Here is a 42,951-nt window from a genome sequence, read left to right on the forward strand (position 1 = left end):
GTGTTAATTTGTGGTTTTTTGTGAAGTGTGGGGTATTATAGCATAAAGTTTTGTGTTAATTGTGTTTTTGGGATTTTGTAAGAATCTAAGTTGCATTTTTTGCTATTAAGCATTAAGTATTTAAAACACTATACACACAATAATAAAAAGCAATATGCACTAATCCTAGAACACATTATTTTTAATAATACCAAATAAATACCAAATAAATACTTAGTTTTTTGCTATAATCATGGCTTTATTTTACGCAGAATGATAAACTGCAAGTAAGGAGATTATATGAAAACTAGCACAAAACTAATGGCAAAGACAGCGTTGATAGTAGGCTTATGTGTGCCTATAACACTATTAGCAAATGGAGATATGTTGCATATGAATACACAAAGTATAGGGCAAAAAGGTGGCGTAGCAGTGAATCTTATAGGCGATTGGCGTGTAAGTCTTATTGAAATAGATGGTGCATTTACTCGTGTGCCAGAGCAAGCAGAGGGTGTATCTATGCAGACTAGTAGCAATCAAATAGCAGGTATCGCAGGTTGTAATAACTTTATGTCGCCCTACACTCTCTCTGCGAATAAGCAACAAATTACAATTAGTGAAGGTGCAAGCACGAGAAAAATGTGTCATCCAGAAGAAGTTATGCGTTTTGAAGATTCTTTCTTGCGTTTGTTAAATGGCACATTTATGATTGAGAAAAACTTTGAGGGCATTACGCTTGTGCGTGATAATGTGAAAATTTATCTTGTAAAATAGATGTTCGTATAATAGTAGATCTTATGGGCTTTCTAACACATATTTACAATGCTTTTTAAATGTGATAATGTTGTATTACTAATCTTAGCTAGGTAATAAAGGAAGTCATTACGCAAAATTTAGAAACACCATGTTTTAAATCTCCATTGCCATCGCATGTATCAAATGCGATAGATCATAATTGTAAATAATTTACTATACATGTTTCATGGATTCTAGAAACTCTGTTTTTATACCTACAGATTTGCGAGTGCATGGATTTAATTTTTTAAATCCATGCACTCGCAAATCACTCGAAAAATACAAAAAGATTGGTAAAACAATAATTGTAATTCTACTTGCATTAGCGGCAATTGAGACTTTTTAGAATCTCACCACTAAATCCATCTTTTTGTAAATATTGCACAATCTCTTCTTCATAGAGCGGGGCGGCAAGTATAATACACTCAATATCTTCATAAGTTTCCTTGCATGGCTTTGCTACAACTATCTTGGAGTTTTGTAGATATTTGCCATGTTTTCTTGTGTCTAGGTCATAACAGCATACAATTTTTACTCTATTCTCTAAAGTAAGAAAACTTAATAAAGAATTTCCATGCGCACCAGCTCCATATAATGCTATGCGTTTATACTTCGAGATTACGATATTAAGCTTTTGTATCGCATTTTGCATTATCGTATATGTATTTTTGGGTAGCATGGCTGGTGTGTAGTCTTTTACATTTTGTGGTGTTTTCTTTTTAAAAAATAGTCCTAAATGCTGGTTTCTATAAAGCATAAGCGTATCGATATGCTCACATCCCATTGCATTAAAAATATTAATCAATGTAGATTGTTGATAATATCCGCAGTGATCATGAAAGATTTCATAGAATCTTGCATTTTCAAAAAACTCTCTTATATTAGGCACTTCTACATAGATGATACCATCTTGTGCGATTAGCTTTACCACATCTTCTAAAAACTCTCGTGGTGTATCAATGTGTTCTAGCAAATGTCTAAAGACAATGCAGTGAATTTCGTGCTTAATGTGTTTTTGCATAGAAGCTAAATTAAAAAAATCTTGTATGTGTAAGTGATTTGTAGTTTTTGCAAACTCAAGGGATACAAGAGATGGGTCAATGGTGTATAAAAATTCACAATGTTTTGTAAGCTCCATGGCTAAATCGCCACTTCCGGGGGCTATCTCAATGAGATTTACCCCCCCCCCCCCCATAGTAGTAGCACCATTAATAGCGGCACAATGCGATATAATGACATTTTTAATATTCTGTATAGAAGTGTTCATAGAAGTTGAAACAATTTTTCTCGACATATAGCCACTTTTTTGATACTCTTTCCACATAGATTCCCTATCAAAACTTGCGTTAAAGACAAAGCCGCATTCAAAGCATTGCACTAAATCCATTTTAGCTTTACCGCACGCATAATCCTCGTTCGTGCAATCTGTGGCGACTGAATCTAATCTGCTACATGACACAAAAGTATTGTGATGACTAAAGATAGGCTGAAATTGAGAATTTTTGAAACACATTGGACATTTCATGTTATTTCCTTGTATTGAAATCGATTGTATATAAACTACACAATACTGCCAAGCATTATAGTTATACTTTGTGCGGTTTGTATAAATGACTTATTTTATCGCTTGGGCTTAAAGTGGAATCCGAAAAAACATTATAACAATGCTTCAAAACACAGCACAAACATTACTTTTTTTCCATTTCTGTTTATTGTATGGATTTTTCGTAACATTTTTATTTAAAAATTTATTTTTTTGTTTATACTCATAAAAGTTTGCAATTTTAGATTGAAGGATTGGTTATGAATGAAGTGGTTGAAGCAGGACAATGGATACAAAACTACATGCCAGTTGCTGATAATATTTGGCTTAGTGGTTTTGTAGCATTGTTGCCTATTTTATTGTTTTTGGCATGTCTTGTATGGTTTAAGTTAAAAGGATGGCTTGCTGCAAGTCTTACCGTTGGGCTTAGTGCGGTTATTGCCTTTGCTGTGTATGGTATGCCATTCAACATGGTGGCTATGAGCTTTGTGCAAGGGTTTTTGATGGGGCTTTGGCCTATTGCTTGGATTATCATTGCTGCGATATTTTTGTATAAAATCGCTGTGAAGACTGGCTATTTTGAGATTCTAAAAGAGAGTGTAATTGCTGTTACACCAGACCAAAGATTGCAAGTTATTTTGATTGCATTTTGCTTTGGTGCATTTTTGGAGGGAGCTATTGGCTTTGGTGGTCCTGTGGCTATTACTGCGGCATTGCTTGTTGGCTTAGGGCTTCGTCCTTTATATGCTGCGGGTTTATGTATGATTGCAAATACTGCACCGGTTGCCTTTGGGGCGGTTGGGATTCCAATCACTGCGCTTGCAAAGGCGGTGGGACTTGATGCAGGTGATATTGCGGCTATGGTGGGGAGAATGCTTCCACCTTTAACGCTTTTTGTGCCATTTTTCATTGTATTTCTTATGAGTGGATTTAAAGGGGTGAAAGAGACTTTTCCAGCGGTTTTTGTAGCGGCAGTAACTTTTGCAGGTGTGCAGTATTGGAGCTCTAATCACTTGGGACCAGAATTGCCTGATATTATCTCTGCTATTGCGGCGATTGGGGTTACTTCTGTATTCTTAAAGTTTTGGCAACCAGCAAATATTGAAAGAGCTGAAAATAACACAGAATCTAGCATTGCAGTAAAGCAGTATCCACTCTCGCAAATAATTCTTGCGTGGATGCCTTTTATCCTTTTGGTTCTTACAATCGGCTTGTGGCAAATGCCATTTTTTGCAGATTTATTTAAACCCGGAAATGCACTAGCTAGCACAAATATTGTATGGACTATACCCGGTCTTGATCAGCTTATTATACAACAAGCCCCTATTGTTGCAAACCCAACAGCACTTGGGGCAGATTGGAAATGGCTTATTATCCAGAATCCGGGCACTGCAATCTTACTTGCTGCACTGCTTAGTATCATTGTGCTTCGTGCAAATGCAACACAAGTTATAGAATCTGCAAGTGAGACGATTAAAGAAATGTCTATCCCAGTGCTTACCATTGGACTTGTATTAGCCTTTGCTATCATTTCTAAAAATAGCGGTCAAGCTGCTACAATGGGATTAGCCCTAGCCCATACTGGCTCACTCTTCCCATTTTTCTCGCCTTTTATTGGTTGGGTAGGGGTATTCTTAACCGGTAGTGATACAAGCTCGAATCTACTCTTTGGTCCATTACAACAAGTTACTGCTAAAGCCCTTGATATGCCTGAAGTGCTTTTCATGGCGGCAAATACGGTTGGCGGTGTCGTAGGTAAGATGATAAGCCCACAAAGCATAGCTATCGCATGTGCTGCGGTAGGTCTTGTAGGTAGGGAATCTGAACTCTTTAGATTCACTCTTAAATATTCTATTGGCTTTGTTGTATTCATTGGTATTTGGACTGCGACTATTGCATACATAATACCGGGCATTATTGTCGGCTAAATCCCTTGTATTTTACGCTTAGACTTTATTAAAAAGTCTTTGTAAAAAGTAAGCAAAAGATTCTAAAAAAGCAGTATTTTTTGAAATATAAGGTATCATTTCAAAAAATACATAGCAAAGAAACTACATGAGTGTATTAAAAGCAGAAAATCTAAGTAAATCTATCAAAAAAACAAGAATTGTAGAAAGCATTACACTTGAAGTGCATAGTGGCGAGGTCGTTGGATTGCTTGGTCCAAATGGTGCGGGTAAAACAACGACTTTTTATATGATTTGCGGTTTGCTTGAGCCAAGTGGTGGCAAGGTGTTTTTAGATAATAATGATATTTCTGCAAAGCCCCTGCATGAGAGAAGTCATTTAGGTATTGGCTATTTGCCGCAAGAATCTAGCATTTTTAAGGATTTAAGTGTAGAAGACAATCTTTTATTAGCCGCTCAAAGTGCCTTTAAAAGCAAAAAAGAGCAAGAAAATCGCATTGAAGTCATGCTAGAAGCCTTTAATATTGAAACAATCAGGGATAGAAAAGGTGTAAGCCTTAGTGGTGGCGAGAGAAGACGCGTAGAGATTGCTAGGGCTTTGATTAAGAATCCTAAATTTATCTTGCTTGATGAGCCATTTGCTGGTGTAGATCCTATCGCTGTGCTTGACATTCAAAAGATTATACAAACTTTAGTTGAAATGGATATTGGCGTATTAATCACTGATCATAATGTCCGCGAAACGCTTGGGGTATGTCATCGTGCTTATGTGATTAAAAGCGGTGCGTTATTTGCAAGTGGCAAGGCTGAAGAAATTTATGAGAATCCTTTGGTGAGAAAATACTACTTAGGCGAAAATTTTAAAGCATAAAGATTCTATAATTAATAAAAGGAAAAAGATGAATGAATTAAGACATTTAGCAGTCGTTATGGATGGCAATAGACGATGGGCTAGAAAGAATGGAATCTTAGAGAAAATAGGCTATTTACATGGGGCAAATACAATACAAAAAGTGATTGAAGTCTGTATTGAAGAGGGCATTAAACACTTAACACTTTTTGCTTTTAGCACAGAGAATTGGCAGCGACCACAAGAAGAGATTGACTATCTTTTTAAGTTATTAAAAAAATATCTTGATGAAAGCCTTGAGAGATTCTTAAGCAATGATGTGAGATTTAAAGCGATTGGACAGCTAGACAAACTTAGCCAAGATTTACGCAAAGATATTGCAGACTTTGAAGAGCAAACAAAACACTGCAAAACCTTATGTGTGAATGTCGCTATATCTTATGGGGCAAAAGATGAGATTGTGCGTGCGGTTAAAAGAGTGGTGGATAAGAAGTTAGAGATTACAGAAGAAAATATCAGCGCAAACCTTGATATTAGCGAAGATGTGGATTTATTACTCCGTGTTGGCAGTGCTTCAAGAATCTCAAACTTTTTATTATGGCAATGTGCGTATGCAGAGATATTTTTCAGCAAAACACTTTTTCCGGGTTTAACTAAAAAAGAATGCAAAAGAATTATTGATGACTTTAAACACAGAAAGAGAACTTTTGGGAAGTGAATAATTTAATAGATTAAATCAGAGATAAAAAGGGGATAGCTATATTAATTTTCTTGCTATACGACTTCTCTTTATGATTAAGATTATATGAATATCATAAATTCTATGAATGAAATAAAAGATTTTAAAGTGACTAGATTCTAAATTTTATTAGTGTATATCGCAATTTGGTGTATTGCGAAATAAAGTATTATCAAGGTGCGTTAAATAACACCTTGACTTTCTAGGGATATATTCTCTCCCTGTTTGAAGATTTCAATCATGAAACTCAAAGTCTAAATCCAAGAAGCTTCTTTTGTGCTGACCCTTATTGTTAGCACAAAGGCATATTGTTTATAACCCAATTAAGTGAGTCTTCAAAACCCAAACGATTATCTCAAAGCATAAACATATCTTAAAAAAAGACCTCCAAATCATACCAACCCTTAATTAGCATAATTGACATGTTGTTTATGGTTTAAAGGCGTTTTCCTAACATAAACAACAGCATTATAAGACACAATAAAAGACTATGTCTTAAATTATCTATCACCAACTCTCAATACCATATTCACGCACAAGAGCGCCATATCCTTGACTAAGTAGTGCAAGTCTTAATTTCCTCAAACTCTGCTTTATCCGCCGGATCATGTTTATCTTTCAGTGCTTTTGCCTTTTTTGCTAACTCTCTTGCATGTGCCGCATCTCTAATTGTCATAATGACCTCCTTATATTAAAAAAATCTGCCAAATTTGGCATTTCGGCATTCTACAAAAAAACAAGTCAAGCAAAAATATAAATACGATAAATAATCCCAAGAGGCTAATGTATCGCACATATATTTCATTCTAAATTTTGCAGTTTTTATGTTTTTATTAGACATAAATGAGTAAAATACCAAAATATTTTTTAGTAGAAGGATAGCAATGACAATTGAAATGGGCGATCTTAAAAAAGGTTTGAAAATCGAAATCGATGGAATCCCTTATAGAATCACAGAGTATCAGCATGTAAAGCCGGGTAAAGGTCCTGCATTTGTGCGAGTGAAGATTAAAAGCTTTTTAGATGGCAAGGTAATTGAAAAAACTTTTCATGCGGGTGATAAATGTGAAACGCCAAATATTATTGAAAAAGGCATGCAATATCTCTATCATGATGGTGAGCTGTATCAGTTTATGGATAATGAGACTTATGAGCAAGTGGGCTTAAGTGAAGATCAGGTTGGCGATAGTGCAAAATGGCTTTTAGATAGCATGAATGTGAGCGTTCTGCTTTATAATGACAAGGCGATATCGGTTAATGTCCCACAAATAGTTGAGCTAAAGATAGTAGAAACTCCGCCAAATTTTAAAGGCGATACTTCAAGTGCAGGTAAAAAACCAGCGGCCTTAGAGACAGGTGCGGTAGTGCAGATTCCATTCCATGTATTAGAGGGTGAGACAATACGGGTGAATACAGAGACAGGTGAGTATATAGAAAAGGTTAAGTAGGTTATGAATTTCTCACTAGATACTTTGCTTCCTTTGTTGCAACGAGATTTTTTTATGCGAGTTGTGCTTGCAAGTGTGGAGGTTGTACGCCTTTTACATACGCAAGATTCAATATTGCATGAGAGTTTTGGTGTTGGTGCAGGTGGCGATCGTAGTAGTGGGGCAGATTTACTTGCGGAATCTATATTTTCTAAATTTTTATTGCCACATTATCATATTGATTCTGAAGAAAGTGGATTATTAAAAGGCGACAATAATGCGAGAGGCACGATTGTGCTAGACCCACTTGATGGCAGTAGTAACTTTAAGTCAAACATTCCATATTTTGGTGCGAGTGTAGCCTTGTGTGATGAGAATGGTAGAGTGTGTGAGGCTTGTGTGGTGAATTATATCTCATGTGAGATAGCCTATCTTAATGATGATTTATTAGCTATTACAAAAATGCCTTGTATATTTAGTTTGCAAACTTTTATTGCAGATTTACAACCAGAATATATTATATATGCAAGCACTGCAAAAAAGCCAACTTCTATGCACTCATGCTATATACCATGTAATTTTACAAGGCTTTTGCAAAATAGCAATACCGCAAAAAAAGATGTCTTTATAGCAAATGCGTGTGATGCGATTAGAGGGTCTGCACAATATCTTCCAGCATTTGATACAAACTTTTTACATGCAATGTTTGCTAGTCAAATACTCATTTTTAGACCGCAAAAAGTTATCACAGAAAAGCTTGAATGTGGTATATTTGAAAAGGCTATGCAGCATGCTAAATGGGCGTCTTTTTTAGCAGAAAGCGGTTTGAAATTCCGCAGTCTTGGGGCTATTGCCCTAAGCCTTGCATTTAGTTTTCGCTATCTATTTGTGCTTTTGCCAACGCAGGTTAGAAAATATGATGGTATGGCAGGATTCTATCTAGCTCAAAATCAAATCATCTATGGCAATTTAGAATCTTATCATAAGGCTGTACCGGCACTAAAGGAATGCAAGGAAGTGATTTCTCATATTTTAATTACAACAGATTCAGATATTGTTGATAAATTTAAAGGAAGGTAAAATGGGTTTTTCAGATTTTTTTAAAAACTTTAAACGAGAAGATTCTAGAGATAGAAAAGATGCAGTCCAACATTGGACAAAATGTCCTAGCTGCGGTGCGGTTATGTATAATAAAGAAGTGATTGAGAGTTCTTATGTGTGTTCGAAATGTTCCCATCATTTTAGAATCAACGCACAAGATAGACTGAATCTTATTTGTGATTCTGATACTTTTATTGAATACGACAATGATTTAGCTCCAAACGATCCCCTTGCATTTGTGGATAAAAAAAGCTATACAAAAAGAATTGAAGAGGGCTTTGCAAAGACAAAGAGAAAAAGTGCGGTTATCTCGGGGGAAGCCCTTATACATGGCAAAGAAGCACAGATTGTAATCTTTGATTTTTCATTCATGGGCGGTAGCTTAGGAAGCGTTGAGGGTGAAAAGATTGTAAGAGCAATCAATCGTGCTATTAGCAAAAAGCAAGGCTTAATCATTGTATCTACAAGTGGTGGTGCTAGAATGCAAGAATCTACCTATTCACTCATGCAAATGGCAAAGACTTCAGCGGCATTAGGCAAACTTGCTGAAGCAAAACTACCTTATATCTCTGTGCTAACTGACCCTACTTTCGGGGGTGTTTCAGCATCATTTGCATTTTTAGGGGATATAATCATTGCAGAACCGGGTGCTATGATAGGCTTTGCAGGGGCAAGGGTTATCAAGCAAACAATTGGCACAGATTTACCAGAGGGCTTTCAAACTGCAGAGTTTTTGCTTGAACATGGATTAATAGATATGATTGTATCGCGTAAAGATTTGAAGCATACCTTAAGCGATCTTATTAAAATGCTTGTGCCTTATGAAAATACATATATATACAATTCATAAAAATGAAATGTTAGGGGATATAATGCAGTATTATAGCAAGGCTTGCAAGGGATTTGGTGCGACACTAAGCTTTTTTAATCTCTTTAATAAAAAGATACAAGAAGCACAAAAGCAAGATTCTAATATCGCAAAGCAAAGCTATACAATGGCATTTTCTAAACATTTTGATAGGCAGAGTATTTTGCTAGATTCTGGTGGAGAAAGGCAAGATTCAATAGAATTTAGCAACATGATAGAATCTTATAGCACACAAAGTGGCATTGTAAAATTTTTTATTGCAGGGGCATTTGGCTTTGAAAAAGAAGTATTAAAACAGCATAAAACAATCAGTCTAAGCACATTAACTTTTAGCCATGAAATCGCAAAAATTGTGCTTTTAGAACAGATTTATCGCTCACTGAGTATTATTAATAAACACCCATATCATAAGCTTTAGTAAGGAAAAAGAATGCGTGATGAAGATTTGTTGTCACTAAGGCAAACATTAGAAAAACGATTAGAATATTTAGATGGATTAAGCTTAAACCTACATAAGAGCTTACAAGAAATGAGTGCGTTAAAACTCAATGAAAATGCAGATATCATCTCCACACAATCACAACTGCGATTTGATGATTCCATGTTAGAACGCAATCAAAAAGAGATGAAAGAAATCAGTGCGTCTCTTGCAAAGTTTGATGATGGAATCTATGGCATTTGTGAAATGTGTGAAGATGAAATTGGCATTGAGAGATTGCAGGCAAAACCGCATGCAAGATTCTGTATCAATTGTCGCGAGATTTATGAAAAAAGCGAAAAGCAAAAGGAGAGAACATGAAGATTCGGTATTTTTTTAGTTTTGCGTTATTGTTTTTGGTGCTTGTTGGTGCTTATGCATTCTATATTAGCACGGATTATTATACGCTTCAAAATACGCTTTTAGTGGAGTTTAGCATAACTTTACCTGTTGCATTATGGATATGTTTGCCTGCAGTATGTTTATTTGTGCTTGCCTTGCTTTTTATGAGTTTTGCATCACTTGTGCAAAAGTTTAAAAGCATGACTTTACATAGAGATATTGAGAAGATTTTCACACAGATTCAAGAACAAATGTTAGGGAATCCTGTAAGAGAGAGAGTATTTTCAAACACAGAGTTAAAGACACTTTCAAAGACTTTGCAGAGATTTATTTTATTGCCCGATACAAAATCACATAGCACAAATTATGAAAAAATAGATTCCATATTTAATAGCCTTAAAGAAATAGAAGATGGTAAAAATGATCCTAAAATACGATTAAATCCACTACACCCACTCTATAATCTCAATGCAAAAAATGCTATCAAAGATGATTCTCAAAAAGCATTTGATACACTGAAACAAGACTTTAATAAAGATTCCATAGGACAGAATCTGTATATGCAAAATGAAGCACAAGCAATTTATGATAAAGCATGGGAAGTTTTACTGAATGGGCAACAAAAGGTCTTGCAGAAAGCATTGAATCTAGATAAAAATCATCTCACATACACTACACTTCTAGGGCTTGTGAAAACATGTGCTAAAGGCAACATCAACATACAAAAAGATATGATAATACAAACATGCAAAAAAGTAAGCATGAATGAGAGAAAATATCTAGGATTAGCCATTGCTATATGCGAATTATTACGACAAGATAATATTAATTTCTGGCTTAGTGTTTTTGAATCTTTAAGCAAAGAAGTAGAACAAAGCGTATTAGCCTACTTTTATATATTGCTTGAAGTCGGCAAAACAAGCGAGGCAATGGATTTAAAACAGCAATATCCAAAAGATGACTTCCTGCCTGTAAGTGCATTTAGCACATTGAAAGAAAAAGGCTATCCATTACTTGTATTCTTTGACCCGCTTTTATATCGAGCAAGAAAGCAAGAAAAAGTGCCAACAGAAAATGTAACTATGAAGCAAATAGATTATGTGAATCATTAGAATCTAGTCGCATGCTTTTTGTAGAGTTCAAGTGCATTTTTATTAAACAAAATTTGCTAGAATACAAGCGATAATAATTATTTATTATCGTTTAATATTTTTTTAAGGAGACATTATGTTAGTAACAAGAAAAGCCCCAGATTTTACTGCTCCAGCTGTATTAGCAAATGGTAGTATTGTAAATGATTTTGAATTAAGTAAAAATTTAGGCAAAAATGGTGCAGTCCTATTTTTCTGGCCCAAAGACTTTACTTTTGTATGCCCTAGTGAAATCATCGCTATGGATAAGAGAGTGAAGGCTTTTAATGAACGCGGTGTGAATGTAATCGGTGTATCTATTGACTCTGATGTTGTGCATTTTGCATGGAGAAACACACCGGTAAATGAGGGTGGTATAGGACAAGTTAGCTTCCCTATGGTATCTGATATTACAAAGCAGATTTCAAGAGATTATGATGTGCTATTTGGTGGTGCGGTTGCATTACGCGGTAGCTTTATCATTGATGAGAATCAAATCGTGCGACATGCAACAATCAATGACTTGCCACTTGGTAGAAATATGGACGAATATTTGCGTTTAGTTGATGCGATTTTATTCCATAAAGAACACGGCGAAGTATGTCCTGCTGGCTGGCAAAAAGGCGATAAAGGTATGAAAGCTACTGCTGAAGGTGTTAAAGAATATCTTTTGCAAAATAGTGCTAAACTTTAATCTAAGCATTTTTCAAACCATTCCCATCTAAGCAGAATGGCTCAAGTCTATCACAAGATTTGAGCCATTTATCTTTCTCTCTTGCAATATCTTCATCTCCATCACAAGTTTTTCTCACTTGTTTTTGATATAATTTCTACTTAGAATCTTATATGAGATTGGTCTATATCTAAATTATCTTAAGGAAGTTATAAATGAATATTGTTATCCCAATGGCTGGGCTTGGTTCTCGCTTTGCAAAGGCTGGATTTATAAATCCAAAACCACTCATTGATGTAATGGGTAAGCCAATGATTGTGCGTGTTTTAGAGAATCTTTATTATTCAAATGCAAACTATATTCTCATCGCACGAAATGAATATCTAGCAAAGACACAACAGGTTATACAAGAGTTACTGCCTAATATGAATGTAAAACTTATTGGTATAGATAAGCTTACAGAAGGCAGTGTTTGCACGATTTTATACGCACATAGATATGTGAATAATGACACACCACTACTCATTGCAAATACCGATCAAATCATAGAACACAATATTGCTGATTTCATTAATGATTGTAAGCAAAGAAGACTTTGTGGCTCTATACTCACTTTTGAGGACAAAGAGAAAAATCCAAAATGGTCGTTTGCAAAAATACAAGATAATTTAGTTGTAGAAGTGAAAGAAAAAGTAGCTATCTCCACACATGCTACCGTTGGGATTTATCTTTTTATGCGCGGAAAGTTGTTTGTTGATAGTGCGATTGATATGATTATAGCAAATGAACGCGTTAATAATGAATTTTATACTTGTCCTGTTTATAATTACGCAATAAAATCTGGTGCAAAAATCGGAATCTATAATATAGAATCTAACGCCATGCATGGTATTGGCACACCCGAAGATCTAGCCTTGTATGAAGAGTATTGTAAAAATAAGAGGCTTTAAAATCATTAAATATAACGATTTCGCGTATTCAAAATTGGAATGCAAGAATGCTTGTTAATATTGCTCTTTGGCAGAAAGTACGGGTAAAAATGTTACGCAATAAAATACATTTGTTTTTTATGTTTATTTTTATCTCACTTAATAAAGCCAACCTTCCGCTATATAGATATTAATGAAATAAGCAGCCCGAAAAAAATATTTACTTTTATACTACAAATAGCTTTATCTTACCCAAACAGCATCGCAAATTAATGGGTTAGATTAAAAGTTTTGCAAATTTCATGAAAGACTTATAGAATTAAAAATAATGCTAAGTTATTTAAGTTTATGAGTTTAAAGCTTTTTAGCTAGACAATGGCTTTTTAAAACCCTTGTTAGATACACATTTGTGTTTATAGCGATTAAAGCTATATTCTAAGTTTTACTATAAAACAAAGCTATGTTATTGGATTTAGGTAAAAACAGATAAATCTATTATGTAATATTTATCTTTGAAAGCAAATACAGCTGATAGTAGCACAGCGATAACTATAAAGCAGCGGTTCTTAACCATACATTCACCTTCAAACTTATCTAAAATCATAAACAAATAACACGCAAAAGATTCTACCGCAAGGCTTGATACGCAATGTCTTTTCTGTAATGTTTGCCTTTAAAATCTATCTTTTCTACAAGTTTATAAGCATTATCTCTAGCTTCTTGTAAGCTTTTGCCTTTACCAATGGCAACTATGCTTCTTCCGCTATTTGCATACAAAATAGAATCTTTTAAGCTTGTATTTGCAAATACGAGATGTCCATATTCTGTATTTATATCTTTTGGATTTATATCATTAAAAGTTATTTTTGCTGGATAATCGCTTGATTTAAAATCTTGTGCGTAATCGCTACTAGTCATTACCACACATACAACACAAATATCATTAAAGAGAATCGACTCTAAACTCTCGCCCTTAGCATAGCTATACATAAGCTCTAGGGCTGAAGTCTTTAAAAGTGGCATTAAGACTTCGCATTCTGGATCACCAAAACGCACATTATATTCAAGTAAGTATGGCTCACCTTTTACCACCATAATCCCTGCAAATATTACGCCTTTATAGGGTGTGCCATTCTCTTTTAGTGCGTTAAAGGTTGGAGTTAGAATCTTATCTTTAATCTTTTCTTCTAAGTCCTTATTATAGAGTTTTTGAGGCAGGTTTGTATAAGCACCCATACCGCCTGTATTTGGTCCTTTATCATTATCAAATAATCTTTTATGGTCTTGACATGCTGGTAATACTACATAATCATTTCCATTACTTAAAGCAAATACAGATAACTCATAACCATCTAAAAACTCTTCAATAACGACTTCTTTCCCTGCATCACCAAAGAGTTTGCCTTGAAGCATAAGTAATAACTGCTTCTTTGCCTCTTCTTTAGAATCTAGTATAAGCACACCTTTGCCACCACAAAGCCCGCTTGCTTTAAGCACGATAGGTAAGGGCAGGGCGTCTATAAAGCTATATCCTGTCTCTATATTGTTTAGTGTGATTTCCTTATATCTTGCGGTAGGAATGTTTAGCTTATGAATAAAGCTTTTCATATAGGCTTTTGAGCCTTCAAGCCTTGCGTTTGCATAACTTGGACCAAAGACTAGAATATTATTAGATTCTAAAAAATCACTCACACCTTGCATGAGTGGGGCTTCTGGTCCTATGATAACAAAGTCTATATTATGTGTTTTTATATGTGTTAATAATTCATCATGGTTTTTATAGCTAAAATGTCCTGCATTGAAAAATAGCGTTGCGGCTGGATTCTCTGGAGTGAAAAAGATTTTATTTACTTTTTTATCTTGCTGCAAGGTTAGGGCTATGCTGTATTCTCTCCCGCCATTGCCGATAATTAAAACATTGATTGATTGTAGTGTATTATATGAGTTTTGCAAAATATGCCTTTGTGTTAGAATCTTATACCCAAAGATCCGCTACTCTCGTGTATTGTGTAAGCCCAACTAAAGCTACAACAAATAGGGTCTTGCGAGTTAATTAGGCGGCAGATCTTAAGGCTTATAAAGCCCTTCACTATAAAAATAGAACAGAAATACCGACACACATAGCTCTAAAGCGTAACCCAAAAATATATTTTAAATAGACTACCAATTATAAAAAAGAAACACGAAACCTCTAGGCAGCAAAATTATAGCAAGTTTTCGCTAAAATTCATTTATTAATTTTGTGTTAAGGAAACAAATGGAGTTGCTTTATCATTTTTGTATTTTACATGATTATATGCGGCTTGATAACGCATTGCAGGAGATTCTAAAGATTTCACGCTCACAAGCTAGTCAATGGATAGAATCTAATCTTGTAAAAATGAATGAAAAAGATACAAAAAAATCACAGATTCTAAAAAAAGGCGCTTGTATTGAAATCTATACAATAAAAAATACTTCAAAAGCAATAAACACAGATGAGTTAATACAAGGGCTAGATATAGAAGTGATATATGAAAATAGCGATTATCTTATCCTTAATAAGCCAAGAAATCTAGTAGTCCATCAAGCCCCAAGTGTGAAAGAAGCTACATTGACTGATTATTTAAGTGCGAAGAATTATGAGCTATCAACGATTAATGGAGAAATGAGATTTGGTATCGTGCATAGGCTTGATAAGGATACAAGCGGTGCGATTTTAGTAGCAAAGAATAATGCTAGTCATTTGCGTTTTGCTGAAATGCTACAAAATCGCACAATGGGTAGAATCTATATTTGTGTGATTAATAAAGCATTGCAACATAACACTTTTGTAGAATGCTATATGGGGAGAAATCCTAATAATCGCTTGAAAATGGCAAAGCTTGATAAAGAAAAATATCCATTCGCAAGAGATTCTAAAAGTGAGTTTAGAAAGATTATGGAGAGTAAAAATGGGGTATTTGAGCTTATTGGTGTGCGGCTTTTTAGCGGCAGGACACATCAAATACGGGTGCATTTAAGCACTTTGCAACGCTATATCTATGGTGATATGCTATATAGCCCAGAAAATCTAAAAAGCACATATAAGACAAAAATGCTACTACACGCACAGCTACTTTATTTTGATGAAAATGTTTTTAGTGCAAAAATGCCTAAAGATTTGCTAAAATTTCTAAGTGAAAACTTTATCGACCATGAAAGTAAGCTAGAAGCATTTTTATCTCAATGGCAAGATGAATTAAGAAAAATTGCAAGAAACTAGATTCTAAATACGAAATATTACAAGGAGCATAGTATATGATTTATGTATATAGACAATGCCTTATTATGTTATTTTTATTATTGCATGTGGTGGTATTTTCTGCATGTTCAAGTTCAAAAATCTTTAGTTTTATTGGTATAAAAGATGAGATAGATCCTAATTTACCTGTGGTTAAAACCTTTCGTGCATTGCCTGATGTAACCTCTGTTGGCTTTGAGTGGAAAACACCAGAAGATACAACAAATATTGATGGCTATGTGATTTATCGCGAGAATAAAAAGAAGGAATTTGAGACAATCGCTGTCATAAAAAATGCCTTTTCAACGCATTATTATGATGATAAGCTAGAACCACAAACTGAATATACCTATGCGATTGCAGCAGTAGGAAAAGATTCTAAAGTATCAAAGAAAAGCACACCACTAAAAGTAAAAACTTCTTTTATAGATCCTGTGAGCTTTGTATATGCCTCGCAAGATTACGCACAAAAGATTAAGATTTTTTGGAGTCCTAGTCCAAATCCTATTGTAAAGAACTATATTATTGAAAAGCAAGAGAAGCAAGGAAAATTCATTGCCATTGGTTCGACAACAAATCGCATGTTAGTAGAATTTTTTGATAGAAATATAGAAAATGGAGCAGAGCATACCTACAGAGTTATAGCACAAAGTCATGATGGCACAAAATCCGTGCCAAGTCAGCTAGTAGTCGGCAAAACAAGGGAATTGCCGCCTGTTGTAGCAGGCATTAAAACCACGCAAAATAGAATGCGTGAAATTTGGCTAGAATGGGATAAGAGTGCGTCCAAAGATGTGATTGGCTATAATGTGTATGTATCAAATACTCTAAATGATAATTATAGAAAAATCGCTTTTGTAACAAGGGAATCTTATACTGACAAGATAGATTCACACGGGGCTATAAGATATTATAAAGTCAGTGCGATTGATAAATATAAACTGGAATCAAACTTGCAAGAAAATGGCGTTGGCGGACAGACACTTCCACCACCACTTGCACCAAATCTAACAAAAGGTGCGATAGAAAATACAAGTGCAATAATCGCATGGGAAGGAGCAAGTGATAATCGTTCAACAAGCTATATTATATATCGTAGTGGCAGTGATGGCTCAAACAATAAATTTAATCAAGCACAACACACAAGCTTCACCGACAAGGATATAAAAGAGGGTGTAAGCTATACTTATCATGTTGTAGGTGTGGATAAATATGGTATAGAATCTACTCGAAGCAGACAAGTTACCCTGCAACTTGCACCACAACCAACAGCACCAAATATACCAGTTTTACAACCAGCACAACCTGTATCGCCAGAGCCACAAAATGCAAATACAGCTAAGCAAGATTCAGCAAAAAAGTAGAGCTAAAATATGCCGCATTTTATTAGCAAAGACATGTTTATATATGATAGCGATATAGCACACGATGATTTTATTATAAAAGAAATGCTTGTGAATAAGAGATTTAATAATCTTTTTTTAATCCCTATAATCCATGAAGAAGAGATGTTTTTTATACGATGTGTGAAAAGGGCAAATGATTTTTTATATAAGGTTGATAAAATCACTCGTCCTAGCAATCTTTTATTCATTAAAAAAGTATTGCAATTTATCGCATCTCATCTTAATGTAATTACACATAATTTAAATCAAACACAAAGTAAGCATACAAGGGGTATGCAGTTGGGTTATTTAATCGATATAGAATCTTTATCTACTCTAGAACCAGATTATATTGAAATTGGATTTGGTAGTGGGCGACATATCCTTGATTTAGCGAAGAAAAATCCACAAAAACTAATTTTGGGCTTTGAGATTCATACACCTTCAGTAAGACAGGTTATAAATGCGATAGAATTGTATCATTTAGAGAATCTATTTATCTGTGATTTTGATGCAAGGCTTGGCATTCAAGCTTTAAGTAAAAAGAGTGTGGAGACCATATTCCTACATTTTCCAGTGCCTTGGAATAAGGCAAAGCATAGAAGAGTATTTCACAGGGAATTTTTAGAAAATAGTTTTAGAATCTTAAAAGATACAGGGCATATCAATCTGCGTAGTGATGACTATGAATATGTGTTAGATAGTATAAAAGAAGCGATGAGTGCCGATTTTACGCATTTTGAGATTCTAAAAAATAGAGATATAGATATTGTAAGTAAATATGAGGCAAGATGGAGTAATATGAAAAAGGACATTTATGAAATGCGTATTTTCCAGCATGATTTTAGACAGCAAAATCATGATAGCCTTAAGGGTGCTTTTACTTTGCCAAATTTAAAAAAGATTCTAGATTCTAAAGATTGTCATATTGAGCGAAGCGAAATATCTAACATGGAATCCAAAAGAGATTTTTCAGCTATGTCTCAAAATGACAAGATGCAGATTTTAGAATCTTTATGCAATAAGAAGTGGATACAAGATTCTATATTCATTAGTATCGGCGATATATACTCCACACAATCTAGTGCGAGTGAAAATATAAGCATTGTTAATCTTACTTTTGGTAGTTTTTATATGCCTTTTAATACTTATTTAATCCTAGATTCTAATCATAAATTACATTATCTAAAAAAGCCCTTATCTATCCGCTCTCATTTACAAGCACACAAATTTTTATGTAAAATATTGCAAGAAGCTATAGAATCTGCTTCTATCACGCTAGATTCTAAGCAAGATTCCAATAAACTAGAATCTAAACAAGATTCTATTAAAACAGCAAACTAGCATAAAGGTTATAAATGGATACGATTATAAAAGCAAAGCAACTTTGTCTAGGCTACAAACGCACAGGGCTTGTGATAAAAAATGCAAATTTTAGTATATATCCCAAAGATTTTGTATTTATTTCAGGTGCGAGTGGTAGCGGTAAAAGCACACTTTTGCGTTCCATTTATGGCAATATCAGCGTGCAAGAAGGTGAGCTTAGTGTTTTGCATTCTAATATGAAAAAGATTAGCAGTCATAAACTCATGCTTTTGCGGCGTAAAATGGGGATTGTGTTCCAAGATTATAAGCTTATACAAGATTGGAATGTAGAAAAAAATATCGCATTACCTATGATTATTAATAAATTTCCAAAAACAGAGATAAAAACCCAAGCAGAAAAATTACTCTCTCACATTAGCCTTTTACATAAAGCAAATAAATATCCGCAGGAATTAAGCGGTGGAGAGCAACAAAGAGTAGCCCTAGCAAGAGCAATAGCACATAGACCAAGACTTATTCTCTGTGATGAGCCTACAGGGAATCTTGATGATTATTCTAGCGATATGATTTGGGGACTTTTAAAATCTTCAAATGAGCAATTAAACATTACAATAGTCGTTGTAACACATAGAATCCCAAAGCATTTGAATCTAAAATATAGAAAAATAGAAATTAAAGAAGGCTTAATACATGAATACGCTTAAACAACACCTATCATTACTTGTCCCACTTATTACCATGCTTTTTAGTTTGCAATGTCTGCTTATTTTAGAGCGTATTGTAGCAAACCAAGAAAGATTTATTACACAAAAATATGCTATTGGAATCACGGCTAAAAAGCCCATTAGCTTTGATTCTGTGCGTAAAAAAATAGTTGAAGCAAAGGCATTAACAGAGATTAATCCAAAAGATTCTATTGCAAAACTTACAAAAGATATTAACGATACAAATCTTACGAATCTAACAAGGCAATTACCCTATTTTTATAGCTTAAGCTTAGAGTATTTTCCAAGCACAGAGAGATTAAGCACGATTGAAGCAGTGTTGAAAAAAAATCCTAATGTATTATCCGTTGATACTTTTTCAAAAAGGCATTTAGAAAACTATACTTTACTTAGCTTTATTAAGTTCAGCGTTATTACTTTTGCGGTGATTCTAGCAGTTGTTAGCTTTATGCTTATGTTAAAGCAAATTGAGATATGGCGGTATGTCAATAAGGATAAAATGGAGATTATGGATATTATGGGGGCAAATATTTGGATACGCAATAGAAGCTTATTTAAACTTGCCCTAATAGATTCTTTTTTAGCAAGTTTTTTTATCGTTATCCTTGTATTTTATGTGGCAAATTTGCAAATCACACTTGAAACATTACAAGCATTAAACATAGGATTAAATATATTTCGCATTCCACCAGATTTTATAAAGCTTTTTTTAGCTGCTTTCATATCATCTAGTTGCTGCGTTATATTTGTGATATTATCAAAGGCGCGTGCATGAGAGAATGCCTTGAGCGATTTATCCTTATTAGTGCATTTTTATGTTATGGTGCTATGGCGGCAGATTTAAATGAGATTAATCAAAATATACAAAAAAATGAAGCACAAAAAAGCAATATCGATAAACAAAGGGCAAATCTCAATCTAAAGTTAAGCACATTGGGACAAAACATCAACAATAATATGCAACAGATTAAAAAGCTTGACACAGAGATTCAGAATCTTTCAAAAAATATTGAAAGCAATAAAGACCAAAATAAAAGCCAAGAAGCAAGACTGCAAACCCTTGAAGATAATCTAGCAACACTAAATGTTTCTTTAAATCAATCACAAACAAAGCTTTCAAATCTCATACTTCAACACATGACTATTGCCTATGTGCTTGATGATGAAGAGAGCTTAAACCTTGAGGATATGGTAACAAGAGAAGCCTTTAAGATTCTAAAAAAGCAAACAACAAACGAGATTAAAGAGATTGAAAAGCAGCAAAGAAGCATAGTAAAGCAGATTAGTGATATTAATAGCAGCATTAAGGAAGTAACGCAAATTATTACTACACAGGAGACAAGACACCAAGATTTGCAAACAATGATAGCTAAACAAAAGATTCTAGTAGATAATATGCGTAATGAAATGCAGGTTTATAACCAGCGATTAAAAGCCATTGATATGCAAAAAAAAGAGCTTGATAAACTTTTGGGGCAGTTAAATATCTTAAAGAAAAATACACAAGAAGAAATCCGTAAAAAACAAGAGGCAGAAAGAAAAGCAAAGCTAGAAAGGGAAAGACTAGCAAAATTAGAACGGGAAAGAAAAAGAAAAATAGAAGAAGAGAAAAAGAGAGCAGCCCTAGCAAAAGCAGAAGCAGAGAAAAAGGCGAAAGCCGAAGCAGAGAAAATCGCAAAAACAGATAGCAAAAAAGCACAACAATTCTTAGGTGAGCAAAATAAGGCGATACAAAGAAAGTATGATGCGGCAGTGAGTTCAGCTGAAGCGTCAAATACTATTAATAGCTTTGAAGAGCTAAAGCGTGTTGATAGCGTATATCAGCGTCCAGAAACTGCAAGATATACAGGCAAAAGGGCGGGGGCTCCACTTGATTCTTATGTGATAGAGCAGGCTTTTGGTGATTATATTGATCCCGCTTATAAGATTAAAATCTTTAATAATGGCGTGGTGTTGAAACCAAAGAAAAATGACGCACAAGTCTATAATATCATGGATGGCAAAGTCATCTATGCAGAAGAAATGCCCGGACTAAAAAAGGTGGTGGTTGTGGAGCATGCAAACTCAATGCATACAATCTATTCTATGCTTGATAAGATTGCCCCCACTTTAAAGAAAGGCTTTGTTGTAAAAAGGGGATATGTCATTGGGCGCATTCATGATAGATTGAATCTTGAAATCGTGCAAAATGGAAAGCATATCAACCCAGTAGAAGTTATGGCAAAGAATTAAAAGTGAGTGTAAATGACAAAAAAGGAACGCATTGTAAATATTAAAAACTCATTTTTGGAGCATTATAAAGACGCACAAACCGAATTGCAATATACAAATTTATATGAGTTATTAATAGCCGTCATGTTATCAGCCCAATGTACTGATAAACGCGTAAATATGGTAACACCAGCATTATTTAAGGCATATCCAAGCACAAAGGAATTAAGCAAGGCAGACTTAGGGAGTGTCATAGAATTTATAAAATCTGTCTCTTTTTTTAATGCAAAAGCAAAGAATCTAATCGCAATGGCAAAGAAGGTAGAGGTAGAATTTAATGGCGAGATTCCCACAAATCAAAAAGATTTAATGTCGCTTAGTGGTGTCGGACAAAAGAGTGCGAATGTCGTGTTGGGGGAATTTTTAGGCATGAACTATATGGCAGTTGATACACATGTATTTCGTGTTAGTCATCGACTTGGTTTAAGCAAGAGTAAAAGTGCGATTGATACAGAAAAGGATCTAACAAAAGCTTTTAAAGAGAATCTTAATATTTTGCACCAAGCCTTTGTGCTATTTGGTAGGTATCAATGCAAGGCATTAAAGCCTATGTGTGATGATTGCTTTGTAGCAATATATTGTGTAAGTAAGGCAAATTTTAAACCGCAATGAAATTTCAGAATCTTTAAGAATAGAATCTCTATAAACTAGGGCAGGGTAGGGCGAGATTCTCAAAGTCTTATTTTATAAGAAATTTTCGCATAAATAATATAGATATTTACCACACATTAACCTACATCTAACTCAAAATATAACATCAACTAAAAATTGCAAATAACAAGCTAAACTTATAAAATATTGTATTTTTTCTGCTATAATGGCAAAGCTTTTCAGTCAAAAAACATAGACCATTATTGTTTCAAATTTTTATTATTTTCAAAAGGAATTGTATATGCTAGAATGGATGCAAAAGCACAAGAAATATTTAGTTATTACCGTATGGGTAAGTGCTTTGGCATTAGTCTTTGCAAGCATGGTAGAGTGGGGTGGTGGTGGCTTCTCCGCAGTATCAAGCGATAGTGTCGCAAAGGTTGGCGATACATATATTAGCCGTCAAGAATACCAGAGAAAATATAATGAAATTTATGATAATGTTGCTGAATACATGCGTCAAGTGGGGCTACCAGATGATGGTAAGCCTATGCCAGAAATAGAACAAGAAGCCTTTAGAATCTTAGTGCAAGAAAAATTGTTAGAAATGCTTGCAAAAGACATTGGTGTAAGCATAACTTCAAATGAGATTCTAGAGGCTTTGCTTAATACGCCTGAATTTCAAGATGCTACGCATACTTTTAATAAAGAACAATACGAAAAGCTATTGCAAGCAAATCGCTGGAATACCGCTGATTATGAAGCGTTTGTAGCAAAGGCTTTGTTGCAAGAAAAAATGCAAAATTTTCCATTAGCACCAGTTTCTACACTTGAGACAAACGCTTTTATGAGTGCAGGGAAGATTAAAGACTTTGTGGAGTTAAGATTGCTACATAAAGATTCTGTGCTAAAAAATGCTGTGTTGCAAACAACAGATTCTGAAATTCGCTCATATTGGGAAAGAAATAAAGAAAAGTATTATAAACCAGCAAGCTATAAGATAGCATATATGGCACTTGATATGGGTGAAATTAACACAAATAGGGCAATGCTTGAGAAGTTCTATAAAGACAATGAGAGAAAATATAAGAATCTAACATTTGAGCAAGCCTTAGAGGAAGTAGAAGCGGACTATCGCAAAGCGATTTTAGGTTTTGCTAGTTCTTATATGGCGACTATAAGCAAAAATATTGCTGAAAATAATAAAGATTTACAGATTAAAACAAGCAATGTTATCACCACAATGGAATCTCAAAGTATCGCTTTATTACAAAAACACTTTGATGGCGATTTAGATATTAAAGATATAGCATTACAAGATATTCCATTGTATAGTTTGCAGCTTAATGATGATGGAAGTGGTCATTCTGCTTTGATCACTGCGGTAAGCGGTGGTGAGGGCTTACTTGCACCTTTAGAGTATAGCGAGGATCATTGGATTATCCCTTATATTACCGAAAAGATTCCAAAACAAGCACTTAGTTTTGAGTTAGCAAAGGAGTTAGCTAGTAGGGATTTAATGCTAGAAAAACAAAATGATGAGTTTAAGAAAATGGCATATACCAAGCTTTCACAAATAAGTGGAGAGAGTCTAGGAAATGTCGTGCCACTACATTTATCATTATGGCAGGAACAAAATATGCAATCTCATAAGCAATTACTATCACTTGGTCTGAATGACATGGACATACGACAAGCACTAGATTATATCATGCGATATAATAAAAAAGAGGGCGTTGTGTTTCTTGGTGGCGACAAGGCACTTTTATTTAGAGTTGTTAAACAAGAAATGCCTAATTATGCAGATCTAGTAAATATTACGAATGCAGAAGATGAAGCCCTGCAAGAAGCAAAGGTGAGAGATCTTAGAAATGCTATGTTTGAATATGCTATGAAACATTATAAGGTTATTGACTATAGGAGGCAGAATTGAATAAGATTATTCTAGGTGTTGATGTTGGTTCAACAAAAATCTGCTCTATTATTGCTGATGTTAGGGGTTCTGATGTGCAAATCATTGGGACTGGGACATGTAAGACACAAGGTGTTAAGAAAGGTGCAATTGTAAATATAGAGCAGGCTGGCAGTGCCATTAGAAAGAGTATCCACGAAGCAAAGCTAATGGCTGGAGTGGATGTCTCAAAAGCCATAGTATCCTTGTCTGGTGCGCATACAAAAAGCATAAATGTAAGCGGCAGTGCTAATGTGATGGATAGAGAAGTTAATATCGACACTATCAATGCCGCATTGAGTTTTGCTGTGCATAATGCTGGGATTCCAAAGGATTATTCAATCGTGCATGTACTTCCCCATCATTTTAGATTGAATGATAAAGAGCATGTAGAAGATCCTATAGGTATGACGGGTAGTCGCTTAGAGGTTGATACTCATATTGTTACTGTGCAGACTGCAAGTTTAGAGAATCTCAAAAAGGCTATTCGACTGGCTGGAGTTGAGATTGAAAACATTGTTCTTGCATCTTATGCGGCTTCAATTGCGGTATTACACGAAGATGAGAAAGATTTGGGTGTAGCATGTATTGACATGGGAGCACAAACTTGTGAGCTTATGGTCTATGATGGTAACTCTATGTGCTATAACGATTTTCTTGGCGTAGGTTCTAATCATATCTCAAGTGATATGGCGAGATTTCTTAATACGCCTTTAAAAGTTGCTGAAGAAATTAAGATTAAATTTGGGAATCTTTTGCCTAGTGCAGAAGAGCAGGGCAGGGTTCTTGAAATCCCGCGTATAGGCAATAATGAAGAAACCATTGATGTTCCTTTGCGTGATATATATTGTGTCATGGGTGATAGGGTAAAGGAAACCTTGCGGATATTATCAGATTCTATTGGCACGAGTGGATTAAAAAAACAGATAACAGGCGTGGTGCTTACGGGTGGAATGGCAAATTTAAAGGGTATGCGAGAGTTTGCTTCTGCTGCGTTTAGCCCGCTTTCTGTGCGTTTGGCGCGTCCTACTGAGATAGATGGCTTATTTGATAACTTAAAAGATTCTAGTAGTTCTGTTGTAGTGGGGCTTATTCTTTATGGTGCAGGAAACTTCACCAATTATGAAAAAGATTCACAAAATAACATTAGGAGTAGGCATAATGCGTTAAATATGGTAGAATCTGATTACGAAACACAAACACAGACAATGCAAACAGACTCTAATTTTCAGATAGATTTGCGGGATTTAGATCAGCCCAATGCTGATGGACTTGAAAATCAAGCTGGGAATACAAGCAGTTCGCAGGACGAAAAGCCCTCATTCTTACAACGAATCAAGGCTTGGAGTAAAGATTTATTTTAAACAATTAAAGGTGAAAATATGAATAACAATGAAGTAGATTTACGAGAAATACCAAACGAAGAAATAGGACATGCTCCAGTTATAACGGTTGTCGGTGTAGGTGGTGGTGGCAATAATACTATTCGCCATTTAAAGAATAAAGGCACTTTTTCAAGCATTCGTTTAATGATAGCAAACACTGATTTGCAGCATATGCACAACAGCCCTGTGTCAAATCATATTGTTTTAGGTAGAAAGCTTACAAAAGGCTTAGGTGCAGGTATGAAACCAGAAAAGGGCAAACAAGCCGCAGAAGAGAGTTATGATGATATTAAACAAGCCCTGCAAGGCTCCGATCTTATCATTATTGCCGCTGGACTAGGTGGTGGGACTGGGACTGGTGCTGCCCCTGTTTTTGCAAAAGCTGCACAAGAGACTGGTGCATTAACTATTGGTGTTGTTACAAAACCTTTTGCCTATGAGGGCAGTCGCCGTGCGAAGTTGGCAGAAGAGGGCTTAAAAGAGTTGCATGAAGTGTGTGATTCTATCGTTGTTATTCCTAATACAAAATTGCTGAGTGTAATCGGTAAAAATACAGGTTATAAAGAAAGCATGAGTTATGTTGATGATGTTGTAGCGCGTGCGGTGAATGGAATCTCAAGTGTGATTTTAAATAACTCTGATGAGGGAATCAATGTGGATTTTGAAGACTTACGCACGGTTATGAGTCACAGAGGTTTAGCATTAATGGGTATAGGTGAAGGGCAGGGTGAGAATGCTGCCGATGATGCAATCACCAATGCAATACATTCACCGCTTTTTGACAATATGTCTATTAATGGTTCTATGGGTGTGATTGTGAATTATGAGTTTAACTCTAATTTCCCATTTGTTGCGATTTCAGAATCTATGGCAATTATTCAAGAAGCCGCAAGAGACGATGCGGATATTATTTTCGGGACTATGCCACGAGATGATTTTGAGATGGATAAAGTGCGTGTTTCTATTATCGCAACAGGCTTTGAAACAAATAAACAGCAAGAGATTCCAGCAAAGCCACAAGTTGCAACGCAGGTAGCTCAACCACAACAAGAAGTAGCAGGGCAGCAGGCACAAAAAGAGCCAAATCTATTCACTTCCACACCAGATATTTTTGTGCATAGAGCGACAAAAATTAGCAGTGGCGATTATGATGACGATGATTTGGACACGCCAACATATATTAGAAACCAAAAAGATTAAAGTATTAAAATTATAAATATGCAAACTTTTATTGTATTGCATTTAGGGGTATGGATTTGATACACCATCATGAAGCCGGTGAAGTTTTACTAGAAACTCGCAATTTATACAAATCATTTAACAACAAAGCACAAGGCAAAATCCAGATTCTAAAAGGCATTAACTTTTCTCTTAGAGAAAGCGAAGTTGTTTCAATTATCGGTCCTAGTGGTTGCGGTAAAAGCACTTTTTTACGATGTTTGAATGGGCTTGAAAGTATTGATTCTGGGGAAATTATCTTCGATGGAAAAGCAATTCAAGCAAACTCAAATTGGCGTGTGTTGCGGCAACAAATTGGTATGGTTTTTCAAAGTTATGAGCTTTTTCCACATTTAAATGTGCTTGATAATGTATTATTGGCACCTTGTAAGATACTTAAAAAAACCAAAGAAAGTGCCACAGAAGACGCACTAAAATGGCTAAAGCGAGTTGGATTAGAAGAAAAAATACATCATTATCCACGAGATCTAAGCGGTGGACAGAAACAAAGAGTAGCAATCGTTCGTAGTCTTTGTATGAATCCAAAAGTTATGCTTTTTGATGAAGTAACTGCGAGCCTAGACCCAGAAATGATAAAAGAAGTGCTTGAAGTTATAAAGTCGTTGGCAATTGATGGCATGAGTATGGTTATTGTAACTCATCAAATGCGATTTGCTGAAGCAATCAGTCATAGAGTTATGTTTTTTGATGGTGGTGTTGTAGCTGAAGAGGGTCAGGCACAAGAATTCTTTAAAGCACCAAAAACAAAAAGAGCCAAACAATTTTTAACAATTTTTGATTTTGAGTGAAATGCTATAAATAACAAATTACACAGAATTTGTAACTCCATATTGAATAACAGGTTTAAAGTTATATGTTTTTTGCTTTCTAAAGATGGAAGGGGAGAGATAGAGCCTTGAATAAATAAAAATTTGAAAATTTAAGTTTTCATATATTTTTATTTATCATTCTCGCAACTCGTAGATAAGCGTAGCAAAACATGTATGGGGTTATCCGCTAGAAACCCATATTTTTATGCAAGCTTTAGTTTATTCGTGTTTTTTTTGCTGGACTTATATCTATATATCAAACAATAAAACTTCTTACCAATCATCAATAATAAAAGCATAATAAATTCTTTGCTATTATTGATTTAACATGCTTTTGAATTTATCTACATAGAATCAATAGAATCCGCCTTAACCTAAACCTATATTGCAAAAAACATAACACAATGGGTTAAAAATATCCATAAGATAAATTGATAAGAAATAAAGAGAGATTTAAGCAAGAATTAAACTTCAATCTTGCAACGCTATGTAATAAAACGATAGCAAATATACACACAACAACTTTTCTGTAATGTCGTTGCAAAAATATCAAAGCAAACATATAAGAGATTTGTGTAGTAGCTTATATATTCATGCCTCCATAAATTTGTGCCTTATCCTCTTCTCTATCATCAGCCTCTAATTTATCTTCGATGATTGTTCTAATCTCATCATATTTCCTTGCTTTCGCATAGTTTGCAAGCCAACTATCTACCCATTCAGGCGTTGTGCCACGAGAATTCCAGCCTACAACCCCAGTATATCCCGCATTTACCATTGCCGCAAATTCTTTTTTCTTCAGTTTCAGCACTTTTAGCTGATGTTCAAAATTTTCAATAGTCATTTCAACCTCACTTAATTAAGATTACTTTCACAAGAACTCATCATTTTGTAACACTCTGATTCTGCATTCGTGTAAAAGATTAACATGAAATTTTATTTACTTTTTATTAATTAATTACTAATAATCATAAATATTTAGTAAAAATATATAGAAATTTTGATTATATTGACTATAAAATTACCATATAAATAACTTTAAATGCTTTTAGTATCATTAAATACATCTAGTAATAGAGTAAGGCTTGTTGTAAGAATAGATTGCACCGACCTACCCTATTCTATAAATGAAATAGCTTTGAAACTCCAAAACTCTTAAATTATAGAATCCTTTGTATTCCATCATGCAATCTTAATGCAAATTAAAAATATAAAACTAAGACTATTTTTCATTATCCCTTGAATCGTTTTTTTTTTTTTGTAGAATAGCTGACATCAAAATATAAGGGACTAGCATGGGTATTATCAGTAAAGAGATAGATGGCAATAAGGAAGTAAGAAAGATATTGGGTATCCCTCTACTCACGACACATAAAAAACAGATTCAAAACAGCATAAGAAAGCGATATAAATTATTTGGTATCCCAGTATATCAGCGTAAGAAGAAAAAATACAGCAATGAGAGCATTTTACTCAACATGCAGGAAAAGGTAAATCGAGTTGAATATCTCATAGATTCTCTATGGCTATCAAACCTGCAAAATGAAACATTCTGTGGGCAGCTTGGACAAGACGCCCTAGCCTATTCTATTCTGCATAAAAAGAAACGAGGCTTTTTTGTCGATATAGGCGCACATGATGGAGTGAATATTAATAATAGCTATTTATTTGAGCGACTTGGGTGGAATGGATTTTGCGTTGAAGCCAATCCAAAAACCTTTGAAGAATTAAAGAAAAATAGAAAATGTGATACCTATAATCTTGCGATTTTTTCTAAAAATATCGGCACAACAGCCCTTGTAGCTTCAGATTCTGAATGTTCTGTGCTTGATACATTAGAGCTAAACTTGACACAGCACCATAAAGGTCGCCTTGATGAGTTAGGGCAAACTAAGACTTTTTCAGTGCAAACAGCAACTTTTAATGAAGTTATGCAAAATTACCCCAATATTTTTCATATAGATTTTATGACTTTAGATGTTGAGGGTGGTGAAATGGAAGTGCTAAAAGGCATAGATTTTGACAAATATAGCTTCAGCGTGATGACAATAGAGCATAATTACACAGAATCTAAAGAGCAAATAATAGGCTTTTTACACACAAAAGGCTATCGCGTATTGCTACAAAATGCGTGGGATATTATGTTTGTAAAATCTTTATATGTTGAATATAAATATTAATTTAGTTTCTAAATATAATTACATTGTATGGCTATCTGCCAAACAAACCAAAAATATATCAAAACTTTACGCTGTGCCAGATTATAAGAAACAATAAAATAATATTCACACAATAAATATGCTACAATAAGCTTTTTCTACAACCAAAAGGATACGCAAATGGACAAAGAAAAGTCAATGAGAGAGTGGCAAGACAAGGCAAAAATATTAATAGAATCTTTGCCCTATATCCAGCTATTCCGTGGCAAAACAATGGTGATAAAGTATGGCGGAAGTGCCATGCTAAATGAAGAATTGCAAAAAAGTTTGATACGCGATGTAGCCCTACTTCATTCAATCGGATTCCAACCTATTATCGTGCATGGCGGGGGCAAGGATATTGACAAATGGCTAGAAGTCGTAAAGATTGAAAGAAAATTTAAGGATGGCTTAAGGGTTACTGATAAAGATACGATGAAAATCGTTGAAATGGTGTTAAATAAAATCAGTAAAGACATCGTGGGTATGCTATGTGAGTTTGGTGTGCAAGCATGCGGCATAAGCGGCAAAGATGGCAGAATGCTGCAAGTGCGACCAAAGGATAGTGAAAATCTTGGCTATGTTGGCGAAGTAGTGCATGTGGATACGACACTTGTAAGTGCGATTTTGCAAGATGGCTTTGTGCCTGTGATTTGCCCTGTTGGTATAGGGAGTGATCATAATAGCTACAATGTTAATGCCGATGATGCAGCATGTGCGATTGCTGAAGCCCTACATGCTGAAAAGCTTGTATTTTTGAGCGATATTGAGGGCGTGTATGAGGATTATGATAATAAGGATTCTTTTATTTCAGAGCTTAGTTTGCGTGAGGCACAAAATCTTATCGACACAGGCAAAGTAAGCGGTGGTATGATACCAAAACTACAAAGTTGCATACATGCTATTCACAATGGTGTTTCTCGTGTGCATATACTCGATGGAAGAGTGCAACATTGCCTACTTCTAGAGTTTTTTACAAATAAAGGCATAGGCACAGCGATATTAAAGAAATAGATTCTATCTTGTATTCTTAAAATCTTGCTTGGATTTATCGCATATTGTTTAGATAGTTAAATCCCCCCTACCCCTTTTAGTATATTGAGATTTAAAATGTTTAGAGATTGGATTTCTAGCTTTAATGGGGTACAGATCAATTAGACTCTAAGTTCTTTGCGTTTGTTGCAAATCTTTATTTTGTGTGTTGAGTAAAAAAACATATTTACGGAATCTAAACTTTGTTTAGACACACATATACATAGAAGTTTCGTGTTCTTCAACGCAACAAGCTGTTTTAGAATTCAGATTTCATGCAAAACAAAATCTAAGTTGAGATTGCAATAAATTATAGATATATTGAACAATAGTGTAACAGCAAGTTGTATCTACACTTATAATGTCTTGCATTATTAATATAAATGTGTCATAAATCCAATTCACTCTCTACGCATTTTAAACAATAACTTTTATAGATTCATAATAAAATAGGAAATAAGGTAAATTTGCCTATTGTGTTTAAAAAAACCGCTTTAAGATTCTAAGTTGCTAAATTTTACAAAGATACTCTAACTTATGGCTTATGTTTGAATCTCTAAAGGTTGTGATACATAGCATAATGCTATAAAAATTACTCTCAAAATGCCAATAAGCTATTTTTCAGAATCTCTAGGTTTTGTTTACTTTTTTGGTGGTGGATTCCATAATCTTAGCTTCATTGTTGTGCTATTAAATGCTCTCTCCATTCTGCCCTCTGCTTGATAGTCAATGCTAAATCCAGCTTTAATATCGACTTGTCCATCTTTATCGACTTTTAAGGCGTAGATTCCATGTGTGCCAATGGGTATAGTATTGATATTTGTGATAGTTGTGCCAGCAGGGATTGTGAGTGGCTTTTGACTACTTGCGATTAAGTTACCATTAAGATATAAGCCTGTATTAAAGATAACTAAAGGCTCATTTGTAAGATTTCTAATATTAAAAGTAACCGCACTATTTGTGATTTTAAACGCACTCGCACTTACTGCAAGATTGTAGTCTTCAATGATTATTGGAGGGATTGTAATCTCTCTCATTGCAATTTGGGCTGGAGTTATACCTTGAAAATTTGGGGCATTCATATCGCCTTGTGCGTTTGTAAGGATATTAAGCGTTTGTCTATCGCTATTTAATGCCGCATAATGCAAGGGCGTGTTACCATCACTTTCATCCTGTATATTTACTTTTGCCCCAGCGGTTACTAAAAGTTGTGTGATATAGGCATTTTTATTGCGTGCTGCTTCGTGTAATGCAGTTTTGCCATGATTTATTGCATTTACATCAGCCCCACCCATGATAAGTAAATATGCGATTTCTAAATGATTATTTTTTACTGCGGTATATAGCGGCGTGTTTCCCTGCCATCTAGCATTTACATCAGCTTTTAGGTCAAAGCCACTTTCCACATCGCTTAAAACATGGCTAAACAGCAAATAATCATATTGATTTGCCTTTAAGATTCCAAAAATAAAACATAAACAAACATAGATTTTTTTCATTTTATTCCCTTTTAGTTATATAAATGCTTCTTTGCAAGAGATGAAATTTTATCATAAATAGAATCAAAATCAACACCATACACACGACTATTTGCAATGCTAGTAATAAAGTTTGTATCGCCTATAAAACGCGGGACAAAATGCAGGTGTAAATGCTCTGGGATACCTGCTCCTGCTGCTTTTTTGATATTTATCCCCATGTTTATACCGCTTGCCCCATACTCTTCTAGCATGGCGATAGCCTTTTGTGATAAGGTATTTAAATGTTGCCATTCTTCTTGTGATAGAAGTGTTGGTGTGTCAATATGTTTATGTGGGATAAGCATAAAATGACCGGGCATATATGGGTATAAGTTCATAACGCCAAAGCATATAGAATCTCTATAAAAGACACGATTATTTGTGTCATTATGTGGATTATTTGCTATATCACAAAATACACATTCTTCACTGCAATCTGATGAAAAGTAGCCACTTCGCCATGGTGAATAGATATGTGATAGCACAATAACCCCTTAACTTTATAATTTATATGTGTTTTAGCAAATGTTATTCCATATTTAAGTTTTAATGGAATGATAATTGCTTAAGTCGTTGCTAATACTCTAAACAGAGATAAACACAAGCTGATTAGCCTTGTGAAAATTAAGAGAAGGTTGCGATAATGAGAGTAACATTTGGGACAAAATACAATCAAATGCTAAATAATAATGGCAATATTACCTCAAACCTTAATGATATGAATACAAAGATTGCAAGTGGCAAAAAGATTCAGTATGGTTGGCAAGATGCAAGTGTGTCAAATCAGAATCTAAAACTAGAATATGATGAAACGACTTTGCAGCAAGGCATAGATGTAGCACGCACTGCTGAAACTCAAACTCTAAATACAGATAAGGCTTTGCAAGAGATTTCACTTGCGATGGTGCAGTTTAAAACAAAGCTTTTACATGCGGCAAATGACTTACACACACCAACTTCAAGGGAAGCATTAGCAAGGGATTTAGAGGCTACAAAAGCACATATTATCAGCATTGCAAATACTTCTGTGGGTGGGAAGTTTATCTTTGCGGGAAGTAAAGTTGATGTGCAGCCTTTTGATTCTGTGGGGAATTATTATGGCAATGATGAAGAGTTAAGCGCACTTGTGAGTTCTAAGAATCTAGTCCCATTTAATATTACAGGTGAAGAGCTTTTCTATGGTTTTGATAATGATAAACACAGACTTATTACAACAAATGGGCGAATGCTTAATCAAACGCGACTTCACCCAGCAATTATGGATAATTCTGAAAAGCATAGTGAGCCAACTGAAGTGTATATTAAAGAAGATGATACGCTTAGAGACTTAATAGGCGATAATGATAATAATCCACGAAATAATGGAAAAGAGTATTTCTATGTGCAAGGGGTGAATAGTCGCGGTCAAAGCTTTAAAGAAAAGTTTGCCCTAGATGTGGGCTTTACAAATCCAAAGAATGCTACAACGGTGAGAGACCTGCTTGATAGAATCGGCAAGGCATTTGGCAATACACATGCAACAAAAGTCGTTGATGTGCGACTAAATAATTGGGGGCAAATTGAGATTAAAGATTTGAAGCCCGGTAGCTCTAGTATTGACTTTCACATGATTTCTAGTGAAGCTGATGTAGAGAATCTAACTGACCTTGAGAAGCTTGGGGCAAGAGTGCAGGTATATAGCAGTCAGAATCTTACTTCAGAGTTTAGTGCGAGTAATCTTAAGGGTGTGAATGATTTATATGATAATCGCCTTACACACATCCCAACGACACTTATCCGCAAAGATAATGTAATGACAGAGATAGATACAAAGCTAGAAGATATTCTATCCGTGCCAACACGATATATTAAAATCACAGGCACATCGCCAAATGAGAAAGATGGCACGATTAGCAATAGGGAGTTGGGTGAGCCTTTATTATTTGATATAAGAGGACAGGAAGTAAGAGATTTATTTGATGCGATTAAAGAGTATTTTGGTGGCAATGTTGATGTAGAGCTAGATCATGGACAGATTAATATCTATGATAGAAATGTGCGAAATAAAAGCACAGATACACTGAAGCCACCATTTGATGGAGAAAGGGGCTTTTCTATACGCCTTGAAACGCTTGATGAAAATGAAGAAGAGGTAAATGGCTTTACCTCAAGTCTTGGTGTGAGTTATACAAAGACTGGATTCCAACAATTAGGATCAAAGATTCGGGGTAATATCTCACAATCTCTATCAGGGACTTCCGTGTTTGCAAATGATCACACAAAGCTTATTGAAGTAACAGATGGATCGCTTAATGGCAAAACCTATGGTTTTAAACTGCACGATCATAATGGGATAGAGCTTGAAGCAAGTATCACTTTTACAAAACAAGGAAGCTTTTTAGAGTTACCCGCACAACATAGTGATAAAACCATAAAGATTCCATTGTTTGATCCTTATGATGAGCCACCAGCAGTAACGATTAGTGATGGAGATTCTGTAACTTATAGGCAGCTTATGGACGCTATGTCTATTGCCCTAAATTATAGCAATGAAGATGATAAATCTCTTAGTGCGGCACAAGTAAAAGGCGGAAAGCCTACTCAAGCACAAAAAGATGCGTATGAAGAACTACTTGATAGAGCAAAGACAAATATCACTATTGATTTTGATAGTGAAGGAAAGATTGAAATTCAAGATAATTTACGCGCAATTACGCGTATGACAATGATGTTTTATGACAAAGCACAAGATGACTTTAGTCCAGAAGCTATCCGCTATTCAAACGCAAATGTAAGACTTAATGCAAATGGCTCTCTTGTAGTAGATGACCCAAAGATTCACTTCTTTAGAGGGCTAGATGATGCGATTCAGTCTGTAAGAGATGGAATCTATCGTGCAGGGGCTTTGCATGGGCAAAGATATGATGATACGATGAAAAGTCTTGGAATCCAAAATTGCATTGAATTAATCGATCATTTAAGCGATCATATAGAAAAAGTCATATCAAAAAATGGAGCGCACACTCGCACATTCCAAAACTCTGTGGCAAGAAACGAGATTATTAAAACGCAAGTAAGCGGCATTAAAGGCGATACAATAGGGGCAGACTTAGCAGAAACTTATAATAAATTTACAAATCTAAGTAATAACTATCAAGCCGTGCTATCATCAACAAATCGCATCAATAACCTTTCACTTGTGAATTATCTTAATTAATAGTGATAGCCTAGTATAGATTCCAAATACTCATCACAAGGGATTTTATGTATAAAGCCATATTATTAAGCATAGGAAGTCCAACGACACTTGGAATCTATTATGAAGAAACAAGTCAAAAAGTAACAAGCATTAAAGAACCAAAGCTTATTTTCATTTTGCGTATAGATGGGAAGACAAGCGATGTTTTACCCTTGCTTTTTGTATCGCATAATTTAGACAAAAAGACTACTTATAAAAGTTTAGAATCTTTACTCACACCTGAAGTGCTATCTAAATGCAGTTTAGCTGAATGCCTGATTGATTCTAGTTTTTTACAAGAAAATAAAGGGATAAAACATGTTTTAAAAACACTTGATATAAAAGATTCCATAGATTCTATATATAGTAATCAAACTAATTCAGCCAATCGCCCAAATTGTATAGACAAGGGTGCAAATTTAGAGAATCTAGACACTAAACACAATATATACTTTAATGAAAAAATAGATTCTAAAACACAAATAGATTTTATACAACTTAATTGTAGTCTTTCTAAAGCCTTACATCTACTTTCATATTTTATGCCTTTAAATGCGATCTATTATTCCCGTGGGGTTGGGAGTTTGAGTGCCATAAAGCTTACGCATGTATTTTTACATACCCTTTCTTTAAGTAGCGAGATTAAGCTATATGCTACAAATAGCTTTTATTTTAGCCAAGCAAATGAGATAAAAGCATTTGCAAATATGTCTTTTTATCTTAAACCAGATTCTAAACATATAGTTATCACAGATTCTAATGCTAAAGAGTATATTCATATTGCCCCAAGTAGCATAAATGATAATTTAGATTTATCAACACTATTTCTACCATACAGACTTATACATAATGATTTTTTAGAATCTTGCACGCCACTTTATGTAACCCCAGCAGTTTAAAGCAATACTCACAAAAACATGCTAAAATCACACAATACTTTACACATATAAGGCAAATTCATGCAAAGCGTAAATACACAACAAATAGCACAGACAACAAAGCCAGATTCTCTAATACTTAATAATAAGACAATACTAATCACAGGGGCAGCAGGATTTATAGGCAGTAATCTTGTAGAATATTTTGCTACACATCACAAAGACTGCAAGATTCTAGCCCTTGATTATTTTCGAGATTCTAAGACTTTCCCTAATGGCAATCCCACAACACTAGGGCATTTTAAGAATCTCTCTCTTTACCCAAATGTTGAGGCCTTATCACTTGATATTGCAAATGAAAAAGAGTTAAAATCATTGCAAAGAGACTATGGTAAGATAGATTATATCCTGCATGAAGCCGCAGTTTCAGATACCACTTGCATGGATATGCGGCATGTTATGCAGGTAAATTTTAATGCGTTTAAAGCCTTAATCAAACTTGCTATGAAGCACGAAGCACATATTATATACGCGAGTTCAGCCGCAGTTTATGGTAATACAAAGATTCCAAATAGTGTTGGTAGAAATGAAATTCCAGAAAATATCTATGGCTTTTCAAAACTTTGCATGGATAAGGAAAATGTGAGATTACAAAAGAGTTTGCAAGAAAAGGGCATAGGGCTTATAGGCTTGCGTTATTTTAATGTATATGGCAGATATGAGTTTTATAAATACAAAACTTCATCTATGATATTGCAACTATCACTACAAGCATTAAATGATAGAGTAGTCAGGCTATTTGAGTTTGGAGAGCAACAAAGAGATTTTGTCTGTATCCATGATGTCGTGCAGGCAAATGTAAGGGCTATGGAGCTACTTATGCTAACCTATGGCTTAAGAGATAAAAATAAACAAGCACAAGAATGGCATAGAATCCATAAAGCTTTCAACGATATAAATATGCAACACACACCGCAAACAGAAGATATTGTATTGCAAAAATTATTTGGGCATGATTTTTTGGCAAAATCACAAAACATTATGCGGTCATGGCTAGAGCATGGGGCAATATATAATGTCGGCAGTGGAATCTCGCGTAGTTATAATGATATTGTTGAGATTCTAAAAGAGAATCTAAAAGTAAGCTTTGAAGTGCAGTATATCAAAAATCCATATCCATTTTTTCAAAATCACACTTTAGCAGATAGCACAAACTTTTTACCAAACTACACACCAAACTACACATTAGAATCTGGGATAAAAGACTATATTCCATATATAGAATCTATCTATAATGATATAAAAGAAGGGAAGAAAACATGGCAGTAGAAAAAATCAAAATCCTTGTTGTCGGGGATTTAATGCTTGATAAATATATATGGGGAAGTGCGAATAGACTCTCCCCTGAAGCCCCTGTGCCTGTTGTGCGAATAGAAGAAGAGAATTTTAGTCTAGGTGGGGCATGCAATGTAGCAAACAACTTAATCGCAATGGGGGCTTTTGTATCTATATATGGCGTTGTAGGCAATGATGCAGAGGGTAGTTTATTACATGATTTTCTTGTGAATAAAGGCATAGATTCTCACTGCTATAAATCAAATCGCCCAACGACTACAAAAATGCGTATTATGGCATCAAAACACCAAATGCTAAGACTTGATAAAGAAAGTAATACCCCTTTAGAATCTAATATATATGAGGCCATGTTTGAAGATATACAAGGTAATATTACAGCATATCATTGCATGATTCTAAGTGATTATTTAAAAGGCGTGCTAAGTCCAGCTTTTACGCAAAAGTTAATCAAACTTGCAAATAGCTTTGATATTCCAGTATTGTGCGATCCAAAAGGTAGCGACTATGCAAAATATAAGCACGCCACACTACTTACACCAAACAAAAAAGAGGCAATGGAAGCCACACATATAAATATCCATAACGATAAAACCCTACTTGAAGCTTTGCAAAAAATGCGTAAGATTTGCAGTATAACATATCCTTTAATCACGCTTAGTGAAGAAGGCATAGCCTATCTTGATAGTGATCTAGCTTTGCATAAAAAGCCTACAATCGCAAAAGAAGTCTATGATGTAAGTGGTGCAGGTGATACAGTCATTGCTGCCCTTGCCCTGCAACTTGCAAAAGGTGATAGTATAGAAGAGGCTACAAAGTTTGCAAATGCTGCTGCTGCTGTTGTCATCGGTAAAATCGGCTCTGCTACCGCTACACTTAAAGAGATACAAGACTATCTCGCCCCAAAAAGAATATTAAAAGACGCTAAAGCAAAGATTGCCACAAACTTTTTAGAGATACAAGAAAATGTAAATGGCAAAAAAATAGTCTTTACAAATGGCTGCTTTGATATACTGCATTACGGACATGTGAGCTATTTAGAAAAAGCTAGAAAGCTTGGCGATGTGCTTATCGTAGGCTTAAATAGCGATGATTCTGTAAAAAGATTAAAAGGGGAAGATAGACCTATTAACTCACAAATTGACAGAGCATTTATTCTAGCAAGTCTTGCATGTGTGAGCTATGTCATTATCTTTGATGAAGACACCCCTAAGAATCTCATCTCACAAATTAAACCAGATGTATTAGTTAAAGGTGCAGACTATAAAGATAAGGTTGTGGTTGGAGCTGAATATGCAAAATCTGTGCAACTCATTGATTTCATCGATAACAAAAGCACGACAAATATTATAGATAAGATTCAAAAGCAGGTGCAAGAGTAAAAAGTATATCTCACGCAACAAGTATTATAAAATATGAAAATATTGCAAAAAAGATCACAATAAATCGCTTTGTTAAATTTATTTGTGTAATAAAGAAACATATTTTGTAGATTTATAAACTTTGTAAATAAAACTTTATGAAATTTAAAAATAATTTAAACTCATCTTATAGAATACGCCCTTAGTTTATCGCGTAAACTACAAAGATACTGCTTCATCTACTCACAATATATTATGTTTATTCAGTCTTAAAAAAACATTCATTGTGAAAAAGTAAGTTGATAGCATACAAAAAAAATATTTCATTGTGAAGGGAGATAATTGTGAATTTAGCTGTTAAAACTCGGGTGGCTCTCATTGCTAGTTTTATTATTGCTGTGGCGATTATAGGACTTAGTATCGGCAATATGATAATGAATAAAAAGGTATCAATGGGGAATGCCCTGCATGCACAAGCAGAACAACTGTATGCAGTAGATTCAATATTACAAGATGTAAATATTCGATCTGCTATGGCACTTAAAGGACTTGCCTCTATGATAGAATCTATGCCTTATGAAAAGCTAGATTCTAAGGAAGAGATTATTGCTAATGTTGGACCATTATTAAGGGGACACAGAATCACTGCAGGACTACTTGGAAGCTATATTGGTTTGCCAACGGGTGAAATTATAGAAGATAATATTACAAATACAACAAAACCCTTTAGCGTAAGGGGTGGTCAAGGACAAAGCTATAATGCCGCACAACGCGGTTGGTATATCGGTGCGGTAAAAAATAATGGATTATTTCAAACAGAAGCGTATCAAGATGATGTTACAGGAGAACCAAGCGTTACCTATGCTATGCCGATACATAAAAATGGACAGCTAATAGGTGTCGTTGGTGTTGATATTTTACTGACTTCATTACAAAAAGTCTTTGATGATCTTAGTGCCACAGGTAGTAACATATTTGCATTAGATAATGCAAATATCCCCTATGTTGCTACAAATAAGGACATTATTTTAAAAGAACTGCCTATTTTTAAACAGATTGCCACAATATCAAGTCAAACAAAAGATTTTGAAGATTTTGTAGTCAATGACAATGGCATTGATAAAATAACACAATGTAAAACAAGCAAAAGCAATGAGTTTGCCACATATACGCTATGCTCTTTTGAGCCTATCGAAAATATAGAGGGTCCTATCACTCGTATAGGCTATATTCAAATAGGCGTTGGGCTTGTATCAGCATTAGTTATTAGCCTTATGCTCTATGCTGCCGTTGGATACTATCTTAAACCACTTACGCAAATTTCTCGTGGTTTAGTTGATTTCTTTGCATTTCTTAATCATGAAAAAAGTCATGCCACAAAGATTGGAATCACAGCAAATAATGAGTTTGGTTTGATGGCTCAAGCCATAGATTCTAATATTGAAAAGACTCAACATTCACTGAAGCAAGATTCTATGCTTGTTGATGAAGTTATGGAAATTGTCAATGAGGCAAAAGAAGGGAGATTTGGCAAAAATGTAACACATGAAAGCCATAATCCACAAATAAATAAGCTAAAAGATTCTCTAAATGAAATGTCTCATACGCTTTTCTTGCTTGTAGGTGATAATCTTGCTGAAGCGAAAAAGGTATTTGAATCATTTGAGCAAAATGACTTCACACCAAGGATTGAGAACGCACAAGGGCTAGAAGCAGGGTTAAATCAGCTTGGAGATTCCATTGTGTCTATGTTGCGGGTATCAGCACAATATGCGAAAGAACTTGATTCTAAGTCAAAAGAGTTAGAAGAATCAGTGCATATACTCTCACAAGGTGCTACAACACAAGCAAGCTCACTGCAACAAACAGCGACTGCAATCGAACAAATCACTTCATCAATGCAAAATGTCTCAGGCAGAACGGGTGAAGTGATCAATCAAAGCGAAGACATTAAAAATGTTATAAGCATTATTAGAGATATTGCCGATCAAACAAACTTGCTTGCATTAAACGCAGCAATTGAAGCTGCAAGGGCTGGAGAGCATGGCAGGGGCTTTGCAGTCGTAGCTGATGAGGTAAGAAAACTCGCTGAAAGAACACAAAAGTCTCTAAGTGAGATTGAAGCAAATACAAATGTTTTAGTCCAAAGCATTAACGACATGGCGGAATCTATAAAGGAACAAGCACAAGGTATAGAACAGATTAATGAATCTGTCTCACAACTAGAGAGTATTACGCAGCAAAATGCAAGCATTGCAAACCATTCTCAAGAAATTGGCAATTCACTTGATGAAGTGGCAAAAAAGATTCTAGAAGATGTCAATAGAAAGAAATTTTAAAGACAAGGTTGCAACATAAATCTATCCTTATAGCATTGCAAGCTGACTTCAACGCCATATTTATGCAAGCTTGCTATAATAGCAGACATTTTACTCACAAAGGATAGATATGCGTATTACCACACTAAAGCCTTTTAATAAACAAGAATTTGAACACATGGGATTACTTTGGCACACAGACCCGGACAATACAGATTATATTAGCAATGAACTCATACATGTAAGCGAGGCAGAAGCTGATGCCTATTATGATGCGTGTAATGAACTATATGATATGTATGTAGAAGCGGCAAGTTATGTCATTGAAAATAATCTTTTCTATGAGCTTGATATACCAAACTCACTCATTGATACAATCGTGCAGAGTTTTGAAGAAGATGTGCATTGGCATATTTATGGTCGCTTTGACTTAGCTGGTGGGCTTGATGGCAGCCCAATTAAACTTTTAGAGTTTAATGCTGATACGCCGACTATGCTATATGAAAGTGCAGCAGTGCAATATGCGCTTTTAAAGGCGAATGGCTATGATAGCGATGCACAATTTAATAATATCTATACAGCAATTTCGCAAAATTTTCAACGCCTTATTACATTGAGTGATGATGTGAGTAATTTCCATGAGATATATGAGGGCTGGAAGATTCTATTCTCAAGTATCCGTGGCAGTGATGAAGAAGAAAAGACTATTAGATTCTTGCAAGATATGGCACATGATGCGGGCTTGCATACAGATTTTTGCTATGTTGATGAAGTGCAACTAAGCCCTACTGATGGAATCTTTTATAATGATACAAACTTTGAATTTTGGTTTAAGTTTATCCCATGGGAGAATATCAGCATTGATGAGCCAGAACTAGCCTTGATTATCAATGATATTATGGCAAACAAAAAGGCGATTTTTCTAAATCCAGCTTACACTATCCTTTTTCAAAGCAAACGCATTTTAAAGATTCTGTGGGATTTGTATCCAAATCACCCGCTATTACTTGAGACAAGTTATAACCCACTCAATAAAAAGCAGGTTAAAAAACATGCCTTTGGCAGAGAAGGGGCAAATGTCAGCATTCTCGATGCAAATGGTAAGCCTATCAGCTCAAAAGATGGGGAATACGCTAATCACAAGGCAATCTATCAAGAGTTTTATCCACTTAATACGCATAATGGCTCATTTTATCAAGCAAATGTATTTTTTGCGTATGAAGCATGTGGCTTAGGCTTTAGGAAAGGCAGTGAAATTATTGATAATTATTCAAAATTTGTAAGTCATGTGATTGATTAGATATGATTAGACATGTTTTAATGGCTTTGCAACAAGTTTTGCATATAAGAGTTAGCTAGAAAAAATTTT

Annotated in this window: 36 protein-coding genes; 31 read left to right on the top strand and 5 right to left on the bottom strand. The window is 34.9% G+C overall.

The annotated features are described in order from the left end of the window. Positions 1-279 precede the first annotated feature (279 nt). Entirely contained in the window at positions 280-753 is a 474-nt protein-coding gene (locus C6H08_RS05365) for an META domain-containing protein (protein ID WP_034579757.1), read from the top strand. Positions 754-1,096: 343 nt separating this feature from the next. On the opposite strand, the gene C6H08_RS05370 is transcribed toward C6H08_RS05365, so the two are convergent. Then, positions 1,097-2,299: a class I SAM-dependent methyltransferase gene (locus C6H08_RS05370; RefSeq protein ID WP_104686128.1), complete on the bottom strand. Its 1,203-nt coding sequence runs from the start codon at positions 2,297-2,299 to the stop codon at positions 1,097-1,099. A gap of 278 nt (positions 2,300-2,577) precedes the next feature. Here C6H08_RS05370 and C6H08_RS05375 point away from each other — a divergent pair, with 278 nt between their 5' ends. The 11 genes from C6H08_RS05375 (at position 2,578) to C6H08_RS05425 (ending at position 12,782) form a co-directional block, all read left to right on the top strand. Beyond that, positions 2,578-4,245, top strand: a complete 1,668-nt coding sequence (locus tag C6H08_RS05375) for a lactate permease LctP family transporter (RefSeq protein ID WP_034562283.1) — start codon at positions 2,578-2,580, stop codon at positions 4,243-4,245. A 127-nt stretch (positions 4,246-4,372) separates the two neighbouring features. Next, positions 4,373-5,095: an LPS export ABC transporter ATP-binding protein gene (gene lptB, locus C6H08_RS05380; RefSeq protein ID WP_004086657.1), complete on the top strand. Its 723-nt coding sequence runs from the start codon at positions 4,373-4,375 to the stop codon at positions 5,093-5,095. A gap of 28 nt (positions 5,096-5,123) precedes the next feature. Then, positions 5,124-5,792, top strand: coding sequence for a polyprenyl diphosphate synthase (gene uppS, locus C6H08_RS05385; protein WP_034562284.1), 669 nt, complete (start codon positions 5,124-5,126; stop codon positions 5,790-5,792). Between the two features lie 905 nt (positions 5,793-6,697). Continuing rightward, a complete protein-coding gene (gene efp / locus C6H08_RS05390; protein ID WP_034562285.1) occupies positions 6,698-7,261 on the top strand; it encodes an elongation factor P in 564 nt (187 codons plus the stop codon). A gap of 3 nt (positions 7,262-7,264) precedes the next feature. Continuing rightward, complete coding sequence (locus C6H08_RS05395) at positions 7,265-8,320, top strand: FIG domain-containing protein (RefSeq protein WP_034562286.1); 1,056 nt, start codon at positions 7,265-7,267, stop codon at positions 8,318-8,320. A gap of 1 nt (position 8,321) precedes the next feature. Then, on the top strand, positions 8,322-9,191 hold the full coding sequence (gene accD / locus C6H08_RS05400; RefSeq protein ID WP_034562287.1) for an acetyl-CoA carboxylase, carboxyltransferase subunit beta: 870 nt from the start codon (positions 8,322-8,324) through the stop codon (positions 9,189-9,191). A 22-nt stretch (positions 9,192-9,213) separates the two neighbouring features. Continuing rightward, positions 9,214-9,627: a 23S rRNA (pseudouridine(1915)-N(3))-methyltransferase RlmH gene (locus tag C6H08_RS05405; protein WP_034562288.1), complete on the top strand. Its 414-nt coding sequence runs from the start codon at positions 9,214-9,216 to the stop codon at positions 9,625-9,627. Positions 9,628-9,639: 12 nt separating this feature from the next. Beyond that, positions 9,640-10,008: a TraR/DksA C4-type zinc finger protein gene (locus C6H08_RS05410; protein ID WP_005218277.1), complete on the top strand. Its 369-nt coding sequence runs from the start codon at positions 9,640-9,642 to the stop codon at positions 10,006-10,008. Next, positions 10,005-11,141 (top strand): hypothetical protein, encoded by a 1,137-nt coding sequence (locus C6H08_RS05415; protein ID WP_034580097.1) that lies wholly within the window; start codon positions 10,005-10,007, stop codon positions 11,139-11,141. The genes C6H08_RS05410 and C6H08_RS05415 overlap by 4 nt, the downstream gene beginning before the upstream one ends. 115 nt (positions 11,142-11,256) lie before the next feature. Further along, positions 11,257-11,853: a peroxiredoxin gene (locus C6H08_RS05420; RefSeq protein ID WP_034580098.1), complete on the top strand. Its 597-nt coding sequence runs from the start codon at positions 11,257-11,259 to the stop codon at positions 11,851-11,853. Between the two features lie 194 nt (positions 11,854-12,047). Then, complete coding sequence (locus C6H08_RS05425; protein ID WP_034580099.1) at positions 12,048-12,782, top strand: glycosyltransferase family 2 protein; 735 nt, start codon at positions 12,048-12,050, stop codon at positions 12,780-12,782. Between the two features lie 606 nt (positions 12,783-13,388). Here the strand turns inward: C6H08_RS05425 and purD are convergent. Then, entirely contained in the window at positions 13,389-14,714 is a 1,326-nt protein-coding gene (gene purD, locus C6H08_RS05430; protein WP_052100024.1) for a phosphoribosylamine--glycine ligase, read from the bottom strand. Between the two features lie 304 nt (positions 14,715-15,018). Here purD and C6H08_RS05435 point away from each other — a divergent pair, with 304 nt between their 5' ends. The 11 genes from C6H08_RS05435 to C6H08_RS05485 all read left to right on the top strand — a co-directional run bounded on the left by C6H08_RS05435 (position 15,019) and on the right by C6H08_RS05485 (position 27,684). Further along, positions 15,019-16,005, top strand: coding sequence for an RluA family pseudouridine synthase (locus tag C6H08_RS05435; RefSeq protein WP_034562292.1), 987 nt, complete (start codon positions 15,019-15,021; stop codon positions 16,003-16,005). Between the two features lie 35 nt (positions 16,006-16,040). Continuing rightward, positions 16,041-17,387, top strand: a complete 1,347-nt coding sequence (locus tag C6H08_RS05440) for a fibronectin type III domain-containing protein (protein ID WP_034562293.1) — start codon at positions 16,041-16,043, stop codon at positions 17,385-17,387. Between the two features lie 9 nt (positions 17,388-17,396). Further along, the gene (trmB, locus tag C6H08_RS05445) at positions 17,397-18,752 is read left to right on the top strand and encodes a tRNA (guanosine(46)-N7)-methyltransferase TrmB (protein WP_034562294.1); all 1,356 of its coding nucleotides are present in this window, start codon (positions 17,397-17,399) and stop codon (positions 18,750-18,752) included. 14 nt (positions 18,753-18,766) lie between these two features. Beyond that, positions 18,767-19,438, top strand: coding sequence for a cell division ATP-binding protein FtsE (locus tag C6H08_RS05450; protein ID WP_034562295.1), 672 nt, complete (start codon positions 18,767-18,769; stop codon positions 19,436-19,438). Continuing rightward, positions 19,425-20,234, top strand: coding sequence for an FtsX-like permease family protein (locus C6H08_RS05455; RefSeq protein WP_004086968.1), 810 nt, complete (start codon positions 19,425-19,427; stop codon positions 20,232-20,234). Before C6H08_RS05450 ends, C6H08_RS05455 begins: the two co-directional genes overlap by 14 nt. After that, entirely contained in the window at positions 20,231-21,691 is a 1,461-nt protein-coding gene (locus C6H08_RS05460) for a murein hydrolase activator EnvC family protein (RefSeq protein ID WP_034562298.1), read from the top strand. The genes C6H08_RS05455 and C6H08_RS05460 overlap by 4 nt, the downstream gene beginning before the upstream one ends. Positions 21,692-21,703: 12 nt before the next feature. Beyond that, positions 21,704-22,342, top strand: a complete 639-nt coding sequence (gene nth / locus C6H08_RS05465) for an endonuclease III (protein ID WP_034562300.1) — start codon at positions 21,704-21,706, stop codon at positions 22,340-22,342. 280 nt (positions 22,343-22,622) lie between these two features. Next, on the top strand, positions 22,623-24,254 hold the full coding sequence (locus tag C6H08_RS05470) for a SurA N-terminal domain-containing protein (protein ID WP_034580100.1): 1,632 nt from the start codon (positions 22,623-22,625) through the stop codon (positions 24,252-24,254). Next, a complete protein-coding gene (gene ftsA / locus C6H08_RS05475; protein ID WP_004086956.1) occupies positions 24,251-25,636 on the top strand; it encodes a cell division protein FtsA in 1,386 nt (461 codons plus the stop codon). Before C6H08_RS05470 ends, ftsA begins: the two co-directional genes overlap by 4 nt. A gap of 18 nt (positions 25,637-25,654) precedes the next feature. Beyond that, positions 25,655-26,857, top strand: a complete 1,203-nt coding sequence (gene ftsZ / locus C6H08_RS05480) for a cell division protein FtsZ (protein WP_005219811.1) — start codon at positions 25,655-25,657, stop codon at positions 26,855-26,857. A 50-nt stretch (positions 26,858-26,907) separates the two neighbouring features. Beyond that, positions 26,908-27,684, top strand: coding sequence for an amino acid ABC transporter ATP-binding protein (locus C6H08_RS05485; protein WP_052092589.1), 777 nt, complete (start codon positions 26,908-26,910; stop codon positions 27,682-27,684). 604 nt (positions 27,685-28,288) lie between these two features. Here C6H08_RS05485 and C6H08_RS05490 read toward each other — a convergent pair. After that, positions 28,289-28,549, bottom strand: coding sequence for a hypothetical protein (locus C6H08_RS05490; RefSeq protein ID WP_034562305.1), 261 nt, complete (start codon positions 28,547-28,549; stop codon positions 28,289-28,291). 451 nt (positions 28,550-29,000) lie between these two features. Here C6H08_RS05490 and C6H08_RS05495 point away from each other — a divergent pair, with 451 nt between their 5' ends. Continuing rightward, positions 29,001-29,885 carry an FkbM family methyltransferase gene (locus C6H08_RS05495; RefSeq protein WP_034564268.1) on the top strand — a complete coding sequence of 295 codons (885 nt, stop codon included), beginning with the start codon at positions 29,001-29,003 and terminating at the stop codon, positions 29,883-29,885. A gap of 177 nt (positions 29,886-30,062) precedes the next feature. Continuing rightward, the gene (argB, locus tag C6H08_RS05500; RefSeq protein WP_034579871.1) at positions 30,063-30,917 is read left to right on the top strand and encodes an acetylglutamate kinase; all 855 of its coding nucleotides are present in this window, start codon (positions 30,063-30,065) and stop codon (positions 30,915-30,917) included. A 659-nt stretch (positions 30,918-31,576) separates the two neighbouring features. Here argB and C6H08_RS05505 read toward each other — a convergent pair. Further along, a complete protein-coding gene (locus C6H08_RS05505) occupies positions 31,577-32,434 on the bottom strand; it encodes an ankyrin repeat domain-containing protein (RefSeq protein ID WP_034578992.1) in 858 nt (285 codons plus the stop codon). Between the two features lie 11 nt (positions 32,435-32,445). Continuing rightward, a complete protein-coding gene (locus tag C6H08_RS05510) occupies positions 32,446-32,940 on the bottom strand; it encodes an HIT family protein (RefSeq protein WP_034578994.1) in 495 nt (164 codons plus the stop codon). 158 nt (positions 32,941-33,098) lie between these two features. Between C6H08_RS05510 and flgL the strand changes: the two genes are divergently transcribed. The 6 genes from flgL (at position 33,099) to C6H08_RS05540 (ending at position 42,882) form a co-directional block, all read left to right on the top strand. Next, positions 33,099-35,651, top strand: a complete 2,553-nt coding sequence (flgL, locus tag C6H08_RS05515) for a flagellar hook-associated protein FlgL (RefSeq protein ID WP_034578997.1) — start codon at positions 33,099-33,101, stop codon at positions 35,649-35,651. 47 nt (positions 35,652-35,698) lie between these two features. Continuing rightward, positions 35,699-36,571, top strand: coding sequence for a hypothetical protein (locus C6H08_RS05520; protein ID WP_034579000.1), 873 nt, complete (start codon positions 35,699-35,701; stop codon positions 36,569-36,571). Between the two features lie 60 nt (positions 36,572-36,631). Continuing rightward, positions 36,632-37,879 (top strand): NAD-dependent epimerase/dehydratase family protein, encoded by a 1,248-nt coding sequence (locus tag C6H08_RS05525; protein WP_052099954.1) that lies wholly within the window; start codon positions 36,632-36,634, stop codon positions 37,877-37,879. Then, the gene (gene rfaE1, locus C6H08_RS05530) at positions 37,870-39,285 is read left to right on the top strand and encodes a D-glycero-beta-D-manno-heptose-7-phosphate kinase (protein ID WP_034579003.1); all 1,416 of its coding nucleotides are present in this window, start codon (positions 37,870-37,872) and stop codon (positions 39,283-39,285) included. The genes C6H08_RS05525 and rfaE1 overlap by 10 nt, the downstream gene beginning before the upstream one ends. Positions 39,286-39,608: 323 nt before the next feature. Further along, positions 39,609-41,603, top strand: coding sequence for a methyl-accepting chemotaxis protein (locus tag C6H08_RS05535; protein ID WP_034562615.1), 1,995 nt, complete (start codon positions 39,609-39,611; stop codon positions 41,601-41,603). A 109-nt stretch (positions 41,604-41,712) separates the two neighbouring features. Continuing rightward, complete coding sequence (locus C6H08_RS05540; protein ID WP_034562613.1) at positions 41,713-42,882, top strand: glutathionylspermidine synthase family protein; 1,170 nt, start codon at positions 41,713-41,715, stop codon at positions 42,880-42,882. Positions 42,883-42,951 lie beyond the last annotated feature (69 nt).

It is taken from the genome of Helicobacter bilis (genome assembly GCF_900198365.1).
In the GTDB taxonomy this organism is placed as follows: domain Bacteria; phylum Campylobacterota; class Campylobacteria; order Campylobacterales; family Helicobacteraceae; genus Helicobacter_A; species Helicobacter_A bilis_B.

Coding starts and splice junctions, on each gene's coding strand:
- trmB (WP_034562294.1), top strand. CDS start 17,397: ATGCCGCATTTTATTAGCAAAGACATGTTTATATATGATAGCGATATA.
- C6H08_RS05420 (WP_034580098.1), top strand. CDS start 11,257: ATGTTAGTAACAAGAAAAGCCCCAGATTTTACTGCTCCAGCTGTATTA.
- C6H08_RS05540 (WP_034562613.1), top strand. CDS start 41,713: ATGCGTATTACCACACTAAAGCCTTTTAATAAACAAGAATTTGAACAC.
- C6H08_RS05450 (WP_034562295.1), top strand. CDS start 18,767: ATGGATACGATTATAAAAGCAAAGCAACTTTGTCTAGGCTACAAACGC.
- C6H08_RS05485 (WP_052092589.1), top strand. CDS start 26,908: ATGGATTTGATACACCATCATGAAGCCGGTGAAGTTTTACTAGAAACT.
- efp (WP_034562285.1), top strand. CDS start 6,698: ATGACAATTGAAATGGGCGATCTTAAAAAAGGTTTGAAAATCGAAATC.
- rfaE1 (WP_034579003.1), top strand. CDS start 37,870: ATGGCAGTAGAAAAAATCAAAATCCTTGTTGTCGGGGATTTAATGCTT.
- C6H08_RS05395 (WP_034562286.1), top strand. CDS start 7,265: ATGAATTTCTCACTAGATACTTTGCTTCCTTTGTTGCAACGAGATTTT.
- C6H08_RS05410 (WP_005218277.1), top strand. CDS start 9,640: ATGCGTGATGAAGATTTGTTGTCACTAAGGCAAACATTAGAAAAACGA.
- flgL (WP_034578997.1), top strand. CDS start 33,099: ATGAGAGTAACATTTGGGACAAAATACAATCAAATGCTAAATAATAAT.
- C6H08_RS05490 (WP_034562305.1), bottom strand. CDS start 28,549: ATGACTATTGAAAATTTTGAACATCAGCTAAAAGTGCTGAAACTGAAG.
- lptB (WP_004086657.1), top strand. CDS start 4,373: ATGAGTGTATTAAAAGCAGAAAATCTAAGTAAATCTATCAAAAAAACA.
- C6H08_RS05435 (WP_034562292.1), top strand. CDS start 15,019: ATGGAGTTGCTTTATCATTTTTGTATTTTACATGATTATATGCGGCTT.
- C6H08_RS05520 (WP_034579000.1), top strand. CDS start 35,699: ATGTATAAAGCCATATTATTAAGCATAGGAAGTCCAACGACACTTGGA.
- C6H08_RS05425 (WP_034580099.1), top strand. CDS start 12,048: ATGAATATTGTTATCCCAATGGCTGGGCTTGGTTCTCGCTTTGCAAAG.
- nth (WP_034562300.1), top strand. CDS start 21,704: ATGACAAAAAAGGAACGCATTGTAAATATTAAAAACTCATTTTTGGAG.
- C6H08_RS05375 (WP_034562283.1), top strand. CDS start 2,578: ATGAATGAAGTGGTTGAAGCAGGACAATGGATACAAAACTACATGCCA.
- C6H08_RS05440 (WP_034562293.1), top strand. CDS start 16,041: ATGATTTATGTATATAGACAATGCCTTATTATGTTATTTTTATTATTG.
- C6H08_RS05460 (WP_034562298.1), top strand. CDS start 20,231: ATGAGAGAATGCCTTGAGCGATTTATCCTTATTAGTGCATTTTTATGT.
- C6H08_RS05405 (WP_034562288.1), top strand. CDS start 9,214: ATGCAGTATTATAGCAAGGCTTGCAAGGGATTTGGTGCGACACTAAGC.
- uppS (WP_034562284.1), top strand. CDS start 5,124: ATGAATGAATTAAGACATTTAGCAGTCGTTATGGATGGCAATAGACGA.
- C6H08_RS05365 (WP_034579757.1), top strand. CDS start 280: ATGAAAACTAGCACAAAACTAATGGCAAAGACAGCGTTGATAGTAGGC.
- argB (WP_034579871.1), top strand. CDS start 30,063: ATGAGAGAGTGGCAAGACAAGGCAAAAATATTAATAGAATCTTTGCCC.
- C6H08_RS05470 (WP_034580100.1), top strand. CDS start 22,623: ATGCTAGAATGGATGCAAAAGCACAAGAAATATTTAGTTATTACCGTA.
- accD (WP_034562287.1), top strand. CDS start 8,322: ATGGGTTTTTCAGATTTTTTTAAAAACTTTAAACGAGAAGATTCTAGA.
- ftsZ (WP_005219811.1), top strand. CDS start 25,655: ATGAATAACAATGAAGTAGATTTACGAGAAATACCAAACGAAGAAATA.
- C6H08_RS05370 (WP_104686128.1), bottom strand. CDS start 2,299: ATGAAATGTCCAATGTGTTTCAAAAATTCTCAATTTCAGCCTATCTTT.
- C6H08_RS05455 (WP_004086968.1), top strand. CDS start 19,425: ATGAATACGCTTAAACAACACCTATCATTACTTGTCCCACTTATTACC.
- C6H08_RS05525 (WP_052099954.1), top strand. CDS start 36,632: ATGCAAAGCGTAAATACACAACAAATAGCACAGACAACAAAGCCAGAT.
- C6H08_RS05415 (WP_034580097.1), top strand. CDS start 10,005: ATGAAGATTCGGTATTTTTTTAGTTTTGCGTTATTGTTTTTGGTGCTT.
- C6H08_RS05505 (WP_034578992.1), bottom strand. CDS start 32,434: ATGAAAAAAATCTATGTTTGTTTATGTTTTATTTTTGGAATCTTAAAG.
- C6H08_RS05495 (WP_034564268.1), top strand. CDS start 29,001: ATGGGTATTATCAGTAAAGAGATAGATGGCAATAAGGAAGTAAGAAAG.